General features: G+C 65.9%; 46 protein-coding genes. 26 read left to right on the top strand and 20 right to left on the bottom strand.

Annotated features, from left to right (window positions below):
* Window positions 1–126: 126 nt before the first annotated feature.
* The 4 genes from WP12_RS07760 to WP12_RS07775 all read right to left on the bottom strand — a co-directional run bounded on the left by WP12_RS07760 (window position 127) and on the right by WP12_RS07775 (window position 7,432).
* On the bottom strand, window positions 127–3,342 hold the full coding sequence (locus tag WP12_RS07760; protein ID WP_046193143.1) for an autotransporter outer membrane beta-barrel domain-containing protein: 3,216 nt from the start codon (window positions 3,340–3,342) through the stop codon (window positions 127–129).
* A gap of 195 nt (window positions 3,343–3,537) precedes the next feature.
* On the bottom strand, window positions 3,538–5,952 hold the full coding sequence (locus WP12_RS07765; RefSeq protein ID WP_046193144.1) for a TonB-dependent receptor: 2,415 nt from the start codon (window positions 5,950–5,952) through the stop codon (window positions 3,538–3,540).
* The gene (locus WP12_RS07770; RefSeq protein WP_235399036.1) at window positions 5,949–6,881 is read right to left on the bottom strand and encodes a FecR family protein; all 933 of its coding nucleotides are present in this window, start codon (window positions 6,879–6,881) and stop codon (window positions 5,949–5,951) included. The genes WP12_RS07765 and WP12_RS07770 overlap by 4 nt, the downstream gene beginning before the upstream one ends.
* Window positions 6,882–6,919: 38 nt before the next feature.
* The gene (locus WP12_RS07775; RefSeq protein WP_046193175.1) at window positions 6,920–7,432 is read right to left on the bottom strand and encodes an RNA polymerase sigma factor; all 513 of its coding nucleotides are present in this window, start codon (window positions 7,430–7,432) and stop codon (window positions 6,920–6,922) included.
* A gap of 264 nt (window positions 7,433–7,696) precedes the next feature.
* Here WP12_RS07775 and WP12_RS07780 point away from each other — a divergent pair, with 264 nt between their 5' ends.
* Window positions 7,697–8,701 (top strand): transporter, encoded by a 1,005-nt coding sequence (locus WP12_RS07780; RefSeq protein WP_084691031.1) that lies wholly within the window; start codon window positions 7,697–7,699, stop codon window positions 8,699–8,701.
* A gap of 48 nt (window positions 8,702–8,749) precedes the next feature.
* Here WP12_RS07780 and ppk2 read toward each other — a convergent pair whose 3' ends face one another.
* Window positions 8,750–9,664, bottom strand: a complete 915-nt coding sequence (gene ppk2 / locus WP12_RS07785) for a polyphosphate kinase 2 (protein WP_046193176.1) — start codon at window positions 9,662–9,664, stop codon at window positions 8,750–8,752.
* Window positions 9,665–9,827: 163 nt separating this feature from the next.
* Here ppk2 and WP12_RS07790 point away from each other — a divergent pair, with 163 nt between their 5' ends.
* From WP12_RS07790 to WP12_RS07795, 3 genes are all read left to right on the top strand, one after another.
* Window positions 9,828–10,097, top strand: coding sequence for a dienelactone hydrolase family protein (locus tag WP12_RS07790; RefSeq protein ID WP_152663932.1), 270 nt, complete (start codon window positions 9,828–9,830; stop codon window positions 10,095–10,097).
* 5 nt (window positions 10,098–10,102) lie between these two features.
* The gene (locus WP12_RS25240; protein ID WP_160299193.1) at window positions 10,103–10,276 is read left to right on the top strand and encodes a hypothetical protein; all 174 of its coding nucleotides are present in this window, start codon (window positions 10,103–10,105) and stop codon (window positions 10,274–10,276) included.
* A gap of 119 nt (window positions 10,277–10,395) precedes the next feature.
* Entirely contained in the window at window positions 10,396–12,621 is a 2,226-nt protein-coding gene (locus WP12_RS07795; RefSeq protein ID WP_052730273.1) for a putative bifunctional diguanylate cyclase/phosphodiesterase, read from the top strand.
* On the opposite strand, the gene WP12_RS07800 is transcribed toward WP12_RS07795, so the two are convergent.
* From WP12_RS07800 to WP12_RS07810, 3 genes are read right to left on the bottom strand one after another with little or no spacing between them, the layout of a single operon-like run.
* A complete protein-coding gene (locus WP12_RS07800) occupies window positions 12,610–13,833 on the bottom strand; it encodes a diaminopimelate decarboxylase (protein ID WP_084691038.1) in 1,224 nt (407 codons plus the stop codon). The genes WP12_RS07795 and WP12_RS07800 overlap by 12 nt on opposite strands.
* Window positions 13,823–14,287 (bottom strand): SET domain-containing protein-lysine N-methyltransferase, encoded by a 465-nt coding sequence (locus WP12_RS07805; protein ID WP_046193148.1) that lies wholly within the window; start codon window positions 14,285–14,287, stop codon window positions 13,823–13,825. The genes WP12_RS07800 and WP12_RS07805 overlap by 11 nt, the downstream gene beginning before the upstream one ends.
* 43 nt (window positions 14,288–14,330) lie before the next feature.
* Complete coding sequence (locus tag WP12_RS07810) at window positions 14,331–14,729, bottom strand: ATP-binding protein (protein ID WP_046193149.1); 399 nt, start codon at window positions 14,727–14,729, stop codon at window positions 14,331–14,333.
* Window positions 14,730–14,861: 132 nt separating this feature from the next.
* Between WP12_RS07810 and WP12_RS07815 the strand changes: the two genes are divergently transcribed.
* Window positions 14,862–15,194 carry an STAS domain-containing protein gene (locus WP12_RS07815; protein WP_046193150.1) on the top strand — a complete coding sequence of 111 codons (333 nt, stop codon included), beginning with the start codon at window positions 14,862–14,864 and terminating at the stop codon, window positions 15,192–15,194.
* Here the strand turns inward: WP12_RS07815 and WP12_RS07820 are convergent.
* From WP12_RS07820 to WP12_RS07835, 4 genes are read right to left on the bottom strand one after another with little or no spacing between them, the layout of a single operon-like run.
* Window positions 15,191–16,363 (bottom strand): hypothetical protein, encoded by a 1,173-nt coding sequence (locus WP12_RS07820; RefSeq protein ID WP_046193151.1) that lies wholly within the window; start codon window positions 16,361–16,363, stop codon window positions 15,191–15,193. The genes WP12_RS07815 and WP12_RS07820 overlap by 4 nt on opposite strands.
* On the bottom strand, window positions 16,360–16,725 hold the full coding sequence (locus WP12_RS07825; protein ID WP_046193152.1) for a Crp/Fnr family transcriptional regulator: 366 nt from the start codon (window positions 16,723–16,725) through the stop codon (window positions 16,360–16,362). Before WP12_RS07825 ends, WP12_RS07820 begins: the two co-directional genes overlap by 4 nt.
* The gene (locus WP12_RS07830; protein WP_052730274.1) at window positions 16,722–17,855 is read right to left on the bottom strand and encodes a HAMP domain-containing protein; all 1,134 of its coding nucleotides are present in this window, start codon (window positions 17,853–17,855) and stop codon (window positions 16,722–16,724) included. Before WP12_RS07830 ends, WP12_RS07825 begins: the two co-directional genes overlap by 4 nt.
* The gene (locus WP12_RS07835; protein ID WP_046193153.1) at window positions 17,845–20,262 is read right to left on the bottom strand and encodes an ATP translocase; all 2,418 of its coding nucleotides are present in this window, start codon (window positions 20,260–20,262) and stop codon (window positions 17,845–17,847) included. Before WP12_RS07835 ends, WP12_RS07830 begins: the two co-directional genes overlap by 11 nt.
* 110 nt (window positions 20,263–20,372) lie before the next feature.
* Between WP12_RS07835 and WP12_RS07840 the strand changes: the two genes are divergently transcribed.
* The 4 genes from WP12_RS07840 to WP12_RS07855 all read left to right on the top strand — a co-directional run bounded on the left by WP12_RS07840 (window position 20,373) and on the right by WP12_RS07855 (window position 24,491).
* The gene (locus WP12_RS07840; RefSeq protein WP_046193154.1) at window positions 20,373–21,992 is read left to right on the top strand and encodes a PP2C family protein-serine/threonine phosphatase; all 1,620 of its coding nucleotides are present in this window, start codon (window positions 20,373–20,375) and stop codon (window positions 21,990–21,992) included.
* Window positions 21,993–22,190: 198 nt separating this feature from the next.
* Window positions 22,191–22,418, top strand: a complete 228-nt coding sequence (locus tag WP12_RS24775; protein ID WP_052730275.1) for a hypothetical protein — start codon at window positions 22,191–22,193, stop codon at window positions 22,416–22,418.
* 7 nt (window positions 22,419–22,425) lie between these two features.
* Window positions 22,426–23,301 carry a transglutaminase family protein gene (locus WP12_RS07850; protein WP_046193156.1) on the top strand — a complete coding sequence of 292 codons (876 nt, stop codon included), beginning with the start codon at window positions 22,426–22,428 and terminating at the stop codon, window positions 23,299–23,301.
* Window positions 23,302–23,390: 89 nt separating this feature from the next.
* Complete coding sequence (locus tag WP12_RS07855) at window positions 23,391–24,491, top strand: calcium:proton antiporter (protein WP_046193157.1); 1,101 nt, start codon at window positions 23,391–23,393, stop codon at window positions 24,489–24,491.
* Here WP12_RS07855 and WP12_RS07860 read toward each other — a convergent pair.
* From WP12_RS07860 to WP12_RS07870, 3 genes are all read right to left on the bottom strand, one after another.
* Window positions 24,481–25,275 (bottom strand): hypothetical protein, encoded by a 795-nt coding sequence (locus tag WP12_RS07860; RefSeq protein ID WP_046193158.1) that lies wholly within the window; start codon window positions 25,273–25,275, stop codon window positions 24,481–24,483. The genes WP12_RS07855 and WP12_RS07860 overlap by 11 nt on opposite strands.
* 114 nt (window positions 25,276–25,389) lie before the next feature.
* Window positions 25,390–26,082, bottom strand: coding sequence for a TorF family putative porin (locus WP12_RS07865; protein ID WP_046193159.1), 693 nt, complete (start codon window positions 26,080–26,082; stop codon window positions 25,390–25,392).
* 58 nt (window positions 26,083–26,140) lie between these two features.
* Window positions 26,141–26,827, bottom strand: a complete 687-nt coding sequence (locus WP12_RS07870) for a GntR family transcriptional regulator (protein WP_046193180.1) — start codon at window positions 26,825–26,827, stop codon at window positions 26,141–26,143.
* A 59-nt stretch (window positions 26,828–26,886) separates the two neighbouring features.
* Between WP12_RS07870 and WP12_RS07875 the strand changes: the two genes are divergently transcribed.
* From WP12_RS07875 to WP12_RS07890, 4 genes are all read left to right on the top strand, one after another.
* Window positions 26,887–27,651 (top strand): SDR family NAD(P)-dependent oxidoreductase, encoded by a 765-nt coding sequence (locus WP12_RS07875; RefSeq protein ID WP_235399038.1) that lies wholly within the window; start codon window positions 26,887–26,889, stop codon window positions 27,649–27,651.
* A gap of 12 nt (window positions 27,652–27,663) precedes the next feature.
* Window positions 27,664–28,827 carry an acyl-CoA dehydrogenase family protein gene (locus WP12_RS07880; RefSeq protein WP_046193161.1) on the top strand — a complete coding sequence of 388 codons (1,164 nt, stop codon included), beginning with the start codon at window positions 27,664–27,666 and terminating at the stop codon, window positions 28,825–28,827.
* Window positions 28,824–29,885, top strand: a complete 1,062-nt coding sequence (locus WP12_RS07885; protein WP_046193162.1) for a phosphotransferase — start codon at window positions 28,824–28,826, stop codon at window positions 29,883–29,885. The genes WP12_RS07880 and WP12_RS07885 overlap by 4 nt, the downstream gene beginning before the upstream one ends.
* Before the next feature lie 101 nt (window positions 29,886–29,986).
* Window positions 29,987–30,340, top strand: coding sequence for a c-type cytochrome (locus WP12_RS07890; protein WP_046193163.1), 354 nt, complete (start codon window positions 29,987–29,989; stop codon window positions 30,338–30,340).
* A 33-nt stretch (window positions 30,341–30,373) separates the two neighbouring features.
* Here the strand turns inward: WP12_RS07890 and WP12_RS23405 are convergent, their stop codons facing one another.
* The gene (locus tag WP12_RS23405; RefSeq protein WP_160299194.1) at window positions 30,374–33,082 is read right to left on the bottom strand and encodes an adenylate/guanylate cyclase domain-containing protein; all 2,709 of its coding nucleotides are present in this window, start codon (window positions 33,080–33,082) and stop codon (window positions 30,374–30,376) included.
* Between the two features lie 263 nt (window positions 33,083–33,345).
* Between WP12_RS23405 and WP12_RS07900 the strand changes: the two genes are divergently transcribed.
* The 12 genes from WP12_RS07900 to WP12_RS07955 all read left to right on the top strand — a co-directional run bounded on the left by WP12_RS07900 (window position 33,346) and on the right by WP12_RS07955 (window position 44,997).
* On the top strand, window positions 33,346–34,248 hold the full coding sequence (locus WP12_RS07900) for a LysR family transcriptional regulator (protein ID WP_046193164.1): 903 nt from the start codon (window positions 33,346–33,348) through the stop codon (window positions 34,246–34,248).
* 81 nt (window positions 34,249–34,329) lie between these two features.
* Window positions 34,330–34,797, top strand: a complete 468-nt coding sequence (locus tag WP12_RS07905; RefSeq protein WP_443027857.1) for an NAD(P)H-dependent oxidoreductase subunit E — start codon at window positions 34,330–34,332, stop codon at window positions 34,795–34,797.
* Entirely contained in the window at window positions 34,794–36,428 is a 1,635-nt protein-coding gene (locus tag WP12_RS07910) for an NADH-ubiquinone oxidoreductase-F iron-sulfur binding region domain-containing protein (protein WP_046193165.1), read from the top strand. The genes WP12_RS07905 and WP12_RS07910 overlap by 4 nt, the downstream gene beginning before the upstream one ends.
* A 4-nt stretch (window positions 36,429–36,432) precedes the next feature.
* Entirely contained in the window at window positions 36,433–39,282 is a 2,850-nt protein-coding gene (gene fdhF, locus WP12_RS07915; RefSeq protein WP_046193166.1) for a formate dehydrogenase subunit alpha, read from the top strand.
* Window positions 39,279–39,572, top strand: coding sequence for a formate dehydrogenase subunit delta (locus tag WP12_RS07920; RefSeq protein WP_084691035.1), 294 nt, complete (start codon window positions 39,279–39,281; stop codon window positions 39,570–39,572). Before fdhF ends, WP12_RS07920 begins: the two co-directional genes overlap by 4 nt.
* 3 nt (window positions 39,573–39,575) lie before the next feature.
* Window positions 39,576–40,361: a formate dehydrogenase accessory sulfurtransferase FdhD gene (fdhD, locus tag WP12_RS07925; RefSeq protein ID WP_046193167.1), complete on the top strand. Its 786-nt coding sequence runs from the start codon at window positions 39,576–39,578 to the stop codon at window positions 40,359–40,361.
* Entirely contained in the window at window positions 40,358–40,903 is a 546-nt protein-coding gene (gene mobA / locus WP12_RS07930; protein WP_046193168.1) for a molybdenum cofactor guanylyltransferase, read from the top strand. Before fdhD ends, mobA begins: the two co-directional genes overlap by 4 nt.
* Before the next feature lie 80 nt (window positions 40,904–40,983).
* Complete coding sequence (locus tag WP12_RS07935; protein ID WP_046193184.1) at window positions 40,984–41,373, top strand: MerC domain-containing protein; 390 nt, start codon at window positions 40,984–40,986, stop codon at window positions 41,371–41,373.
* Between the two features lie 38 nt (window positions 41,374–41,411).
* The gene (locus WP12_RS07940; protein WP_046193169.1) at window positions 41,412–41,888 is read left to right on the top strand and encodes a Fur family transcriptional regulator; all 477 of its coding nucleotides are present in this window, start codon (window positions 41,412–41,414) and stop codon (window positions 41,886–41,888) included.
* 47 nt (window positions 41,889–41,935) lie between these two features.
* Window positions 41,936–43,855, top strand: coding sequence for a 1-deoxy-D-xylulose-5-phosphate synthase (gene dxs, locus WP12_RS07945; protein ID WP_046193170.1), 1,920 nt, complete (start codon window positions 41,936–41,938; stop codon window positions 43,853–43,855).
* On the top strand, window positions 43,852–44,394 hold the full coding sequence (locus WP12_RS07950) for a hypothetical protein (protein ID WP_052730277.1): 543 nt from the start codon (window positions 43,852–43,854) through the stop codon (window positions 44,392–44,394). Before dxs ends, WP12_RS07950 begins: the two co-directional genes overlap by 4 nt.
* A gap of 291 nt (window positions 44,395–44,685) precedes the next feature.
* The gene (locus WP12_RS07955; RefSeq protein WP_046193171.1) at window positions 44,686–44,997 is read left to right on the top strand and encodes a GIY-YIG nuclease family protein; all 312 of its coding nucleotides are present in this window, start codon (window positions 44,686–44,688) and stop codon (window positions 44,995–44,997) included.
* Window positions 44,998–45,057: 60 nt separating this feature from the next.
* Here the strand turns inward: WP12_RS07955 and WP12_RS07960 are convergent, their stop codons facing one another.
* The 4 genes from WP12_RS07960 to WP12_RS07975 form a co-directional block, all read right to left on the bottom strand.
* Window positions 45,058–45,345: a flagellar biosynthetic protein FliO gene (locus WP12_RS07960; RefSeq protein ID WP_084691036.1), complete on the bottom strand. Its 288-nt coding sequence runs from the start codon at window positions 45,343–45,345 to the stop codon at window positions 45,058–45,060.
* A gap of 10 nt (window positions 45,346–45,355) precedes the next feature.
* Window positions 45,356–45,673 (bottom strand): flagellar motor switch protein FliN, encoded by a 318-nt coding sequence (fliN, locus tag WP12_RS07965; RefSeq protein ID WP_046193172.1) that lies wholly within the window; start codon window positions 45,671–45,673, stop codon window positions 45,356–45,358.
* On the bottom strand, window positions 45,670–46,665 hold the full coding sequence (locus WP12_RS07970; protein ID WP_046193186.1) for a flagellar motor switch protein FliM: 996 nt from the start codon (window positions 46,663–46,665) through the stop codon (window positions 45,670–45,672). The genes fliN and WP12_RS07970 overlap by 4 nt, the downstream gene beginning before the upstream one ends.
* A 317-nt stretch (window positions 46,666–46,982) precedes the next feature.
* A complete protein-coding gene (locus WP12_RS07975; RefSeq protein ID WP_046193173.1) occupies window positions 46,983–47,762 on the bottom strand; it encodes an outer membrane protein assembly factor BamD in 780 nt (259 codons plus the stop codon).
* A gap of 212 nt (window positions 47,763–47,974) precedes the next feature.
* On the opposite strand from WP12_RS07975, the gene WP12_RS07980 reads away from it, so the two are divergent.
* Entirely contained in the window at window positions 47,975–49,153 is a 1,179-nt protein-coding gene (locus WP12_RS07980) for a glycosyltransferase (RefSeq protein WP_046193174.1), read from the top strand.
* Window positions 49,154–49,382 lie beyond the last annotated feature (229 nt).

The following is a 49,382-nucleotide window of genomic DNA, read 5'->3' on the forward strand; positions in this document are numbered from 1 at the left end:
CTCCCGGATTGGAAGGGGGACTGGAAGATGGTGGGGTGGGCAGGCGGCTGGGGGGCCTCGATGCCGCCTGACGCTTGGGGAGCTGAGCCCACCCCGTCCCCCTCAAAGGGGGATGAGGTTAGAGGATCACAAGCCGACCATCAGGCTGGCGCGAAGCGACAGGGCGGCGCGGCCCTGCTGTTCCTCGGCGCCCGCCTCCGCGCCGATGCGGAAGCCGTTGCCGCCGCCGGCCACGCGCAGCTTGCCGACCCAGCCGTTGGTGCGCTGTTCGGGATCGAGGGTGAAGTCCGCGCCGCCGGTGAAGTGCGCGGTGGTCGACCCGAGCGATCCGCCGACCAGCTGACGCCGACCGCCTTCGAGCTCGACGCGGAACCAGCCCGAATCCTCGTTATAGCCGCCGAAGTCGAAGCCCGCCGCGACGGTGCCGGTCAGCGCCAGCTCGTCGCTCTTGCGGCCGTCGACGATCAGGTTGAACGCATCGCCGCCGCCGGTCTCGGTATAGGCCTTCTCCTTGAGGCGGTAATAGTCGACCGCGCCGGCCGGGCGCAGGCTGAACGACCCCATCTGGATCGTGTAGGACGCGCCCGCCGCCGCCGAGACGACGGTGCCGGTCCAGTTGCCCCTGGCGCGGCGCTCGACATTCTCGTTGCCCGCCGCGGTGCCGGTGAAGACGCGCTTGCCCTTGAAATCGACATGCGCCCAGGAACCGCGCGTCCAGCCCTGGACCGGACCCCAATTACCGCGCCAGTAAGCCGCGACTTCATATTGGCCCGCATCGACGCTGTTGTCGGTGCCGCCATCGGCGTCCTTGCCGGCCAGATAGGCGAGCGACAGGCCGACATTACCGAGCCCGGTCTTATACTCCGCGCCGGTCGCGATGCCCCAGCCGGTGATGTCGTAGGAGGCGGTGTCGCCGATGCTCTTAGAGGTGCCCCAGCCGACCTGCTGAATCCAGTAGCCCCAATTGCCCTGGTCGGCGAAGGGGGCGTCGGGATCGGCGAGGAAGCTGGCGGTGGCGCGCGAGCCCATCGTCACCGTCTCGAACGCGCCGCCGGCATGATCGGGCAGCATCTGGCGGAGCTGGCGGCGAAAGGCGTCGCCGTCGCTCTGGGCCAGATAGACCGCGCCGACCTTCGCGTCCTTGCCGAGCGCGGCGTAGATCGCTTCATAGGCCGAGGCCTGCGAGCGGTTGAGCCCAAGCTCCGTCGTGGTCTTGCGCGCGACGGTGACGGCGATCTCGGTCGGCGCGGTCGAGGTCACGGTGCCCTTGAACATGAAGGGCAGCACCGCGCTTTCGGCCATGATCGGCGTCGGCAGGCTGACCGAGCCTGCCTTGACGAAGGTGTAGGTGCCTTCCGCCCCGCTCAGTGCGCTGAGATTGACGATCACCTTCGCGCCGCCCGCGATGCTGGCGTTGCCGGCGACCTGATAGAGCGTGTTGGTGCGGGTCGCGGTGTCGACGCTGACGACGAGCGTGCTGCCCCCGGCGACTGCGAGCGATGCGATCGACGCGGTGGTCTTGCCGATGTCGAGCGTGCCGCCGGCGACCGTGACGGCGGTTCCCTGCGCGTTGGTCAGCGCGCCCTTATACTTCGCCGATCCTGTGAGGTTCAGCTTGTCCGCGCCGCCGCCGAAATTGATGTCGCCGGCATAGGTGGAGGCTCCGCCCAACGTGACGATGTCGTTGCCCGCGCCGAAGACCGCCTTGCCCGCATAGGCGGCGTCGCCCGAGAGCAGGAGCTGGTTCGCGCCGCCACCGAAGCTGGTGTCGCCGGCCATGCTGCCGTCGGCGATGTCGAATATGTCGTTGCCGTTGCCGAAGCGCACGTCGCCGGTGATCGAGGGGGCGGCGACGCCGCTGGCGACGACCGTCTGGCCCACCCGCGTGCCGGTGCTGTTCGCGCTCAGGTCGATCGCGATATTGTTGCCCGCCGATGCGCCGGTCGCGGAGATGACGCCGCTGTTGTTGATCAGGTCGACCTCACCCGAACGGTCGAGGATCGCGACGGCGCTCGCGCCGTTGGCCGAGGCGGTGCCGCCCGCGGTCGCCTTGATCGTGCCGCTGTTGGCGATCTCGGTGGTGAAGCCGCCCGCATCGATCTGCATCGCCACGGTGCGCGCGTTGGCGGTGTTGCTGCCGAGCGCCTGGACGACGCCGGAGACCTTGACGACGGGGACCGATGCGCCGCTGCCGATGCGCATGCCGGTCGCGCTCGCGCCGGTCGCGGTGACGGTGCCCTTGACGCTCATGCCGCCGGCGATCGTCACCGCCTGGCCGAGGCCGCCGATGACGAGGCCGTTGCCGTTGACGCCAGGATAGGTGCCCGCGCCGCTGACCGTGCCCTCGATGACGAGGCCGTGGCCGTCGCCATTGCCGCCGACCGCGCCGAGCGCGACCGTGCGGGTCGACGAGCCGATCTCCAGGCCGGCAGCCGATCCGAAGGAGGCGATGTTGCCGGTGCCTTCCTTGGCGTCCTCGATGCCGTCCTTGTCCTCGTCATTGTCGGTGGTGCTGGCATCCTTCGGTGGGACCGCGACGATCACGCCGCCCGCGACATTGCCGGCGATGCGCACGGCGGGGCCGCCCTGAAGCAGATCGTCGGCGTCGAGCTTCGACGTGTCGGTGGGAACGGTGGTGGTGCGGTAGCCGGTCGAGCTGATCGAACCCTGAAGGACGAGCGCACCGCCGATATTGCCCTCGACCGAGACGGCGGTTGCGGCCTGGCCAGTCGCGGTGACGGTTCCGGCGATGCGCACCGCGCCGCTCACGTCGCCGGTGCGGACGCCGACCGAGCGATCGCCGGTGACGGCGACGGTGCCGTCCTGGGTCAGCCTGCCGGTGAGCGGACCGCCCAGCTGGATGCCTGCGGAATCATTGCCCTCGATCGTAATCGCGCCGCTGTTGACGACGTCGCCGGTGAAGGCACCGGCGGTGCGGATGCCGAAGCGCCCGGATCCGGTGGCGAGCGGTCCGTCGAGATCGCCGTCCTTGTCGGCATCGGCCGGGGCATAGGTCTCGTCGAGGATGATCTTGCCGCTCGCGGCGTTGGTGATCGCGCCGGTGACGCCGGCCTGGCCGAGAATCCCGGTCGAATTGTCGAGATTGCCATATTGGATCGTGCCCTCGTTGATCACCTTGTTGCTGGTGTCGAGGATCACCGCGCTGCCCGCGATGGTGGGGACGACCGAACCGGCCGAGGTGATCTTGATATCGTCGGCGGCGCCCGCCTTGATCGTCGCGGTACGGATCGTCGCGGTGCGCTTGTCGGTCACGGTGGTTTCGGCATGGGCCGGCACGGCGATGATCGCGGCAAGGCAGGTGGTGGCAAGCAGATGGCGCATCGGTAAGTCATTCCCTTTCGTGGCGGGGAGGTTTCCCTCCCGCATGTCTGGGAAGACGGGGACGTTGGTGGGGAGCCTTGAAAAAACCGGATGAACCTTTTCGTCATTCCAGCGAAAGCTGGAATCTCAGGAGGTTGTCGGTGCGCAGGAGCCTCACGAGACCCCAGCCTTCGCTGGGGTGACGCATATTCGGATTTAGAAGGACGTATCCACGCCGAGGCGGATCGTGCGGGGTCGCAGCGGGGTGATCTGGCCGCCACCGGTCGTCGCGAAGGGGGTGCCGAGCGCGAAGCGGTTGCCGATCGCGTCGGTCAGGTTGGTGACGCTGAGGCTGACGCCGAGATCGGGCCGGCCGATGCGCGCGGTGATCGCGGTATCGAGATAGTCGCCCTGCAGGTCGCCGAGGATCGGACCGATGCCGAGCCGCGACTTGCCGATATAGCGCGCCCAGCCATTGACGCGGAATTCGAGCGCCGCGTTGATCGGCAGGCGATAGTCGACACCCAGGCGCGTCGTGAAGCGCGCGACGTTGGGGATGCGGGTCTGCCCGCCGGTCTTCGCGCCGGTGACGTCGCTGACCGGGGCCGCCGCAAGGGTGAGGAGCAGCGCGGCCGAGGGATCGGTCACGCGGCTGTCATTATAGGTCGCCGCGACATCGAGGGTGAGCCCGCGCAACGGCCGCCAGCCGATCGCCGCGCTCAGCGAATAGATGCGGCCGTCGCCGATATTGTCGGTGCTGGGCAGCCCGCCGGCATCGATGAAGTCGGCCTGGATATTGTCCCAGCTGGTATAGGACAGGCTCAGCGACAGATCGACCGGATCGCGGCCGCGCGCGCCGTAGCGCAGGCCCGTCTCCATCGTCGAAACCTTGTCGTTCCGGAAGCGGCGGACGAAGCCGCTTTCGACCGCGAGCCCGCCGGGCCGGAAGCCCTGCTGATAGCGGGCATAGACGAGCAGCCCGGGCACCAGCGCCGCCGATACCGAGGCGGAGGGGAGCAGCCGCTTCTCGGTACGGCTGGCGATGATCGCGGCGCGGGCGGCTTCGATCGCGGGCGAGAAGCTGGGCAGCGGATCGTCCGCGCCGCCGCCGAGCCGCGAGCGGGTGTAGCGCGCGCCGCCGGTCAGGGTCAGCCCGCGCACCGGCTCGACGCTAGCTTCGCCGTAGAGGGTGAGCTCGCGCATGCGGTTCGACACGCCGGTGACGGCGACGGGCATGCCTACCGGCCCCAGCGACCGTTCGAGATCGGTGCGGTTGCGGGTGTAGCTCGCCCCCAGCACCCAGCCATAGCCATTGCGGCTGGGCCGCCACAACCTGTTCTCGGTCGCGAACATATGGGTGGCGTTGCGCTGGCGGAACTGCCGCTCGCCGATAGCCGCCATCGTCGCGTCATAGCGTTCGTCGAGATGCTGGCGGATCAGCCCGGTCGACGACAGGAAGGAGATGTCGTCCCAGCGTTTTGTGACGACGACCTCGCCCAGAGCATAATCGGCGTCGAAGCCGCCGGGCAGCCGGCTGGCGCGGTTCAGCCCGCCCAGGTTGCTGTCGGCATATTGGCTGTCGCGGCCGTGATTGTCCTGATAGATCCCGCCGAGATCGACCGTCCAGCCATCGCCTGCATCGACGCGCAGCGTGGCTCGGCCCCCGGCGATGCGGGTGCGGTTGATGTCCTTTTTCCGCCGCCAGACATCGTCGATATAGCCGCCTTCGGTGATGCCATAGCCGACCGCGCGGATCGCGACCCGATCGCCCACCACCGGCAGGTTGATCATTCCGCCGAGATCGCCCGAAGGATCGCCATGTGCGGTGGCGGAGAGGCCGCCCGAGAGCGCGCCGGCGGTCTCGCCAAGCGTCGGCGCGTTGCGGACGATGCGGATTACCCCTCCGAGCGAGCCAGCGCCATATAGCGTGCCCTGCGGTCCCTCGAGAATCTCGACCGACTGGATGTCGTAGAGGCGCAGGTCCGGGTCGGGGGCGTTGTAGGTCAGCCGCATGTCGCCGAGATACTGGCCCACCGTCGCCTGGGTCGGCCCGGTAAAGCTCGAATCGGCGATGCCGCGAATGAACAATTTGTTGCGTCCCGCACCGAGATGGGTCGACGACAGGCTGGCCACCCGCGCGAGGATCGACTCCATTCCCTGCTCGCCGCCGAAGCTCAGGTCCGCGCCGTCGAGCAGGCTGACCGACCCGGCGAAGTCGCCCAGCCGGGTGTCGCGCTTCGACGCGGTGACGATGATCGCCTGACCCTCGTCATCGGCCTCGTTGATGATCTGCTGTTCGACTGTCGCCGCGGCCTTGCGGGCGGGCGCAGCAAGCGCGGCAGGGACGATGCGGAAGCTGTTGCCGCCGAGGCTGACGAGCCGACCGCGGCTGCCGCGCAGCAGCCGGCGCAGCGCATCCCCGGCGCTCATCCGGCCCCGGATCGCGCCGACCCGCATCGACCAGATCGTGCCGTCGGCGACGCTGACGCTGGCCCCGCTCTGCGCCGCCAGGGCGGCGACCGCATCGCTGAGCTTGCCGGCAGGCAGATTGAGCGCCGCCGTCTCCACCGCATGAATCGGTGCGGCGGCGATAAGCAGCGATATGCTGGCGAGGGCGAAGCGCTGTCTCACTGATGATGTGGTGCGAGAACCCACTCCTGCCCGCTCTTGCGGACATCGACGTCGAGCAGCGGCGCGAGGCGGACGATGTCGTCGCCATCGGCGAGGCTGAGCACGCCGCGGAAGCGCTGCCCGGCGACGCGCGGATCGGCGCGCACCGTCTGGCCCGACCAGCGCGCCAGATCGGCCGCGACCTCGGCCATCGTCTGACCGTCATAGATCAGCCGCCCGTCCTTCCAGCCGGCCACCGCCGCCGGGGCGACCGTGCCCAGTGCGAGCTTCGTGTCGCCGTCGCGGGCTTGCAGCGTCTGGCCAGGATCGAGGCGCACCGCCTCGCTGTCGGGATTGTAGATCACCGCACCCTCGGCGACCTGGACGGCGGTCGCGCCCTTTTCGCGCAGAACGTTGAAGCGGGTGCCGACATCGATCAGCGTCGCATCGCCGACCGCGACCTTAAAGGGTGCATCTTCGTTATGGATGACATCGAACAGCGCCTCGCCACGCTCGAGTACGGCATAGCGGGCGTCGCGGCGATTGAGCTTGATGCTGGTGCCGCCGTTGAGCGCGATCTTGCTGCCGTCTTCCAGAGTGATCGTGCGGCGCATGCCGGGCGCGGTCTCGATCTGGTAAAGCGACGGCTGGCGATCGATCATGCCGATGCCGACCAGCGCCGCGACCGAGGCTGCGATCGCACCGCCCAGCCACGCGCGGCGGGTGAGCGGCCTGCGCTCGGGCATCGCGATCAGCGGCCGGGGCGGGGCGGTCTTGAGCAGGTCGCCCATGTCCTCGTCCGCCGTGGCGAACCGGTGATAGACGTCGGCATGCGCGGGGTCGGCGGACAGCCAGGCCTCGAAATCCTCCCAGCCGTCAAAGCCGGGATCGCGCATGCGGATCACCCAGTCGAGCGCCGCGGTTTCCATATCGTCCCTATCCTCAGCCATGAAAGCGGCTCCCGGAGTCAGTGACGGAGTCGATTGCGCTATCCCTCATCGAAACTCTTCCTCAGGTCGATCAGCGCGCGATAGGCGCGGCGCAGATCGCTTTCGACGGTGCTCAGGCTAACCCCGAACTCGGCGGCGATGTCGCGCTGGCCGACGCCGTCGATGCGGTGGCGGCGGAAGATCGCGGCGGGCCGCTCGCCCAGTTCGTCGAGCGCCGCCTGGGTGAGGCGTAGCTGTTCGCGCGCGATCAGACGGCGTTCGCTTGACGGATCGTCCGACCGGCCGGGCAGGGTCGTCGCCGCCTCGGTCCAGTCATGGTCGCGCTTGGTGGCCTGTTGCTGCGATCGGTAGCGGTCCAGCATCAGGTTGTTGGCGGCGCGATAGAGATAGGACAGCGGCTGCGCGATCGGGCCCGATCGCGCAGCCGACAGCTTGATCCACAATTCCTGCAACAGATCCTCGGCCGCGTCGCCCGCGCCATGCGCACGCAGGAAACCGAGCAGCCGGTCGCGGTTCGACAGGAAGACGGCCTCGAGGCCGGTGCTGCTCATGTCCCCTCGCTCAACCCCTTTCGCGGCTTCGGTACCGCGGCGCTTTACACTCTGGGGCGTTGCCGTGCCAACCACTTCGTGGAGTTCGCAGCGCCCGTTGGTCCAGACGGGGACGAGTCCGAAAGTCCTTGGCCGGGCCGGTCGACATTCGACGATCCAGACATGGCTGAGCGCGGGCGCGGGAATGCCGACAGCGGGTGCGGTCGCAACAAAATTGTCATCAAGCGGGCCTAGCGCTGTCTTCTTTCGCCGGGCGTTGGGGCCATGATCCATATGACGCAGCCGCCACAGCGCTATCCGGCGGAGCCCGGCCTGATCTGGGGTTTCGATCTTGGCGATGGCGCGGCGCATCCGATCGAATATTGCGACGGCGAAGGCGAAGGCTTTCGCTGGCTGCATCTCAGCCTTGCGCATCAGGGAACGACCGGCTGGCTCGACCGGCTGGATGCGCTGCCCGAGGATGTCCGCGACATGCTGCTGTCACCCGACAGCCATCAGCATGCGCTGGTCGACGATGGTGTGGTCGGCTGCGTCCTCCATGACTTCGAGCGTGATTTCGAGCAGACCGAAGCCGCCCGGACCGGGGCGCAGATCGGCGCGCTGCGCTTCGCGCTGATGCCGCGGCTGATGATCACCGCCCGGCTCCATCCGATCCGCTCGGCAGATATCGTCCGGCACAAGCTGGCGCGGAGCGCGGGGATCGAGGAGCCCGCCGAGGCGCTCGAATTGCTGATCGGCACGATCGCCGGTGGGATCGCCGCCGTGGTCCGCGAACTTGGCCTCGACGTGCAGCGGATCGAGGACGCGCTGCTCGACGGGCGCGATCCGCCAACCGCACGCGACCTGATCGGCATTCGCCGCCGCCATGCCCGGGTTCATCGCATGCTCGACGGGCTGCGCGCGGTGTTCCGCCGTCTCGAAGGCGATGAGGACCTGCCCGGCGCGATGATCGCGACGGTCGAAAAGCTGTCGCAGCGCATCCAGGCGCTGGGCGCGGACTCGCTCGGCGTGCAGCGTCAGATCCTGCAACTGCGCGAGGAGATCGACATTCAGGTCGACCAGCGGACCAACCAGAACCTCTACATCCTGTCGATCATGACCGCGCTGCTGCTGCCCGCGACCTTCATCACCGGCCTGTTCGGGATGAACACCGGCGGGCTGCCCTGGGCGCAGAGCGGGCATGGCACGCTGCTGGCGACGATGCTCGCACTAGGCACAGCGGGGGCGACCTATATGTTCCTGCGCTTCATGGGGTTTATGCGCCGATAGCTTTTGCGGACCGATCCGCCGCACATCGGCGTCATTGAATCCTACCCTTCAGTAGCGCTCAGGCACGTACATGCCCTCGGGCACCGGATGGCGCTCATAATCGGCATGGCGGACACGGTCGGGCAAGACGACGGTGGGTTTGGGCACATCCTCATAGGGGATCTGCTCGAGCAGATGGGCGATACAGTTGAGCCGCGCCTTCTTCTTGTCGACCGCCTCGACCACCCACCAGGGCGCCTCGGGGATGTGGGTGCGCTCGATCATCGCTTCCTTGGCGCGGGTGTAATCTTCCCAGCGCCGTCGCGACTCGACGTCCATCGGTGACAGCTTCCACTGCTTCAGCGGATCGTGGATGCGCATGTGGAAGCGGAACTGCTGTTCCTCGTCAGTGATCGAGAACCAGTATTTGAGCAGGATGATGCCCGAGCGGACCAGCATCCGCTCGAACTCCGGCACCGAACGGAAAAACTCCTCCACCTCATCCTCGGTGCAGAAGCCCATGACCCGTTCGACGCCCGCGCGATTATACCAACTGCGGTCGAACAGCACGATTTCTCCAGCTGCGGGGAGGTGCTGGGTATAGCGCTGGAAATACCATTGGGTGCGCTCGCGCTCGTTCGGCGCGGGCAGCGCCGCGACCCGGCAAACGCGGGGGTTGAGACGTTGGGTGATCCGCTTGATCGCGCCGCCCTTGCCCGCCGAATCGCGGCCTTCGAACAGGACGACGATCTTGAGGCCCTTATGCTGGACCCAGTCCTGAAGCCGGACCAGTTCGTGTTGCAGCCGGAACAGTTCGCGGAAATAGACGCGCCGTTCGAGTTGTTCCCGGTCCGGGTGGTCCTCCATGTCGGCGAGCATCGTTTCGAGGCGAGTCTCGTCGATTTCCATCTCCAGCTCCTCGTCGAAGCTGTCGGCCAGTTCGCGCCGGATGCGATCGACCTGAGCTGTTTCGAAAAGGGACATGAAATCTTCGCCTTGCTGACCGGGGATGCGCCAGAATGCGGTAATCCGGTTACAGGGCGATGACGCCGTTTTCACAAGACGGTCCATAACGGAGAAAAGCAGCGATTGTTTCCGCCTCGCGACACGCTTAACTGTCAGTGGGGCCGTTGCGAGGGGGGAAATCATGCATAGCGAGATTCGGAGCTACCAGGCCGATGGTCTTCGGATGGAGAGTCATCTCTATATCGATGACAGCGGCAAGGAGCGGCGTCCCGCTGTGCTGGCCTTTCCCGAGGCCTTCGGCCTGGGTAAACATGCCAAGTCGCGCGCGATGCGCCTCGCGAAGCATGGCTATGCCGCGCTGACACGCGATCTCCATGGCGAAGGCAGACTGCTGTCGGGGATGGAGCAGGTGACCCCCTTCTCCGACGGAATCTTCGGAAAGGCCAGCTAACCGCCATGGCGGATGCATCGAAAGGCAGCGCGGCAAGACTGCGGCGGGAGGCGGCCAAGGCGCGGCTCCTCGCGCACAATGCCCGCGACGACGAGGAGCGCGAGAAGCTGACCGCCATGGCGGCCATGTACGATCGCGAAGCGCAGGCTATCGACGCCGCGCTGAACGGGCCGGGTTGACGCCGGCGCTTTTCTCCAGACATCTCTTATGGTGGCCAACAGCGCCGGCGACCGCTAAAAGAGCGAGCATTGGGGGGGGGCGTTGATTCCGTGATGTGGCTCCGTGTAAAGCAGATGCCGTGCTGATCGAGCGCATCCGCCGCGCGATCACGGGGGTGCCCGTCGCGCGCGAGGCGATCGTCTCGCAGATCATCACCCGCACCCTGCTCATCGTTCTGCTGATGGCCGGCCTTGTCGCCACGTTCGTCTGGGTCGCCGCCCGCACGTCCGACGAGCTTTCGATCGAGCGGCAGCAGCATGTCATCGCGACCGTGCTCGAACAGAATTTCCGGGCGATCGCGCATGACCAGGAAGCGGCGACGGTCTGGGACGACAGCGTCAGGGAGCTCCGCGCGCCACGGCGCGACGCCCAGTGGCTGGACGACAATCTGGGTATCTGGTTTCACAGCTATTATGGCCATGACGAGATATTCATCGTCGATTCCCGGGACCGGCCGATATATGCGATGCGCGGCGGGCGGCGTTACGATCCCGCCGCCTATGCGCGCTCGATCGGCTCAGCCGCCGACCCGCTGATCGCCGAACTCCGCGCGAAGATCCGCAACGGCTTCAACGTCCCGAAAGCGACTTCGGTGCTTAGCCCCGGTGCGATCGACCTCGGCACGATTCAGGGGCATCCCGCGATCATCAGCGTTAAGCCGGTGGTCAGCGATACGGGAGAGATCGTCCAGAAGCCCGGCACCGAATATCTCCACATCAGCATCCGCTATCTCGACGGCAGCTTCGTCGCCGATCTCTCACGGCGCTATCAGCTTGCCGACGGCCATTTCGCCTCGTCCCCACCAGCCGATGCGGACCTGAGCCGGGTAGCGCTGCGTACTCGCACCGGCACGCTCATCGGCTATTTCATATGGACGCCGTTCCGGCCCGGCACGGTGATGCTGGGGCAGGTCATGCCGGCGCTGGTGGTATCGCTGCTGCTGATGTTCGGGACGATCGCATGGTTGCTGCGCCGGATCAGCCGCAGTGCTCTTCAGCTGAGCGCGGCCAAGGTACATGCCCAGCATCTCGCCAATCACGATCCGCTGACCGGGCTCGCCAATCGCGCGCTGTTCGATCGGCAGCTGAGCCTTGATCTCGCCAGGGTCGGTGCGGGCGGGACGTCGCTGGCGCTGCTCTATGTCGATCTCGACCACTTCAAGAACGTGAACGACCATCTCGGCCATCCGACCGGCGACCTGCTGATCTGCGCGCTGGCGCGGGTGCTGGGCCATGTCGCGCCGAACGATCTGGTGGCGCGGCTCGGCGGCGACGAGTTCGCGATCATCCATATCGCCGACAATGCGGCGAAATCGGGCGAGCGCCTCGCCCGCGCGATCCAGAAGGCCCTCGCCCGGCCGATCGACCTGGGCCATGGCGAGGTGCTGATCGGCGCGAGCATTGGCCTCGCAGTCGCGCCTGCCGATGGCATCGATCCGGTCGAGCTCGTCCGCAAGGCCGATATCGCCCTTTATGACGCGAAACATCGCGGCCGCCGCCGTCACAGCTTCTTCACCGAACCAATGGGCGAGCGCATCCGCGAACGCAACGAAGTCGAGCGCGAGCTGCGCGAAGCGATGCGCACCGGCGCCGGCCTCGATGTCGTTTACCAGCCCTTCTTCGCCGCGCAGGGCGGCGAGCCGCTCGGGGCCGAGGCGCTGATCCGCTGGAACCACCCCACCCGCGGCACGGTGCTGCCCGACAGCTTCATCCCGATCGCGGAGGAATGCGGGCTGATCGAGACGCTCAACGAATGGGTGCTCGAACAGGCCTGCTTTACCGCCGCGCGGTGGCCCACCGGCACGATCGCGGTCAACCTGTCTGCGGTGCAACTGCGCAACGTCACGCTGGCCGAGCGGGTATATGCGATCCTCAAGCGCACCCGCCTGTCGCCGAGCCGGCTGGAACTGGAGATCACCGAGACGAGCTTCCTCGAAAGCAGCGAGAAGTGCCGCAGCAATCTCGGCTGGCTCCGCGATATCGGTGTCCAGATCGCACTCGACGATTTCGGGACCGGCTATTCGTCGTTCAAGCATCTGCGCGGTTTCGATATCGACCGGATCAAGATCGACCAGAGCTTCGTCGCGTCGATCCAGCTCGGTCAGGGCGGTAGCCCGGTGATCCAGGCGATCGTCGATCTGGCGCGGGTGAGCGGCCTGACGACCACCGCCGAAGGGGTCGAGACCGAGCAGCAGCGGCTGTTCCTGAAGAGCATCGGCTGCGACGTACTGCAGGGCTTCCTGCTCGCCGAACCGATGAGCGCGCGCGACGCCGAGGCGCGATTTGCGGCGGCGTTAGATAAGTAGCTCGTAAAACTCGCCGCGCATGCAGTGGTTCGAGGCCATGGCGGAGCCATAGCCGCCGGCGTTGATCAGCGCGATGCGGTCGCCTTCTGCGAGGGGCGGCATCGGGTGCTCTTCGGCCCACAGGTCGAGCGCCTCGTTGATGTTGCCGGCGATGGTGACGGGTTGCCAGGCGGTGCGATCGGCGTCGGCATCCGCGATGACGCAGGCGATAGGCTCGCAGGGCAGATCGTAATGGGCGGGTTCGGGGTGGAGGTTGAAGCCACCGTCGACCGAGACGAACAGGGTGTCGCGCTTGCGCTCGACGCCGGTCACGTCGAGCAGCAATATCCCGGCGTCCTTGACGAGATAGTCGCCCGGCTCGACGGCGATGGTGAGGCCGCGTCCGTTCGATCTTTTGGCGCCGAAGTGGCGGGCGATGATCGCGGCCCAGCGGTCGAGATCGAGCGGCGCGTCGCCCGCGCGGTGCGGGAGGCCGAGGCCGCCGCCGATGTTGATGGTGTGGACCTGTGGCGCATCGGCGAGGAAGGCACCGACCGCACCGACCGCGCGTTCCCAGGCGTCGAGCTGTTGCGACAGATAGCCGCAGCCGACATGGAAGTGCAGCGTCGTGATGGTCAGCCGGTGCCGCGCCGCGAGCGCCAGCGCCTCGGCCCATTGCTCGCGGTAGATGCCGAACTTGGTGGTGCGTGCGCCGGCATAGGTGAGCCGGTCGCTGTCGCCATAGCCGGTGCCGAAGCCGGGATTGATGCGGATTCCGATGGCGCGGCCCGGGGTCCGTTCGCCGATGCGGCGGATCTGGCTGAGCGAATCGCAATTGATGTGGAGATCGGGCTCGGCGAGCAGCCGGTCGAGATCGCGGTTGGCGACGCCTGTGCCGGTGAAGCTGATGTCGCGCGCGGCGAAGCCCGATGCGAGCGCGAGATCGAGCTCGCCCGGCGAGCATATGTCGATGCCGATCGCCCCCGTGCCGGACAGCATGCGGAGCAGCGGCGGGAAGCGGTTGCACTTCATCGCATAATAGAGGCGATGATCGCAGCCCGATGCGGCGAGCGCGGTGCGCAGACGGGCGAGATTGGCGCGGATGCGGGTTGCGCCATAGAGGAAGAGCGGGCGATCGTAGCGGCTGGCGAGCGCGGCGGCATCCTGCCCCGCGAAGATCAGGCGGCCCTTGTCATGCCGCAGGTCGTCGCGCGTCCACCAGTCAGTTTGCATCGCGCGCGGCAAGCCAGCCAAGACCCTCGTCATTGGGATGCTCGGCGCTGCCGACGATCCAGCCGCGGCAGGTGGACGCCTGGCACCGGCAGGCGAATTGCCGGTGGAGGCGGTGTTCGGTCCCGGCATAGTCGATCGTAACGATGTCGTCGGGCGCTATGTCGCGCAGCGCCACGACGGTGAAGGCCGACATGTCGAGGCGCGCATTCGGCGCGCAGCCATGGCTGAGATAGCCGATATAGCGGGTGCCGCTGATATGGCGGCTGGCGTCGACCTGAAGGCTGTGCTGGCAGATGTATTCGCTGACGACGCCGGCGAAACGATGAACGATGCCGCCCGCCGGAAAGGCGCGGCGCGCGCGCACGCCCAGCCCACGCAGATCGTCGAGGTGAACCACCTCGAGCGCTTCGTCGTCATCCTGTTGTGCCGTTGCCCTGTCCGGCGCAGACGTCATTGCTTTGCCCCTTCGCAATGTCCGCCGCTCTACGCGCAAAAGCCTAAAAAGTCTTGTGGAATGTCAGCCGGTTTTGTCCGGCTTCATAGACATAGCCGACCTCGTCCATCATCTCGCAGACAAGGTGGATGCCGAGACCGCCGACCGCGCGCTCATCGATACCGGCGTCGGTATCGGGCGCGGGAAGGGCCAGCGGATCGAAAGGCGGGCCGGTATCGGCGATCGTGGCGCGCAGGACGCCCGCGTCGAGACCGATCGTCACCATGATCGTGCCGCCACCATAGTTGGCGATGTTGCTCAGCAGTTCGTCGAAGGCGATCATCACCCGGGCGATATCGGCGATCGGCACGCCCGCCTCGCCCAACCAGGCCTCGATCGCATCGAGCAGGTCCGGCAGCACGGCGATATCGGCGGCGACGCTGCGCGAGAATTCAGCGGCCATCGCTGCTTCCCTCCGCGTTGCGCGCGGCTGCGACCTCTTGCGGCATGACCATATTCGTGTGGAAAATAGCCACCCACTCCTGATATGCAGCGACGCCGGACAGGCCGGGGCACCATAAGGTTAATAATAGAAATGGACATCAGCGAAAATAGCCGAGACGGCGCGCTCGTCATTTCCGTCTCGGGCCGGCTCGACAGCAGCAGCGCGGGCGAGCTCGAAGCCGTGCTGCCGCCGCGTGTGCGCGAGCAGAAGGCCGTGGTCCTGAGCCTCGCCGATGTGCCCTATGTCAGCTCCGCGGGCCTGCGCGTGCTGCTGATCGGCGCGAAGGCCGCGAAGGCCGCGGGCAACAGGCTGGTACTCACCGGATTGTCGCCAGCGGTGCGCGAAGTGTTCGACATCAGCGGCTTCTCGAAGATATTCACGATCGAAACCGACGTCGACGCGGGGCTCGCGGCAATCGGTTAGACCGCTTTCACCGCGACGATGATCCCGGCATCGGGGAAGAGCAGCGCCAGATCGCCGGTCAGCGCATCGGGATCGAGACCGGGATTGCGCGCGGCATAGCCGGGCATCGCATCCCGGCTGCCCCGCAGCGCGAAGACGGCGTCGGGCCGCGAGACGACCCCGGTGCCTTGGGTGACGCCGAAGGCGCTGCTGGCGAGTTCCAGGCGTTGCTCAAAATCCTCGGCAGTCCCGGCGGCGACGAAATCGCGCAACGCGACGGCGGACGCGAAAGCCTGCGCGGGATCGCCGCCCACCTCGCCAAGCGCGATCAGGAAACCCGTTTTCCCAGCCTTGTGGACATGGAAGCTGCCCGGCGCGGCGGTAGCGAGGGTGCGGATCGAGAGTGCGACGCCGCCATGGCTTTCCGATACGTCGGGGAAATGCCGCGCACGCAGCGCAGTGATGCCCTCGTTCGAATCGGCGGGCGGCTTGCCGCTGAAGTGGGCGAGTTCGTCGGTGACGCTTTTGTCGATCAGCTGGATCGCATCGGCGAGTTCGCGCACCTCGAGGATCGACAGCGTATCGCCATCCGCCGCGGCGCGCGTCTCGATGATCGCGCGGGTTCGCCGGATCTCACGGGTGACGCGGCGGGCGACGAACAGCCCGAGCAGGACCGCGAGAATCGCCGATCCGGCGACGAGCGCGATCGACAGCCGCTTGAGATGGAAGGTCATCCGCACCAGCGGCCGGGCGTCGATATCGGCGACGACCATCGCGCCGCGGCCCGCAGGGGCGATCGCGCTGATCAGCGGACGGCCATGTTTGTCGTTCCAGGTGCCGACGATCTCCGGCCGGGACGGGGCGGCGATGATCCGGGGGGATTCGATCGGGCGGTCGAGCAGGCTGAGCGGAGGCCTGCCGGGCTCGACAAGATAGAGCGCCTTCAGTCCCGGTATCTTGCCTGTCGATGCGCGCAGCGCCGCCAGACGGTGCGGCTCTGCCAGATCGGTGAACGGGTCCGGCGCTTCGCGCGCAAATTCGGCGACGGTCACGGCGGCCGCCAGCGCCTCACCGCGCAGACCGGCCTCCATGTCGCTGCTCTCCTCGCGATAGAGCAGCAGGCTGTTCACCGCCGCTAGCAGCAGGAACAGCGGAACGGCGAGCAGGACGAGGATGATCCGCAGGCTCATCGGCCCGCCTCCCGCGCGTCGATAAGCGAGACGATGAACTCGGGAAATTCGCGCGCGATGGTGAAGACATGCGGCTTGGCGATGATCAGCGCGGTGAAGCCGGCGGGACCGGCGCGATAGTCCTGTTGCGCCGCGAGGCCAAAGAGCAGGCCCGGCGCGTCGAACAGCGGCGTCGCGACATCGCCATCCGCGCCGATCAGTTCGCCGCCGATGCGGACAAGCAATGTCTCGGCGACATCGCCCGCCGGCAGCACAACGTGACCGGCGGCGAACTCGCGCACCGTGGAGCGGGCGACGATGACCTCGATCGTCTCCGCGTCGAGCGCATCGAAGCCGGGCAGGTGGCGGACGGCGTCGATCATGATCCGCTTCCGATCGTCACGGTGCGGCCATCGGGAAGGCGCGCAGCGGCGGTCTCGCCGTCCGCGAGCCGCATCACCGGGCCGAAGGCTTCGATGCGCGCCGCGAGATCGGGGTCGGCGGCGACGCGCGCGGCAAGGCGGGCAGCGGCGGCGCGGCGAAGGAGGGCGTCGCTATCCTGCGCGGTCGGACCCGCGAATTGCAGCGCGGGCGCGTCTCCGGCCTGTCGAAGACCCGCGCCGATCGCCGTGAGGGCCCCCCTTTGCCGTTCGGCGAGGAATGCGTCGCGGGCATCGGCCAGCCTGCCGGTCATCGCGGCCGCGCTGTCGGCCAGCGCGGTTCGCAGCCGGGCGATGTCGCGAGGGGCGGGGAAGGGCGCGAGCGGGGCATGATCGCCGCCGGCGATACGCAGCGCCTCCTGCCGCAGCCGGTCGAGGGGGCGAGCGATGCTCCGGACGACCAGCAGCACCGCCAGCACGCAGGCGAGCAGCGAGGCCATGCCGATCACGACGCTGGTGAACAACGCATTCTGAGTCGCGACCTGGATCAGCGACACGTTCACGTCGGCGCCTGCCGTTGCGGTGATCCGGCCATTGCCGGCGCGCAATGGGGCGGCGGCGGTCTTCAGCAGGCCCCATTGCTCCTGATATTCGATCGGCGACAGATGGATGGTGCCCCGGGCGATCGACCGGCGAACCCCCGCCAGCGTTTCGTCGGGCAGGTCGTCCTCCGAGCCGATCAGCGAGTGCTCGTCGCCCTCGCTACTGTCGAGGACATAGATGATGTCCTGATCGCCGCCCAATATCTGCGTATAGAGATAGGTGAGGCCAAGCTCCTCGCGGATCCGCCGCATCGGACGGATATGGCTCAGATATTCGCGACTGTGTTCGACCTCCGCAGCCTTGTCGGCCTCGGGCGCGGCGCGGGCGGCGGCGATCAGCCTGTCATGGTCGCGGCCGTCGATCATCGCGCCGGTCAGCGCGCTGGTGGTGATCAGCTTGCGGTCGAAGCCTTCGAGGATCGTAGCATAGAGCCGATTGTAGGTAAGCACCCCCAGGCCAATCGCGACGATCGCGATAGCGGGCAGGAAGACGCGCAGCAGCAGGGTCTGAATAGGGACGCTACGCCGCATAGGTCCGCCCGTCGGTGGCGCGGTACATCGACAGCGCGAGATCGGCATAGCGGCGGGCGAAGTCGATGACCTCGCTGCGCGGAAGCCACAGCAATCGACTGTCGGGCATTGCGACCGGGATCGCATCCGCGCCGGGCTTGTCCTCATGCAGGATCATCGCGAGGCGGGTATGCACCTCGATCGTCGCGGGCGCGAATTCGGGGATGGCGGCGATCGCGTCGATCCGGTCGACCAGCGTATGATCCGGCGCGCCGTCGAGTTCGAGCAGGGTCGCGATCGTGTTGCGCGCGGTGCGGCCGATGCCGGGGCGCAGCGCCTTGCGCAGCCGCGGCCCTAGTTCGGCGGGCGGAGCGATGTCGCGGATCGCCTGCGCGGTCGCGACCAACTCGATCGGATTGGTGGAGGCGAGGCGAGCATCGAGCAGGTCGAGCAATGGCGCCTTGCCGCTGGATGCGGCCGGACGGCCATCGATCAGTTCCTTGAGCATCAGGAAGGTCGACCGGTCGACGCCGTTCTCGATCGCCTCGATCGCATTTGCCCGGACCTTTGCGTTCTTCGAGTGGAGCGACACCACAAGCAGGTCGAAATCGGGCAGGCGTCCGCCGATCGCGAGAAGTTCGATCGCGAAGTCGGTCGCGGTGCCGACCTGCTGGCGATGGAAGCGGGCGAGCGTCCGCGTTGCGCGCGACGGTGCGGGGAGCGCCTCCAGCGCCTCGGCCAGCGCAAAGCGTGGCTGGGCGCGGTCGAGCTCGCCCCGCACGAGCGTGTCGAGACGCGAGGTGAACAGAGGCAGCGACAGCTTGGCCAGAGTGCGCGCGGCCAGAGCGCGGGAAATGGGGTGCTGATCGGGATTGCCGAGATCGGCGACGAGGCGGGGGATTGCGGTGTCGCCCCAATCGGCGATCAGATGCTCGATCGCATGGCGTTCGCGAGGCCCGAGCCAGGCGGCGCTGGACAGGATCTGCGGTACCGCCTCGATATCCCGGCCCGCGCGCAGCAATGCCATCGCGCGCTCCCGCTCCGCCCGGTCGGGAGAGCGCAGGCGGTTGAGCAGCGCATCGGTCGACGCGGGCGCTGCTTCGGGATCGGCTGGTGTCGGGCGGGCTGCGCGCTGTCCGAAGCCGAGCAGCATCGCCTGCATGTTGCGCGCCATCGCCGCCGGATAAAGCTGGCGCAGCAGGATCACGATCAGCAGCAGGACGACGCCGAGAATGACGCCGATCCCCGAGAGTTCGCGCATGTCCATCCTGTCCGCCGCGAGCAGCAGGAAGCCGCCGGCGATGAAGCTCGCGAGCGGTTCGGCCATGCCTTCGACGATGGTGCGCACCGGCCGCTTCGTGGCGGACGGCACCGCGTTGAACAGCATGTTCTGGTTGTTATATTCGATCGAGGTCAGCACGCCGTGATAAACGAAGAAGGCCGCCAGCGCGCCTTCGAACGAACCGGTTACGAACAGGAATCCGAAGGCGGCGAAATAGGATAGCGGCATGATCAGCGCGACGTTGCGCACGCCGATCCGCCCGACGAGCCGGTTGAACAGGAACAGGCAGACGAACACGTTGAAGATGTTCGCAGCCGCATAGAGCTTGCCGAGCAGGCTCGCCAGTTCGGCCTCGCTGCGCCCCTGCTGGAACACCGTCGAATATTGGAACTCGGCGAGGTTGGTGAGCAGCAGGGTGACGAACAGCACCAGCGTCAGCACCAGCGTGTAGCGCGAGGTGCGGAAAGTGGTGGCAACCTGGCCGACCTGATGGGCGACGCTGCCGTCGCCTTCGTCGACGTCGCTGTCGGCGATCCGCGTCCAGCGCCGGCGCAGCAATATCGCGACGGGCAGCGTGACGACCCCGATGCCCGACCAGATCAGGAAGAAGCCGCGCAGCGACACGCTTCCCGCCAGTTCGCTGACGATCAGGCCGCCGCAGGTCGTGCCGAATGCGGTGGCGGCGGCGAGCAGCGGGAAGAGCCGCTTGCCGTCCTGAATGTTGAAATAGGCGTCGGTATAGTTCCAGAACAGTGAGTAGAGCGCGATGTACCACATCGCCAGATAGAGCTTCAGGCCGAAATAGACCGGCATTTCCCAGGCGGGCGGCAGCGCCATGCCAAGGACCATGTAGGAAAGCAGCCCGCCGACGACGAGCAGGCCGATCGTCGCGTCGACGACGCGGTCGAGCGAATAGCGCACGAGCAGATAGGAGAAGACCCCGGTGTAGAGCAGCATCACCGCCGGGGTCATCATGAAGATCAGCGCCAGATTGTCCGCGCCGGCGCGCGCGAGGAAGGCGGCGTCGCCCGCGCTGAAGCCGATGCCGAGGCCCATCTGCAGCAGGAAACCGAGCAAGGCGAACGGCGCCAGCTTCGGCAATTCGCCGGGCGCCACCCTGAGCAGGCGGTTGATCAACGCTGGCAATTGTCCCCCTTGTCCACTTTGAGCTACCGCTGCCCGCCCGGCGATGCGATAGTCCTCGCGTCAGGCAGGTTTTCGGGGCGATTTGGGGCGGATGCAAGGGGGAAGATGCGATGAATGACGGCGTTCGCCGGCGCCCCCGCCGTTTCGGCCTGCGTCCGCAGTTGCTGTTGCTGCTGTTCGCGCTCAATATTGTTGCGGCGATAGCCTATTCGACGATGCTCTATTCGATCGACCGGCGCGAGATCGTCGCGGGCATCGACTATAAGCTGGAGACCGCGGTCAACGCGACACACGAGCTGATCCCGGTCGGCTATCATCGCCGCGTGCATGGCCCGGGATCGATATCCCCGGCTGAGTTCGACCGCGTGCAGGACAAGCTGTCGCGCTTCGCCACGGCATCCGACATCATCTATGTCTATAGCTATATGCGCTTCAATGGGCGCATCCATACCGTGGCCACAAGCGCGACCGCGAGCGAGATCAAGGCGGGCAAGCAGACGCGCTTCTTCACCCGTTACGACACCGCGCCGGCCAAGCTCTACCAGAGCTTCGCCGATGGGCAGATACGCTTTGACGAGTATGAGGACAGCTTCGGCAGCTTCCGGTCGATCTACATGCCGGTGCGATCGCCCGACGGACGCATCCATGTGCTGGGTGCGGACATCGATCTCGCCTCGCTCGACGAGCGGCTGATGGAGGCGTTGCTCACCTCGATCCTTGTCGGTGTCGGCATGTTCGTGCTGTCGATGCTGGTGGGGACGCTGCTGGTCAACCGGATCGTCGGCCCGCTCGTCCGCCTCACCTCCTATACGCGCAGTATCGAGGAGCGCAGCTTCCAGTCGAACGAGCAGGAACTGGCGGCGATGCAGAAGATCAGCGGATCGCGCGGCGACGAGGTCGGCAGCCTTGCCGAGGCGATGTCGGGGATGATCTCGCGGCTGCAGCGCTACCTGATCGAGATGCAGGTGGCGACCGCCGCGCGCGAACGGGTCGAGGGCGAGCTATCGGCGGCGCGCGACATCCAGATCGGCATGGTCCCGCGCCAGTTCCCGGCTTTTCCCGAGCGCCAGGACATCGATATCCACGCGCTGCTCGAACCTGCCAAGGAAGTCGGCGGCGACCTCTATAATTATGCGATGATCGACGAACACCGCCTGTTCTTCGTGATCGGCGACGTATCGGGCAAGGGCGTGCCGGCGGCGTTGTTCATGGCCATGACCAGCACCCTGTTCAAGGCGGCGTCAATGACCGCGAAGGACACCGCGGCGCTCATGGCGCGGGTCAACGCCGAACTGTCGCGCGACAACGTCGCCAACCTGTTCGTCACCGCCTTTTGCGGGATCATCGACCTGCGCGACGGCAGCATCGAATATAGCGACGCCGGCCATGAAGCGCCCTTCCTGCTGCGCGCCGATGGCAGAGTATCGCGATTGCCCAAGCCCGAGGGCATGGCGCTCGGCATTTTCGACGACGCCGATTTCGCGAGCGCGACCGTGCGGCTTGCGCCCGGCGACGCGCTGATCATGTTCACCGACGGCGTTTCGGAAGCGACCACCGCCAATGAAGAACTGTTCGCGGTCGAACGGATCGAGGCGGCACTGGCCGGTCTCGCGAAGACGCCTTCGGCGAAGGGGATCGCGACCGACCTTGCCGAACGGGTCAACATCTTTGTAGGCGATGCGCCGCAGTTCGACGATATCGCGATCCTGGTGGTACGATATCGCGGTTGAGGGCTGACCGGCGTCGCCCGATGACGAGAATTGCAGGTCGTCTTTAAAAACCGGGATCGCGTCACTATATCTGACGTTCATCGTCTTCGGGCGTCGCAGCCGCGACGCAGCCAAAGCATCTCGCTAACAGCCGCCGTCGCCGCTCCGAAGGAAAGCCCCATGCAGCCATCGTCCATTCTGTGCCGTGCACAGGAGAGTATGCAACGGACCCGCTCCGCCAACGCCTTGCTCGCGAATGTTCGGAATGTCGCCGACAAGGCGGCCGCCGCCTGGGCCGAAGAGGCGCTCATCGCGGAGCAGCGGGAGCATCGGCAGGCCCGGACACGCGATGTCGCGGCCAATCTTCTTGACGAAAAGCGCCGGCTGCGTTCGCTGGGCGACCTGGCGTTCAACGAGAATCCCGATCGCGGCCAAGCCGCGTGGTGACTCACGTTTGACCCGCCTCACCATTCGCCACCGGACGAGCTATCACTATGACGGGCCGGTCAGCCTGGGGCCGCATCGCCTCATGTTGCGTCCGCGAGAGAGCTGCGACCTGAAGCTGCTGTCATTCCAGCTGCGGATCACCCCGGAGGCGAGCGTTAGCTGGGCGCATGACGTGCTGGGCAATGCGGTCGCGACGGCGAGCTTCACGGGGACGACCGACAGGCTGCTCATCGAAAGCGCCGCCGAACTGGAGATCGAAAGCGTGGCCTGGCCGGTGTTCGACATCGCCGCCACGGCAATTTCCTTTCCGTTCCGCTATTCGGACGAGGAGTGGGCCGATCTCGGTGCGCTGGCCGTCCAGGTTCATCCCGATCCGAGCGGCCGGCTGCGGGCGTGGGCACAGGCCTTCGTCGCCGGCAATCCGACCGACACGCTCTCGCTGCTCAAGGATCTCAGCAACGGGGTGGCGGGGTGGATCAGTTACCAGTCGCGTGAGACCGAAGGCACCCAGTCGCCCGAGCAGACCCTCGACCGCGGATGGGGCTCGTGCCGCGATTTCGCAGTTCTCTTCGTCGAGGCCGCGCGCAGCCTGGGGTTCGGCGCGCGGATCATTTCCGGCTATCTCCATGATCCCGATGGCGAGCTGACCGGCAACGCCGGCACCGGATCGACCCACGCCTGGGCCGAGGTCTATATTCCCGGCGCCGGCTGGATAACCTTCGATCCGACCAACCGCAGCGTTGGCGGCTTCAACCTCGTTCCCGTCGCCGTCGCGCGCGATATCACACGGGCGATGCCGGTGGCCGGCAGTTTTGCGGGCAACGCGAGGCTTGGCGCGATGACGGTCGAGGTCGATGTGACCCGGGGCGGCGCAGAGCTTTGATCCACGGGTTGCGGCCCGGATCATGGACGCCGACCGATGTTCGTGCGGCGGCAGGCGACATCGCGCTTCCATCACATTAAGGGCGGGCGATGACAGCGTTACTTCGCCTTGGGGCCGCCTGGGCTACCGTGCTCATCTTTCTGGCCGTGGGGCCCGCGATGATGGCGGGCACTCACCCGATTGCTACGAGCATGCTGTTCATCTGGCTGCTCGGCGTGATTTTATGGGCGGCTTTCGGTGTGGTGCACGAGGCCGAGGAGATCGCCGAACGGCTTGGCGAACCCTTCGGAACGCTGGTGCTGACGCTGTCCATCGTGGTGATCGAGGTCGCGTTGATCAGCGCGGTCATGTTGGGCAAGACCGCCGTGCCGACGCTGGGGCGGGACACGATGTTCGCGGTGCTGATGATCGTCCTCAACGGCGTCGTCGGCCTGTGCCTGTTGACCGGCGGGCTTCGCTATCATCAGCAAAGCTATAATCTTCAGGGCGCCAGTGCCTATCTGGCGTTGATCATACCGCTCAGCGTCATCGCGCTGGTGCTGCCCAATTTCACCACGTCGACCGTTACCGGCACGCTGTCCGGTTCGCAGGCCGCGTTCTTCTCGATCTTCACTATCCTGCTCTACGGGCTGTTCCTCTGGTTGCAGACCGGCCGCCACAGGGGCTTCTTCGTTCCGGCCTTCGTAAAGGTCGGCGAGGATGTCGGCAGTCCGCTGCCGCACCATGTCCGCGCCGATGGCAGCACGACGAAGCGCGTATTCCTCCTGTTCGCGAACATCCTGCCGATCATCATCCTGTCGAAGAGCCTGGCGACCATCCTCGACCAGGGGATCGTGCTGTTCGGCGCGCCGCCGGCGCTGGGCGGCATCGTCATCGCAATGATCGTGTTCACGCCGGAGGGGATATCGGCGCTCAAGGCGGTTGCGGCCAACCAGCTGACCCGCGCCATCAACCTCTGCCTGGGTGCGGCGACCTCCACGCTCGGGCTGACCGTGCCGGCGGTCCTGCTCATCGGGCTGCTGACCCATCAACCCGTCGTGCTGGGCCTGTCGGGCGTGAATATGGTGTTGCTGTCGGTGACGCTGGTGCTCAACATCCTGACCTTCTCCGGCACGCGGACGACCATGCTCGAAGGGGCGACCCACCTGTCGCTGTTCTTCGTGTTCATCGTGCTGGTCTTCAGCCCGTAGACGGGCCGAGCTCCAGCCGGGGCCGCTGAACGCCGTGCATCTTGCGCAGGTAGAGCCGCATGTCGCCGATCGCGCGTTCGATATCGGACAGGGGGGAGGGCGGCATCTTCGAGGCCTTCGCCATATGCGGGCACTGTTCGACTTCCCACGGCATGAAATTGAAGTCCTCGCCGGCCTCGACCATCCAGATGATCGGATAGGGGCGTCCGTACATCACGCCTTTCAGCTCCTCCGCGCCGATCAGATAGAGCGCGGCATCCCCGAAATTTTTCGCGGACAGCAGCAGATCGGCGACATCGAAGGACAGGGCGAGGCAGGCCGGCCGCGCGAATTTCGTGACGCGGAAGCCGAGATCGAGATCAGGGCCGATGAAATCGATCGCGCGGACGCCGTCGCCGCCCGACAGCTCGGGAATTTCGAGTTCGATATTGGCGCCGCTGAAATCGGCGAGCCAGGCGGTGCCCTTCAGCCGCAGTGGCAGATCGCCGAGATAGCGGTCCTCATAGGCGATGATGGTGCGGTAGAGCGCGAGCAGCAGGTTGACGAGTTCCTCGGCGCTGCTCGGCGTCGCGACGAAGATCACCTCGTCGCCCATCACCTTCCAGACCTCGACCGACGGCGTCTCGCCCTCTTCGAGGAAGGCGAAGCCGACCTGGCCTGCGAGCATCAGCGGGAAATTGGTGAAGAAGGTGCGGAAGGTGTCGAGCCAGCTGCTGCCGTCGGTGAAGCGCGCCTTGAACTGGGTCGATCCGGCCATGTCGACCGATAGAAACAGTCGCACCATGACACGCTCCGCTAGAGCGATTTCGAGGCAGGTGGAACCATCTGCCGCATCGGAAATCGCGTTAAAACAAAGAAGTAGAGCGGCCGATCTGATGCAATCAGATCGTGATCCACTCTAGAAGGCGGCCTTCACCGAGACTATGGCACCGGCTCCGCCATTATGGCCTGCTTCTAGCGCACCCTTGTAATTGCTGTCGACATAGGATGCCGAGATCTCCAGCACGTCGAACTTGTAGCTGAGCCCCGCCGACCAGTCCCACTTCTCGTCATAGCCGCCATTTTCGCGGCCCAGCGCGAGCGAGGCCGTCAGCGGCGTGCCGATGATCGCGACATCCGCGCCGATGCCCGCGTAGAAATTGTCGCGCGTCGTGTTCCATTGGTCGGGCGTGTAGGCGAGCGTCAGCGTGGTCGTCACCGGGCCGATCGTCCGGGCTACGGTCGATTGCAGTTCGACATAATTGACGCTGTCGCCGCCGGGATAGAGATAGCCCAGGACACTGGCGGTGTAATCGAAGCCGCCGATCGAGCCACCATAGCCGCCATAGAGATCGACCTCGAGATTCGAACCGCCGTAATCGGCGATGTTCGATGCCCAGGTTCCGACGAAGAAGCCTGAGCCGAAAGCGGCGTCAATGCCGCCCTGCACCGCCGGATCGCGGTTCGTAAGGCTCAGGCCGCGAAAGCGATAATCGGAAACCAGCGCGACATTATAGGAGACTTCGACCGCAGCGGTCTCGCCCTCGGCATGGGCCGCAGCCGGCATGGTCGCGGCCATTGCCGCCATAGCTATGATGATGTGCCCCCGCATGGCCGTATCATGGCGTGCAATCGACGCCGCGTAAACCGGGTTTATCGCGGGTCGGACTTTACCGCGGGTCGGACGCGGCCAGTTCCTGGATCACCGCGCGGACATTCTCGACATGAGCGAGCGCGGCGCGCTCGGCGGCGTCCGGATCGCGCGTGGCGATCGCGTGGGCGATCGCGCGATAATCGGCCAGGCGGATGCCCTGCAAGCGGTTCGAGGGATATTGCGCATGGATGATGATCATGCCGATCGCCGGGAACAGCCGCTGCAATTCGCGATTGGCGCCGATCAGCAGGAGGGTGCGGTAGAAGTGCCGGCGCGCGCGGCTGAACAATGCGGTCTCGCCGGCCGACGCCGCCTGGTCGAGATCGTCGATCGCGCCGTCGATCAGCGCCGCGTGCCGGGGCTGAAAACCCGTTGCGGCGGCTCGTGCCGCCAGCCGGGTCATCGCCGCCGCGACGTCGAGCACCTCCAAGCTTTCCGCAAGATCGAGCCGGCGGACCGCCGGTGAGCGGTTGGGGCTGAGATCGACTACGCCGCGCACCACGAGATGCTGCATCGCCTCGCGCACCGCATTGCGGCCAACTTCGAAGCGCGCGGCGAGATCGGTCTCGATCAGCCGCTGCCCCGGCACCATGCGACCGCCTTCGAGGTCCTGGAGAATGCCGAGATATATCCGGCGCGCCGCCCCGGCGGGTTCGTGACCAAGCCAATGGCTCGGCGGCTTGAGGTCGATATTCGGCTTCATCAGATTGATTGTTCCACAATCCTGTTCCATAGTCGACTGAAATCATGGGAGTCGCGAGGGTGTCCAATACCGGCGATCTGTTGAATCTGCAGGGCAAGACCGCGTTCGTGACCGGCGCCTCGGGTGGGTTGGGCGCGCATTTTGCCGAAGTGCTGGCCCGCGCCGGAGCGGCGGTGGTCATTGGCGCGCGGCGCGAAGCCGCGCTGGCCGATGTGGCCCAGCGGATCCGCGCCGCCGGGGGGACGTGCACCACGACCGCGCTCGACGTTTCCCGCGCCGACAGCATCGCCGCGGTCGAACCGCTGCTGTCCGGCGTCGATATTCTCGTCAACAATGCGGGGATCGCGATCGACAAGCCCTTCCTCGATCAGAGCGAGGCCGATTGGGACGCGGTGGTCGATACCAATGCCAAGGGCATGTTCCTGCTGACCCAGGCGGCGGCGCGCGCGATGCGCGCCCGCGGGGCGGGCGGTTCGATCATCAACATCGCCTCGATCGTGGGCCTGCGCCAGAGCGGCCGGATCGCCAGCTATGCCGCGTCGAAGGCGGCGGCGGTGCAACTGACCAAGGTCGCCGCGCTCGAACTGGCGCGCTTTGGCATTCGCGTCAACGCGATCTGCCCCGGCTATATCGCGACCGACATAAATGCCGACTTCTGGGAGACCGACGCTGGCAAGGCGATGCTGCAGCGCATCCCGCAACGCCGCACCGGCAAGGCTTCTGAACTCGACGGGCCGCTGCTGCTGCTCGCGTCCGACGCTTCATCCTACATGACCGGATCGGTCATCGTCGCCGATGGCGGCCACCTCGTCAGCTCGCTGTGATCGGAGAGACATATGACTGAACGTGCACAGGCGATCGCCGACCGGGTCGAAGCCTTTGTCCGCGAGACCGTCGTCCCTTATGAGAAGGACCCGCGGGCGACGAGCCACGGTCCGACGGAGGATCTGCTCCGCGAGATGCGGGCCAAGGCGCGCGCGGCGGGCGTGCTGACGCCACACATCCTGCCCGACGGCGGGCACCTCACCCAGCGCGAGACCGCGACCGTCCTGATCAGGTCGGGGCTCTCCCCGCTCGGCCCCGTCGCGGTCAACACGATGGCGCCTGACGAGGGCAATATCTACCTGATCGGCAAGCTGGGCACGCCGCTGCACAAACAGCGCTTCCTCGACCAGCTGGTATCGGGGGAAAGCCGGTCGGCCTTCTTCATGACCGAACCGGCGGACGAGGGCGGGGCGGGATCCGATCCGTCGATGATGCGGTCCACCTGCCACCGCGATGGCGACCATTGGGTGATCAACGGCCGCAAGTCGTTCATCACCGGCGCTGATGGCGCGAAGGTCGGCATCATCATGGCGAAGTCGGAAGACGGCGCGTGCATGTTCCTGGTCGACCTACCCGACCCGGCGGTCCGCATCGAGCGAGTGCTGGAGACGATCGACAATTCGATGCCCGGCGGCCACTCGGTCGTGATGATCGACAATCTGCGCGTCCCTGCGGATCAGATGCTCGGGGCGAGCGGCGAGGGTTTCAAATATGCGCAGGTTCGACTGAGCCCGGCGCGGTTGTCGCACTGTATGCGATGGCTGGGCTGTGCGCTCCGCGCGCAGGAGATCGCGACAGACTATGCCTGCACCCGCGAAGCCTTCGGCAAGAAGCTGATCGACCATGAGGGCGTCGGCTTCATGCTCGCCGAGAACATGATCGATCTCAAGCAGTCCGAGTTGATGATCGACTGGTGCGCGGACGTGCTCGACGAAGGTTCGCTTGGCACGGTGGAAAGTTCGATGGCCAAGGTGTCGGTATCGGAGGCGCTTTATCGGGTCGCCGATCGCTGCGTACAGGTTATGGGTGGAAAGGGCGTGTCCGGCGATACCGTGGTCGAGCAGATCTTCCGCGAAATCCGCGCCTTTCGCATCTATGACGGTCCGACCGAGGTCCACAAATGGTCGCTCGCCAAGAAGATCAAGCGCGACCATGCAAAGGCGCTTGTTGGATGAGCGGCGCGGGTCAGGACAGCAACAGCGGCACCGTGCCGGTCCGCCCCGGCTTCACCTTTGACGAGGCAGCGCTGGAGCGCTGGATGTCCGCCCATGTTTCGGGCTTCGGTGGGCCGCTGACCATCGAGCAGTTCAAGGGCGGCCAGTCCAACCCGACCTACAAGCTGGTGACGCCGGACCGCGCCTATGTGCTGCGCCGCAAGCCGCCGGGGCAGCTGTTGAAGGGCGCGCATGCGGTTGAGCGCGAAGCGCAGGTGCTGATCGGTCTGGGCAAGGCGGCCTTTCCGGTCCCCCACGTTCATGCGTTGTGCACGGACGACAACGTTATCGGGACCAGCTTCTATGTGATGGACATGGTCGAAGGGCGGGTGTTCTGGGACGCGACGCTTCCCGATGTACCGCGCGACGACCGCCCGGCCTATTATGACGCGATGAATGCGACGATCGCGGTGCTGCACGGTGTCGATTATGTCGGCGTCGGGCTGGGCGACTATGGCAAGCCGGGCAATTATTTCGAGCGGCAGATCGGCCGCTGGTCTAAGCAATATCTGGAAGATGTCGAGGCGGGCCGCGATCCCGACATGGACCGGCTGATCGAATGGCTTCCCGCCAATATCCCGCCGGGCGAGGAGACCAGCATCGTCCATGGCGACTTCCGTATCGACAATATGATCTTTCACCCCAGCGAGCCGCGCATCCTCGCGGTGCTCGACTGGGAGCTCTCGACGCTCGGCCATCCGCTCGCCGACTTTGCCTATCACGCGATGATGTATCACATGCCGCCGCATATCGTGGCGGGGCTCGCCGGCGCCGACCTGGCGGCGCTCAACCTGCCGAGCGAGGAAGAATATATTGCCGCCTATTGCGCGCGGACCGGCCGTGCCTCGATCCCCGGCTATCGCTTCTACACCGCGTTCAACTTCTTCCGGCTCGCCGCGATCTTCCACGGCATCAAGGGCCGGGTGATCCGGGGGACGGCAGCATCGGCGCAAGCGGCGGAGCGCGCCCGGATGTTCCCGGAGCTGGCGCGGATCGCATGGGGACAGGCCGGGGAATAGGGCTGGGCGGGCGGTCGGCTCGACCCTCCCCCGCCGCCCGCATTGACGCTCCGGAAAACCCGTCCATAAGGTTCCCCGTCAATGGGTGACGGAGATGTGTCATGAAGTTCAGCGTCACCGGTGCGGCAACCCTGGTCGGTCTGGCTTTCATGCTCGGGCCGCAACCCGCTTTGGCCCGGCACGACAAAAGCGTTCGGGAGGGGCAAGCCCTGGCGGTGCAGCGGTGCGGTGCGTGTCACGCCACCGGTAAAGCGGATGCGAGCCCGCTTGCGGCGGCGCCGCCGTTTCGTTCTCTCGCTTACCGTTATCCCGTGGAGACTCTGGACGAGGCCTTGGCCGAGGGAATAAGCGTTGGCCATCCCGATATGCCGTCCGAGCCGTGGGAGCCGGACGACATTAAACGATTCATCGCTTATCTCGACAGCATCGGTCCGAAGCCGGCAAAGGCCCGGTGATATGAGGCTGAGCGGGCGTCGCCCCGCCGCCGTTCATTTCGACGTCAGCGTCCACACCCCGTCCCAGTCCGGTGTGGGAGGGGCCTTGGCGAAAGCGCGGCAGCGCTCGATGTACATCGCAGAGGGGCCGTCGCCGGGCATCGCCTTGAGCGCGGCGAGGAAATGCTGTTCGGCGTCGCGCCATGCCATCGCGCGATAGGCGGCAAAGCCCGCCGCATAATGTTCGAGCATTGCGCCCAGGCCCCGGTCGATCTCATCGGCGCGATAGCCGAGCGATTCGTGGACGCCGACCGGGAAGTCCTTGCCCTTGACGCGGATCAGATCGATCTCGCGAACGAACTGCGGATTGGCGAGGCGGGCGTGGGTGAATTCGGAAAAGAGAATCTTCGAGCCATAGGCCTTGTTCGCGCCTTCAAGCCGTGAGGCGAGGTTCACGCTGTCGCCGATCACGGTATATTCCATGCGCTTGATCGAGCCGATATTGCCGACGATCACATTGCCGGTGCTGACGCCGAGGCCGATGTCGATCGGCTTCTCGTTCGCCGCGGTCCGCTTGAGGTTGAGCGCCTTCAGCTCGACCATCATCTGGTTGGCGGTGGCGATCGCATTGTCGGCGTCGTTGTCGCCGGCAAAGGGTGCGCCGAACAGCGCCATGATCGCGTCGCCGATATATTTGTCGAGTATGCCCTTATGCTCGAAGATGACGTCGACCATCTCGGTGAAATAGCTGTTGAGCATCGCCACCGTCTCGCGCGCGCCGATCTGTTCGGCGATCGTGGTGAAGCCGCGCACGTCGGAGAACAGGATCGACACCGTCTGGTCCTTGCCGATCAGCTCGTCCTCGCCGGCTTCGAGCAGCTGGTCGGCGACCTCCTTCGACATATAGCGCGCCATGGTCGACCGGACGCGTTTCTCGCTGGTGATGTCCTCCATCACCAGCATCGATCCGATCACCGCGTCATTGGCGTCGAGCAGCGGGGCGGCGGTGAGGTTGATCGACGAGGCGCTGGCGTCGGCGCCGATCAACTCGGCATCGACCGCAAGATAGGCTTCGCGGTCGCGGTCGGTGCGTTCGAGCCGTTCGGCGATCCAGGCATTCTTGCCGATGAAGGCGTCGCGCGCGGCGATGCCGATCAGGCCGTCGGGGGTGTTCATCAGTTTGCGCGCGGCTTCGTTGCTGGTGACGATCCGCGTGTCCTCGTCAAAGGTGATCACGGCATTCGACGTGCTCTTCAGGATGCTCTCATTATAGTTCTTCATGTAGAGTACGTCGTCGAATAGCCGGGCATTCTCCAGGCAGACCGCGATCTGCGCCGAAAAGGCGCGCAGCCGCGCCTCGTCCTTGCCGCTGAACGACGATCCGTCGCGCTTGTTGAGGATCTGGGTCACGCCGATCCGGCCGCCATGCTTGTCGAAGATCGGCTGGCAAAGGATCGACCGGGTGACAAAGCCGGTCGCGCGGTCGACCTCCGGGTTGAACCGCGTATCGGCATAGGGATCGGTGATGTTTTCGGCGATGCCGCTGGTGAATACCGCGCCGGCGATGCCGCGATTGGACGGCAGGCGGATCTCGCGGACGAGGTCGCCCTCCGCGAACAGCGAGAAGAGTTCGTCGGTCTTGCGGTCGTAGACGAACAGGGTCGAACGCTCGGCATTGAGCAGTTCGGTCGTCGTGCGCATGATCCGCGCGATCAGTATCTCCAGCTTGAGCTCGCCGGCCAGATCGTTGCTGACCTCGAGGATAAGCTGCTCTTCGCGCAGTGCTTCGAGCATATGCTGGAAGCCGCGGAAGATGTCGGCATATTCGTCGGTGGTGACGACTTCGAGCTTGACCTGATCGAGTTCGCCGCGCTCGACCGACTGCATCCCGTCGATCAGCTGGCGGGCCGAACGCGAAACCTCCTGCGCTGTGAGCAGCGCCATCATTACCGATCCGAGCATGCAGACGCACACGACGCCGGTGACCCAGACGTAGAGCGGCAGCATCATCGACGGTGTCGGATCGATGCCCTGCAGCACGAACATCCGCTGCACCTTGAAGATGATCGAGGCCGCGAAGAAGATCAGCGGCAGCGCGGCCACGAAGATCGTCAGGTAGAGCAGCTTGCTCTTGAGGCGGATGGCGACGAGCTGGCGCTGATATTCGGGGGGAAGGCCGCCGTCGAGCGCCTTGGAGAGGCGCACGATCGTCGGCACCATAGCGCGGCTGACCCCGAAATATTCGAAGATCGCGTGGGTCGGCGAGGCGAAGAACAGGCAGGTCGCCGCGAAGACGATCACCTGCCAAGGCGCATAGCCGGCATCGACGAAATAATTGCCGAGCGGCAGCGCGATGCCGACGAGGATGGTGACCATCGGCCCGTGCAGGAACGTCACCCGCATGAACGAATAAAAGGGCAGGTTGAGTGCGCGGACCACAGCCTCGGCGATTACCGGCTGCGGCGGCGTGACGCCGCTGTCGAGCGCGCGCAGCGCCCTGTCGATCGGCCGGAAATGGCGGACGATCAGGTAGACGTCACTGAGATTGTAGATCGCGACGACGATCGGCGTCAGCACGCACAATATGACCCACTGTCGCAGGTCGAGCTCGAGCCCGAACAGCACCAGCGCCATCGTGATCACGATCGCGGTGGTGCAGCCGCCCTGATAGAGCCAGACCAGCCGCCAGAACAGCGCGCGGGCCGACGATCGGCCGTTGACCGGCGCGTCCTTTCCACTGGCTATCGGTGCGAGTTCGGTCATGGCCATGATTGAGGCAGGCCGCTGGTCACGCCGTGCCTCATCGATCTCCCCCCTTTTCCCGCGAACTGTGCCAGCAGCGCGGGATGCCTCGGCGCTGATTTGCCGCTCTGGCCGCCGCTTTGTCCAGTGCAAGATGTCCCAAAGAGCGCAGAGATATTGTCAAAAGGTAAAAATGGCCTGCCGCGCCGCGCTTCCGGCAGTGCTCATGCTGGCTGCCGGCGCGCGGGCGTGATAGGATTTCTCTATCGAACCAGGGGGCCTTCATGCACCTGCGCCTGTTGCGCTATTTCACCACCCTCGCGCGCGAGGGGCATTTCGCCCGCGCCGCGGATGCGTGCGGCATCACCCAGCCGACGCTTTCGGCGGGGATCGCCGCGCTGGAGGAGCAGTTCGGCCGCCGGCTCGTGGCGCGCGACCGGCGCTATATCGGGCTGACGCCGGAAGGGCAGGCGATGCTGCCCTGGGCGCAGCAGATCGTCGCCGTGTTCGATGGCATGGCGCATGCGATGGAGGCGATGGCCGGTCCGATCCGGGGCGAGTTTCGGCTTGGCGTGATCCCCGCGGCGCTGCCGGCGGTCGGGCATGTCGCGCGGGCGTTGCTCGATCTCCATCCCGAGCTCAGCCTGTCGGTGCGGTCGATGACCTCGCGTGAGATCGAGCGCGGGCTGGGCGGGTTCGAACTCGATGCCGGGCTGACCTATCTCGATCATGAGCCGCCCGCCGACATGCTGACCGCCGCGCTCTATGCTGAGCATTATATCTTCCTGGCCCGTGCCGATGGCGGCTTTGCCGGACGGACGAACATCGGCTGGGCCGAGGCGGCGCGGGCCGATCTCTGCCTGCTCCATCAGGGGATGCAGAACCGCCGCATCCTCGATGCCCGGATCGCCGAGCGTGGCCTCGCGCTTCATCCGCGCGCCACGGCGGACAGCTATGTCACGCTGCTCGCGATGGTGCAGGCGGGCGGCTTCGCGACGATTATGCCCGACAGCTATCTGGCGCTGCTGCCCGGACTGGACTGGGCACGGGTGCTGCCGTTCGACGATGCCACCCCGGCGAGCCGGATCGGCCTGATCGTACCCAATCGCAGCCCGATCGGGCCGCTGGCGGGGGCCGCGCTGGCAATCGCCCGCAAGGTGAAGCTGCCGCCTGGTTTCGATGTTTGATAGATAATCTCTATCACTGATGGGGATTAGTGATTTGACCGACGCGCGATGGAGCGCGAAAGCCGCGGCATGAATATGGCCGTGGATGAAAGCATCGAGGCAATCGTGGCGCGTCTCGCCGCCACCCATGGCGATCGCCGCGGCGCGTTGCTGCCGCTGTTGCACGATCTTCAGGAGGCGCTCGGCAAGGTCGACGATGCGGCGGTCGCGGCGGTGGCGGCGGCGCTCAATCTCAGCCGCGCCGAAGTGCATGGCGTCGTCACCTTCTACCATGATTTCCGCCGCGCGCCGGCAGGCCGCCATGTCGTAAAATATTGCCGCGCCGAGAGCTGTCAGTCGCGCGGCGGCGCGGCGATCGAGGCGGCGCTGGCTCGCCGGCTGGACGTGACGATGGGCGAGACCCGCGCCGACGGACAGGTGACGCTCGAACCCGTCTATTGCCTGGGCCTTTGCGCCATAGGCCCTAATGCGCTGGTCGACGGTGCGCCGGTCGCGCGGATTGACGGCGATGCTGCGATCGAGCGGATCGCCGCAACGGTGGCGGCATGACGCGGGTATTCATCAGCGCCGACATGGCCTCGGTCGCGCTAGGCGCGAACGCGCTCGCCGATGCTTTCGCCGATGCCGGCTGCACCGTGGTGCGCACCGGCAGCCGGGGGTTGTTCGCGATCGAGCCGCTGGTCGAGGTCGAGAGCGCCGAGGGCAGGATTGGTTATGGGCCGGTCGCGCCCGCCGATGTTTCTGCGATTCTCGCGGGCGAGCATCTCCACCGGCTGGGCGTGGTCGAAGAACTGCCCTTCTTCGCCAGGCAGCAGCGCTTCACCTTCGGTCGGTGCGGGGTCAACGATCCGACCGATATTGCCGCCTATGCGGCGACCGGCGGCTGGCGCGGGTTGGCGGCGGCGCGCGCGATGGCGCCGCAGGCCACGGTCGATGCGGTCAAGGCGTCGGGACTGCGCGGGCGCGGCGGTGCGGGCTTTCCGACCGGCGTCAAGTGGCAGACGGTGCTTGCCGCCGAGGCCGACGAGAAGTTCATCGTCTGCAACGCCGATGAAGGCGACAGCGGCACCTTCGCCGATCGCATGCTGATGGAGGGCGATCCCTATTGCCTGATCGAGGGCATGGCGATCGCGGGTCACGCGGTCGGCGCGGGACACGGCTATATCTATATCCGCTCCGAATATCCTTTCGCCATCCGTACAATGGAAGCGGCGATCCTGCGCGCGCAGCGGGAGATCGCGCCCTTCACGCTCGAAGTGCGGGTCGGCGCTGGCGCCTATGTTTGCGGCGAGGAGACCGCGCTGCTCGACAGCATCGAAGGCAAGCGCGGGCAGGTCCGCGCCAAGCCGCCTCTGCCGGCGATCTCCGGCCTGTTCGGCAAGCCGACGGTGATCAACAATGTGCTGAGCCTCGCCGCGATTCCCTTCATCCTCGATCAGGGGCCGGAAGCCTATGCGGCGGCGGGTTTTGGCCGTTCGCGCGGAACGATGCCGGTGCAGCTTGCCGGCAATGTGAAGCATGGCGGGCTGTTCGAAATCGGCTTCGGTATAACGCTGGGCGAACTGGTCAACGAGATCGGCGGCGGCACGGCGTCGGGCCGGCCGGTGCGCGCGGTGCAGGTCGGCGGGCCGCTCGGGGCCTATTTTCCGCCGTCGATGTTCGACATCCCCTTCGACTATGAGGCCTTCGCCGCGGCGGGTGGATTGATCGGTCATGCCGGGATCACCGTGTTCGACGAGAGCGTCGACATGGCGAAGATGGCTCGCTTCGCGATGGAGTTCTGCGCGGTCGAGAGCTGCGGCAAATGCACCCCCTGCCGGATCGGATCGACGCGTGGCGTCGAGACGATCGACCGGATCATCGCGGCGCGCGATGAGCGCGTCGCCCCGGCGGAGGCCGGGGCCGCCATAGTCTTGGGGCGACGTGGCGATCCTGCCTTGGGCGGCCCCGGCCTCCGCCGGGGCGACGGGGTTGAGGCTGCGCTGGGATCGCGGTCGCCTTTGCGGTTGAAGCAGGATGGCGAAGCGCAGATCGGGCTGCTGCGCGATCTGTGCGATACGATGAAATATGGATCGCTGTGTGCGCTGGGCGGTTTCACACCCTATCCGGTGCTGAGCGCGCTCGACTATTTCCCGGAAGATTTCGGCGGCGCGCCCGCGCTTCCGCAGGCAGCGGAGTAAGCCCATGGCGTGGATCGGCGAAATCGACCTCGGCACCAAGGCCGTACCTGTCATCGGGCCGATGATCGCGGTGACGATCGACGATCAGAGGATCGAGGTACCCGAGGGCACGTCGATCATGCGCGCGGCGGCGCTGATGGGGACGTCGATCCCGAAGCTGTGCGCCACCGACACGCTCGAAAGCTTCGGCTCTTGCCGGCTCTGCCTTGTCGAGATCGACGGCCGTGCGGGCTATCCCGCCTCCTGCACCACACCGGTCCTGCCGGGCATGGTCGTGCGCACCCAGACCGAGCGGCTCAAGCAGCTTCGCAAGGGGGTGATGGAGCTCTACATATCGGACCATCCGCTCGACTGCCTGACCTGTTCGGCCAATGGCGATTGCGAGTTGCAGGATCAGGCCGGCGCGGTCGGCCTGCGCGATGTGCGCTACGGCTATGAGGGCGCGAACCATCTGGTCGCCGACAAGGACGAGTCCAATCCCTATTTCACCTTCGACAGCACCAAGTGCATCGTCTGCTCGCGCTGCGTGCGCGCCTGTGACGAGGTGCAGGGGACGCTGGCGCTGACCGTCGACGGGCGCGGTTTCGAAAGCCATATCGCGGCGAGCCAGAATGAGGATTTCCTGGCGTCCGAATGCGTGAGCTGCGGCGCCTGCGTCCAGGCTTGTCCGACGTCGGCGCTGATCGAGAAGAGCGTGATCGAAAAGGGCACCCCCGATCGCGCGGTCGTCACCACCTGCGCCTATTGCGGGGTCGGCTGCACCTTCCGCGCCGAGATGCGCGGCGAGGAGCTGGTCCGCATGGTGCCGTGGAAGGACGGCAAGGCCAATCGCGGGCATAGCTGCGTCAAGGGCCGCTTCGCCTGGGGCTATGCCAACCATAAGGAACGCATCCTCAACCCGATGATCCGCGCGTCGGTAAGCGAGCCGTGGCGCGAGGTGAGCTGGGACGAGGCGATCGCATATACCGCGTCCGAGTTCCGCCGCATTCAGGCGAAGTACGGGACGCGCTCGATCGGCGGGATTACCTCCAGCCGCTGCACCAATGAGGAGACCTTCCTCGTCCAGAAGCTGATCCGTCAGGGTTTCGGCAATAATAATGTCGATACCTGTGCGCGGGTCTGCCACTCGCCGACCGGCTATGGGCTGAAGACGACCTTCGGCACCTCGGCGGGGACGCAGGATTTCGACAGCGTGATGCACGCCGATGTGATGATGGTGATCGGCGCCAATCCGACCGATGGTCATCCGGTCTTCGCCAGCCGGATGAAGCGCCGTCTTCGCCAGGGCGCGAAGCTGATCGTCGTCGATCCGCGCCGCACCGATCTGGTCCGCAGCGCGCGGATCGAGGCCGACCAGCATCTGCCGCTCAAGCCCGGCACCAATGTCGCGGTACTGACCGCGATGGCGCATGTCATCGTCGAAGAGGGGCTGGCGAACGAGGCGTTCATCCGTGAGCGTTGCGACTGGGATGAGTATCAGGACTGGGCCGCTTTCGTGTCCGAACCGCATCGTTCGCCCGAAGCGACCGAGCCGCTGACCGCCGTTCCCGCCGAGACGCTGCGCGCCGCCGCGCGGCTCTATGCGACCGGGGGCAATGCCGCGATCTATTATGGCCTGGGCGTCACCGAGCACAGCCAGGGATCGTCGACCGTCATGGCGATTGCCAACCTCGCCATGGCGACCGGCAATATCGGGCGCGAGGGCACCGGCGTTAACCCGCTGCGCGGGCAGAACAACGTCCAGGGCGCGTGCGACATGGGCAGCTTCCCGCATGAATATTCGGGCTATCGCCATGTCTCCGACGGCGAGACGCGCGCATTGTTCGAAGAGGCCTGGGGCGTCGAGCTCGATTCCGAGCCGGGGCTGCGCATTCCCAACATGCTCGACGCCGCGACCGACGGGAGCTTCATGGGGCTGTTCGTCCAGGGTGAGGATATTCTGCAGTCCGATCCGAACACCAGCCATGTCGCGGCGGGGCTGGCGGCGATGGAGTGCGTCGTGGTTCAGGACCTGTTCCTCAACGAGACCGCCAATTACGCGCATATCTTCCTGCCGGGTTCGACCTTTCTCGAAAAGGACGGGACATTCACCAACGCCGAACGGCGCATCCAGCGCGTCCGCAAGGTGATGAAGCCGCTGAACGGCCATGCCGACTGGGAGATCGTCCAGCTCGTCGCGCAGGCGATGGGGCTCGGCTGGGACTATGCCCATCCGTCCGAGATCATGGACGAGATCGCCCGGCTGACGCCGAGCTTCGCCAATGTCAGCTATGATGCGCTTGACGAGAATGGCTCGCTGCAATGGCCCGCCAACGAGAAGGCCCCGCTGGGCACGCCGATGATGCATATCGAGGGCTTCGCGCGCGGCAAGGGCAAGTTCGTCGTCACCGACTATATCGCGACCGACGAGAAGACCGGACCGCGCTTCCCGCTCCTGCTGACCACCGGCCGCATCCTGAGCCATTATAATGTCGGCGCGCAGACGCGGCGGACCGAGAATGTCGCCTGGCATCCCGAGGACCTGCTCGAAATCCATCCGCTCGACGCCGAGAATCGCGGCGTCAAGGATGGCGACTGGGTAGCGCTGCGCAGCCGCGCGGGTGAGACCACCCTGCGCGCTACGGTGACCGAGCGGGTGGCGCCCGGCGTGGTCTACACCACCTTCCACCACCCGACGACGCAGGCCAATGTCATCACCACCGATTATTCGGACTGGGCGACCAATTGTCCCGAGTATAAGGTGACGGCTGTTCAGGTCGGTCTGTCGAACGGGCCGTCGGACTGGCAGGAGGATTATGCCGAGCAGGCACGCCGCAGCCGGCGGATCGAACAGGTCGTCGAGGCCGCCGAATGACGGCGGAGACCGACACGCGCCTGCTCTATATGGCCAATCAGATCGCCCGCAATTTCGAGGCGCTCGGCCATGACAACGCCGTCGCCGCGACGGCGGATCACATGCTTGCCTTCTGGGACCCGCGCATGAAGGCGCGGATCGCCGTGCTGGCCACCGAGCAGGCGGGCGCGCTGACGCCGATCGGCGCGGCGGCGGTGGACAGGCTGTTATCGGGAGCGGAGCCCGCTCCGCAGACGCGCGCGACCCGCTTCGCGGCGGTCGACGAGCCCGGCGGCTCGGATGCCGGCTAAGGGATGACGACCGGCGGCCCGGCCCGGGTTCAGAGCTTTCGCCGGATCAGCCGCACGGACGCCGCCGAGGATATCGACCGGCTGGTGGCCGACGAAACGCCTATCGCGATCGAATATAATGGTCTCGGCTATGCGGTGCTGATGGCGAGCGCTGCCGATCTCGACGATCTGGCCTATGGCTTCAGCCGCGCCGAGCGGCTGATCGACGATGCCGCGCAGATATTGGAGGTGGAGGCGCATGCGGTGGAACGCGGCATGCTGCTGCGGATCACGCTGGCGGAGGACCGGCTTTCCCTGGTCGCGGAGCGTGTCCGTCACCGCGTATCCGAATCCTCCTGTGGGCTGTGCGGGATCGAGAATCTCGAACAGGCGCTGCGCACGCTGCCGCGCATCGATCCGGGGCCGCCGCCCGCCGATGCCGCGATCTTCGCGGCGCTGGCGGCGCTCGACCGCCATCAGCCGCTCAATGCGCAGACTGGAGGGGTCCATGCGGCGGCGTGGTGCGCGGCCGATGGCGCGATCCGGCTGGTCCGCGAGGATGTCGGCCGCCACAATGCGTTCGACAAGCTGATCGGCGCGATGCTTCGGGGCGGGTTCGGCTGGGAAGGGGGCTTTGCGCTGCTCTCGTCCCGCTGCTCGTTCGAACTTGTCGAAAAGGCTGCGCTCGCCGGTTGTCCGACGCTGGTAACGGTGTCGGCGCCGACCGCGCTGGCGATCGACCGGGCGCGCGAGGCGGGCGTGCGGCTGGTGGTGCTCGCCCGGTCCGATGCGATACTGGTGGCGCGATGAGCCGGCTGCTCGGCGCGATTCTTGCCGGGGGGCGGTCGAGCCGGTTCGGGTCGGACAAGGCCGAGGCGCTGTGGCAGGGCAGACCGCTGGTCGAGCACGCCGCCGCGATGCTGCGGCCGATCGTGGACGATATCGTGCTGTGCGGCCGCAGCTATGGAGATTTGCCCGCCATAGCGGACCGCCCGGAAGGGGATATGGGACCGCTGGGTGGAATCAATGCTGCGCTCCACCACGCCCGGGCGCAAGGTTTCGCGGCGGTGCTCACCATCGGCTGCGACACGCCGCATGTGCCGCTCGCCCTGATCGACATGCTGCGCGCTGCCGCTGGTCCCGCCTTTGTCGCGCGCTTGCCGGTGATCGGGCATTGGCCCACCACGCTCGCCGACGATCTCGACGCCTTTCTGGCGGAGGACCGTAAGCATGCGATCCGCGCCTGGGCCGAACGGGTGGGCGCCGAGCCGGTCGACTGGCCCATGCTCGCCAATATCAACGAACCCGCCGATCTGGCCCGGCTGTCACAGGACGGCGCTCCGGAGTTCTAGCGGCAGAAAAAGCGCCGGCTGTCGAAATGATATATTGTATCTTCGGCCTCGACATGCCATTTGGCGTGACGATAGAAAGGATGACTGTGATCCGTTTCGTACCCGCGCGCGACCTGTTTGACCGGCTGGCCATCGGCCTGTCGGCGCTGTGTCTCGTCCATTGCGCGGCGAGCGTCATCCTGTTGACCCTGCTTGCGACGGCGGGTGGCGCTCTGCTCCATCCGATCATTCACGAGATCGGGCTCGGCCTCGCTATCCTGCTGGCGATCATCGGCCTTGGCCGGGGGTTCCTGCAACATCGGCGGCCGGTGCCGATGATCCTCGGCACCGCCGGCATCGCCCTGATGGCGGCGGCGCTCAGCGTGCCGCATGGCATGCAGGAAGCCGCGTTCACCATGCTCGGTGTAGCCTGTGTCGCGATAGCGCATCTGCTCAATCGCCGGGCGAACGCCGAGCACCTGACTTATTGAGACTTGTTCGCAGGCCCCCGCAGGCCTAACTTGGCCTTATGGCCACTGCACATGACCACCGCGTCCACGAAGGCGAGTCTCTCGCCGATGCCGCGCAACGCGCGTTCGAGCGCGCGGGCGAGCAATGGACGCCGATGCGTGCCCAGATCTATGCGGCGCTGAGCGCGGCGGAACGTCCGGCATCGGCCTATGACCTTGCCGAGGCGGTTTCGAGCGCGACTGGCCGCCGGGTCGCGGCGAACAGCGTCTATCGGATCCTCGACGTGTTCGTGTCGAAGAACCTCGCGAACCGGGTCGAGAGCGCGAACGCCTATATCGTCAACGCCCATCCCGATTGCGAACATGACTGCATCTTCCTGGTCTGCGACGTCTGCGGACGGGTCAGCCATGTCGATGACGACAGCCTGTCGGGCGCGGTGCGGCGTTCGGCGGAAAAGGCCGGCTTCTCGCAATTGCGGCCCGTGATCGAGGTGCGAGGCTGTTGCGCCGACTGCGCGGACGGCGATTCAGCTTAGCGCATCTGCGCTAGCTAAGGCGATTACATGGGTTTATGGCGAGCGGGATGACCGACCGTCCAGTAACGCCTTTGCTTGATAGCGCCGCCACGCCCGCCGAACTCCGGCAGCTGAAACCGGCGCAGCTCCGCCAGCTTGCCGATGAACTGCGTGAGGAGATGATCTCCGCCGTATCCGTGACGGGCGGGCATCTCGGCGCGGGGCTAGGCGTGGTCGAACTGACCGTCGCGATCCACTATGTCTTCGACACGCCGCGCGACGTCGTGATCTGGGACGTGGGCCATCAGGCCTATCCGCACAAGATCCTCACCGGCCGGCGCGACCGTATCCGCACTCTGCGCCAACCCGGCGGCCTATCGGGCTTCACCAAGCGCAGCGAGAGCGAATATGATCCGTTCGGGGCGGCGCACAGCTCGACCTCGATTTCGGCGGCGCTCGGCTTCGCCGTCGCCAACAAGCTCGCGAACAAGCCAGGCCGTGCGATCGCGGTGATCGGCGACGGGGCGATGTCTGCGGGCATGGCCTATGAGGCGATGAACAACGCCAAACAGGCGGGCAACCGGCTGATCGTCATCCTGAACGACAATGATATGTCGATCGCGCCGCCGGTCGGCGCGCTGTCCGCCTATCTCGCCAAGATCGTGTCTTCGGGGCCGTTCCTGTCGATGCGCGGCTTCGCCAAGCGCGTCGCGCAGAAACTGCCCCGCCCGATCCACGACTTCGCCAAGCGATCCGAGGAATATGCCCGCGGCATGGCGACCGGCGGCACGTTGTTCGAGGAGCTGGGCTTCTATTATGTCGGCCCGGTCGACGGCCATAATCTCGATCATCTGCTGCCGATCCTCGAAAATGTCCGCGACGGCGATCATGGCCCGATCCTGATCCACGTCGTCACCAAGAAGGGCAAGGGCTATGCGCCTGCGGAGGCGGCGGCCGATAAATATCATGGCGTCCAGAAGTTCGACGTGGTGTCGGGCGAGCAGGCCAAGGCCCCGCCGGGGCCGCCCAGTTATACCGGCGTCTTCGCCGAGGCGCTGGTCCGTGAGGCGGCACGTGACGACAAGGTCTGCGCGATCACCGCGGCGATGCCCTCGGGCACCGGCCTCGACAAGTTCCAGGCCACCTTTCCCGAACGCAGCTTCGATGTCGGTATCGCCGAGCAGCACGCCGTCACCTTTGCGGCCGGGCTCGCGGCGCAGGGCTATCGCCCCTTTTGCGCGATCTACTCGACCTTCCTGCAGCGCGCCTATGATCAGGTGGTGCATGACGTCGCCATCCAGAACCTGCCGGTCCGTTTCGCGATCGACCGCGCCGGGCTGGTCGGCGCCGACGGGTCGACCCATGCCGGCAGCTTCGACATTACCTATCTGGCGACTCTGCCCAATTTCGTGGTGATGGCGGCGGCCGACGAGGCCGAGCTGAGCCATATGGTCCACACGGCCGCGATGCACGACAGCGGGCCGATCGCGCTGCGCTATCCGCGCGGCAATGGCACCGGCGTCGCGATCCCCGCGGTTCCCGAGCGGCTTCCGATCGGCAAGGGACGGATCGTCCGCGAGGGCAAGAAGGTAGCGATCCTGTCGCTCGGCACCCGGCTGGGCGAGGCGCTCCGCGCGGCCGAGCAGCTCGAGGCGCTGGGCCTGTCGACGACGGTCGCCGACCTGCGCTTCGCCAAGCCGCTCGATGAGACGCTGATCCAGACGCTGCTGACCAGCCACGACGTAGCGGTAACGGTCGAGGAGGGCTCTATCGGCGGCCTGGGCGCACATGTGCTGACCCTGGCGTCCGACCTTGGGCTGATCGACAGCGGCCTGAAGCTGCGCACGTTGCGCCTGCCCGACAGCTTCCAGGAGCATGACAAGCCCGAGAAGCAATATGCCGATGCCGGGCTCGATGCCGAATCGATCGTCGGCACGGTGCTGGCGGCGCTCCATCGCAACAGTTCGGGACTAGAGGTCAGCGCTTGAAGTTATTCGGCCTGGGGAAGCGTGCATCCACGCGAAAGCTTGCGCCCGATTTCAACCTGACGACGCTGGCGGCGCGTTACCGGTCCGACAAAGGCAGCACCGGATCGCTGCCGCATAATTACACCCTGCTTTACGACATGCTGCTAGGCCCGCGCCGCGACAGCGTGACCCGGATGCTGGAGATCGGCCTGCTGGTCGGCGGACCCGAGGTCGGCGCGGACGCCGATCGCGCGACGGGCGATCTGCCTTCGGTGCGGATGTGGCTCGATTATTTTCCCAAGGCTATCGTCCATGGGTTCGACATTTCGGATTTCAGCTTCTTCACCCATCCGCGCTTCCGCTTCACGCGCGGCGATTCGGGGATCGCCGCCGATTTGCAGGCGGTGGCAGCGCGGGGGGAACGGTTCGACTTCATCATCGACGACGGGATCGCACGCCTCCTTCCACCAGCAACTGGCATTCCAGACGCTGTTCCCGCATCTGGAACCCGGCGGCATCTATATCATCGAGGATCTGCACTGGCAGTCGCCGGCCTATGAAGGCAGCCTGCCGCCGACGATCCGCACCGTCGAGCTGATCGACGTCTGGTTTCAGACCGGCGCTTTTCCGAAGGTCGAGGCGGTGGAACTCGCCGGATTGCCGGCGCTGGCCGATCAGGTGAGTTTCGCTTTTCTGGTCAATCAGCCCTTCACGGGCGATCAGCGGCTGCCCAAGGTCGCGGTGATCCAGAAGAAGTTTTGAGGAGGGGCAGATAGCCTCGTTCTCTATGCCGTCATGCTGAACTTGTTTCAGCATCCACTCTGAGCCTTGGGTTATGTTATCGGTCGCACATGGACCGTCAACCTTGCGTTTATATTATGGCGAGTGACCGGAACGGCACGATCTATATCGGGGTTACTTCCGACCTGCTGGGCCGACTTTATCAGCACCGCGCCAGCGAGATTTCCGGTCTTACGTCATGCTATGGTGTGACGAAGCTGGTCCGCTTCGAGCTGTTCGGCGACATGACCGGTGCGATCACGCGGGAAAAGCAGCTTAAGAACTGGCGGCGTGCGTGGAAGCTCAATCTCATCGAGCAAGACAATCCGCATTGGGAAGACTTGGCTGTCGAACTGGGGTTCGATCCGAACGATTCCCGTTAGCTTCGCCCCTGCGGCCCGGTGGATGCTGAAACAAGTTCAGCATGACGGGTTGTATGAGTGCTAGACGTCCTGATCGGGCAGGACGAAAGCACCATCGGCGGGCGCTTCGGCGAGTTTTTCGATCCGGCCGCGCGAGACCGAGATCAATATGTGGCGGTTGGCGAATTCGACGACGGCGAGTCGTCCGGTGGCGCCCAGCGGGATGGCATCGACGATCTTGAGCGCCCGTTCCCGGTTGCCGATCGCGATTCCCGGCTGAACCTTCTTCCAGAGCCAGAGCGAACCATAGGCCAGTCCACCGACGAGCGGGACCAGCAGGAGCAGCTTCAACAGATAATCTATCATCATAAGCGAGGCATCATTGGCGGCGTTCTATCCCTGACAGCCGCGCATCGGCAGCGACCACGTCGACTACCCTTATCCCGAACTTTCCGTTCACTGTCACTACCTCGCCCTTCGCGACGAGCGTTCCGTTGACCATGATGTCGAGCAATTCATTCGCCTGGCGGTCGAGCTCGACCACGCTGCCCGAATTCAGGTCCATCAGATCAGCGAGGCGCAGCGAGGTGCTGCCGACCTCGACCGACAATCGCAGCGGGATATCGGCGAGCAGCGAATAGTTGGCGCGGCTCGACAGATCGCCCGGGATCGCCGGAACGTCGGACATATCGCTCATTTCAAAAGACCCTTGTTGAGGTTTTCTATCATCATCGCGGCCCGGCCTTCCTGTTCGCCGATCGTGCCTTCCGCGAATCGGCGGTTGCCGACGAGGAGGGGGACGGTCTGCGACAAGGTGATCGGAATGATGTCGCCGACCTTGAGGCCGAGCAGCTCCGCCACCGTCATCTCGGGGCGCGCGAGCACCGAACGGACCGGCAGCGAGACATTGTCGAGCGCGCCGAGCAGCTTGTTCTTCCAGTCGCGGTCATTGCCACCGGCGCCGGCCTGGACGCGCGAGGCGATCTCGTCCTCGATCGGCTGGAGCAGCGACAGCGGGTAGAGGATCTCGATCCGGGTCGACTTCGACATGCCGGGCTTGATCGTGAAGCTCTGCACCACGATCGTCTCGTCGGGGCGGACCATATTGGCGAAGGCGACGTCGGTCTCGTGCGTCGTGAAATCGAATTCGAGCGGGTAGCTGTCGTTCCAGCTCTTGGTCAGCACCTCGGAAATCGCGGTGACGAGGCGCTTCTGGAGACGCTGCTCGGACGGGGTGAACTCTCCGCTCTTGGGCGCGAGGCCGTTTCCGGTGCCGCCGTAGAAGGCGTCGACCATGTTGGTGATGAAGGCGGGTTCGAGCGCGATCATCATCATCCCCTTGGCCGGGCGAACCCGGAAGAGGCTGAGGCTGATATAATGGGGCTGCTTGGCCTGCCATTCGTCGAAGCGGCGGGTTTCGAGCGGGATGGCCTCGATCTTGGCGCGGGTCTGGGCGATCGGCTCGATCACGTCACGCAGCAGACGCGCGATCTTCTCGTTCATCCGCTCGAGATGGGTGAGGTGCGCGACCGGGCGGTCCTTGCGCTGACCGAGCGTATAGAGCTCGACATCGCGCGCCTGACGAACGTTCGGCTCCTCCCCCTCCGGCTGATCGAAGGAGATGTCGCTGAGCTCGTCCATCAGCGCGGCGACTTCATCACCCGAAAGACTGGAAGCTGCGCGCGTCATGAAATCGTTGATCACCCCGAACGGTTCGACCCGGTGCTGCCGGTGGATTCGCTATACCGCAGAGGTGGTTAATGAAATGTGGGGACGGAATTAGGGCTTTGTTTGTTTTTGCCCTCAAACGCCGGGCGCCGACATCCGTCGGCTTGGCTTCCTCGCATAAGCTCGGACGCGCATTCGCGCTTGCGGAGCCTTGGCAGGCTCCGATGCTGACTTCTGTGTCGGGATGCCCAGCGTCCCGCAAGGCCGAACGGCCGCCCGAGCTTATGCGAGGAAAAGCCAAGTGGGCGGATGCCCACGCTGGCGTCTGAGGCTACAAACTATGCAGCGCCCTTCTGGCGGATGAGCTTATAGGCGTGCTCATACCATTTGCTGCCAGGATAGTTCGCGCCGAGCACCGCGGCGGCACGCTCCGCCTCGGCGGGAACGCCGAGCGCCATATAGCTTTCGGTGAGCCGCATCAGCGCCTCGGGCGCATGGCTGGTCGTGTCGTAGCTGTCGATCACGGTGCGGAAGCGGATAACCGAAGCGAGCCAGTCGCCACGCCGCTGGTAGAAGCGGCCGATCTCCATCTCCTTGCCGGCAAGGTGATCCTTGATCAGGTCGGTCTTGACCCGGGCGTCGGCGGCATAGCGCGAATCGGGGTAGCGCCGGATCAGTTCGTTCATCGCGTCGAGCGACTGCTGGGTCAGCTTCTGATCGCGCGTAACGTCCTGGATCTGCTCATAATAGTTGATCGCGATCAAGTAGAGCGCATAGGGCGCGTCGCGGTTGCCCGGATGGATCGAAATGAAGCGCTGCGCCGACGCGGTCGATTCGGTGTACTGGCGCGCGAGATGATAGGAAAAGGCGCTCATCAGCTGAGCACGGCGGGCCCAGACCGAATAGGGATGCTGGCGCTCGACTTCATCGAACAGCGCGGCAGCGAGTTTATATTGGTGCCTGTCCAGCCGCTCTTTCGCGGCGTTGTAGAGCGTGTCCACATCGCGGGCGACATATTTGGTGTCGCCCTTGTTCTTGCTCGTGGCGCAACCGGCCAGCGGAACGACGAGGGCGGCGGCGATCATCAGCGCGATCGAACGGGGGGCTATACGCAGCATAGGGCGTCTTCTTAGAGCCTGATCGTCTAAGGTGGAAGCGCAAAGCGCTTCCGCTGATGACGTGAACCAGGCTCTCAGCGAAGACCGAGATCTTGATTCACGATTCAGGCTGATTTCAGCCTGAATCGATCGAGGTCTTGGGCCCAAAGCCGGCTACCGCAATGGCCACGAGAAAGGCGTGCGCCGCGCCGACAACCGGTTAAGATGGTGCGATGCTCCGCGTGCTGACCCTGTCGACATTATTCCCCGATCGAACCCGGCCGGGGTTCGGCGCTTTCGTCGAGCGGCAGACGCTGGGCCTGGCGGCGCATCCGGATGTCGAACTCCGCGTGGTGGCGCCCCATGCGGCGCCGCCGACGCGCTGGGCCAAGCGCCATCCGGCCTATCGCGAGATCAGCCAATTGCCCACGCGCGAGCAATGGAAGGGGCTGGACGTCCATCGTCCACCTTTTCCTACGCTGCCGATCATCGGCGGGCGGCTGAACCCGTGGAGCATGTGGTGGACGCTGATCCCGCTGCTTGATGCGATGAGGGCCGATTTCCCGTTCGATGTGATCGATGCCGAATTCTTCTATCCCGATGGCCCGGCGGCGGTGCGGCTCGGGCGGCGTTATGGCGTTCCGGTGTCGATCAAGGCGCGGGGCAGCGACATCCATATGTGGGGGACGAAGCCGGCCTGCCGCCGGATGATCGTCGCGGCGGGACAGGCGGCGGACGGGCTACTCGCAGTATCGGGTGCGCTGCGGGACGACATGACAGCGATGGGCCTGCCGGGCGAGCGGATCAGGGTGCATCATACCGGGGTCGACCAGACGATGTTCCGGCCGCAGGACCGGAAGGCGGCGAAGGCTTTGCTTGGGGTGACGGGGCCGCTGGCCGTCACCGCCGGTAACCTGATCCCGCTCAAGGGGCAGGGGCTGGTGATCGAGGCGATGCGCGCGCTGCCGGGCGTCAGCCTGCTGATCGCGGGGCGTGGCGCCGATCATGACCGGCTCGCCGCGCAAATCGCCGCCGAAGCGCTGGGTGACCGCGTGCGCCTGCTCGGGGCGCTGCCGCACGATCAACTGCCCGCATTATATGCGGCGGCGGATGTGGTGGCGCTTCCTTCGTCGTCGGAGGGGCTGGCCAATGTCTGGGTCGAATCGCTCGCCTGCGGCACGCCGATCGTGATCACCGATGTCGGCGGCGCGCGCGAAGTCGTCGACCGGCCGGCGGCGGGCCGGCTCGTCGCACGGACGCCGGAGGCGATCGCGGCAGGGATAAGCGAGATGCTGGCGGACCCGGCGCCGCAGGCCGAGGTCGCGGAGACGGTGCGAAACTTCACATGGGAGCGCAACAGCAAGGCGCTCTACGAGCATCTGATGGGATTGGTGGACGGATATCGCCGTTAGAGTTTGTTTCACTTACGTGGAAGCGGTACCGGCCCGCTCCCCCACCCAACTTCCCGATCCAGCGTAATATATCGGGAGGTTGGGTGGGGGAGCGGGCCGGTACCGCCGGTTCAGCTTCGCTGGAACACACTCCAAACGGCGCCCCCGCGCGGCCGGGCGGCGGGTGTATGGCCTAAGCGGCATCCGTGCGGCGGCGCTCCAGGGGGCCGCGCCGCGCAGCGCACTCCAG

The organism is Sphingomonas sp. SRS2 (assembly GCF_000971055.1).
Lineage (GTDB): Bacteria > Pseudomonadota > Alphaproteobacteria > Sphingomonadales > Sphingomonadaceae > Rhizorhabdus.

Excerpts from the sequence above, each read along its gene's own strand:
- WP12_RS07790 (WP_152663932.1), top strand. The coding sequence starts at position 9,828 with ATGCATAGCGAGATTCGGAGCTACCAGGCCGATGGTCTTCGGATGGAG.
- WP12_RS07855 (WP_046193157.1), top strand. The coding sequence starts at position 23,391 with ATGACAGCGTTACTTCGCCTTGGGGCCGCCTGGGCTACCGTGCTCATC.
- WP12_RS07880 (WP_046193161.1), top strand. The coding sequence starts at position 27,664 with ATGACTGAACGTGCACAGGCGATCGCCGACCGGGTCGAAGCCTTTGTC.
- WP12_RS07890 (WP_046193163.1), top strand. The coding sequence starts at position 29,987 with ATGAAGTTCAGCGTCACCGGTGCGGCAACCCTGGTCGGTCTGGCTTTC.
- WP12_RS07820 (WP_046193151.1), bottom strand. The coding sequence starts at position 16,363 with ATGAGCCTGCGGATCATCCTCGTCCTGCTCGCCGTTCCGCTGTTCCTG.
- WP12_RS07900 (WP_046193164.1), top strand. The coding sequence starts at position 33,346 with ATGCACCTGCGCCTGTTGCGCTATTTCACCACCCTCGCGCGCGAGGGG.
- dxs (WP_046193170.1), top strand. The coding sequence starts at position 41,936 with ATGACCGACCGTCCAGTAACGCCTTTGCTTGATAGCGCCGCCACGCCC.
- fdhD (WP_046193167.1), top strand. The coding sequence starts at position 39,576 with ATGACGACCGGCGGCCCGGCCCGGGTTCAGAGCTTTCGCCGGATCAGC.
- fdhF (WP_046193166.1), top strand. The coding sequence starts at position 36,433 with ATGGCGTGGATCGGCGAAATCGACCTCGGCACCAAGGCCGTACCTGTC.
- WP12_RS07825 (WP_046193152.1), bottom strand. The coding sequence starts at position 16,725 with ATGATCGACGCCGTCCGCCACCTGCCCGGCTTCGATGCGCTCGACGCG.
- WP12_RS25240 (WP_160299193.1), top strand. The coding sequence starts at position 10,103 with ATGGCGGATGCATCGAAAGGCAGCGCGGCAAGACTGCGGCGGGAGGCG.
- WP12_RS24775 (WP_052730275.1), top strand. The coding sequence starts at position 22,191 with ATGCAACGGACCCGCTCCGCCAACGCCTTGCTCGCGAATGTTCGGAAT.
- ppk2 (WP_046193176.1), bottom strand. The coding sequence starts at position 9,664 with ATGTCCCTTTTCGAAACAGCTCAGGTCGATCGCATCCGGCGCGAACTG.
- WP12_RS07970 (WP_046193186.1), bottom strand. The coding sequence starts at position 46,665 with ATGACGCGCGCAGCTTCCAGTCTTTCGGGTGATGAAGTCGCCGCGCTG.
- WP12_RS07940 (WP_046193169.1), top strand. The coding sequence starts at position 41,412 with ATGGCCACTGCACATGACCACCGCGTCCACGAAGGCGAGTCTCTCGCC.
- WP12_RS07840 (WP_046193154.1), top strand. The coding sequence starts at position 20,373 with ATGAATGACGGCGTTCGCCGGCGCCCCCGCCGTTTCGGCCTGCGTCCG.
- WP12_RS07885 (WP_046193162.1), top strand. The coding sequence starts at position 28,824 with ATGAGCGGCGCGGGTCAGGACAGCAACAGCGGCACCGTGCCGGTCCGC.
- WP12_RS07975 (WP_046193173.1), bottom strand. The coding sequence starts at position 47,762 with ATGCTGCGTATAGCCCCCCGTTCGATCGCGCTGATGATCGCCGCCGCC.
- WP12_RS07830 (WP_052730274.1), bottom strand. The coding sequence starts at position 17,855 with ATGCGGCGTAGCGTCCCTATTCAGACCCTGCTGCTGCGCGTCTTCCTG.
- WP12_RS07760 (WP_046193143.1), bottom strand. The coding sequence starts at position 3,342 with ATGCGCCATCTGCTTGCCACCACCTGCCTTGCCGCGATCATCGCCGTG.
- WP12_RS23405 (WP_160299194.1), bottom strand. The coding sequence starts at position 33,082 with ATGACCGAACTCGCACCGATAGCCAGTGGAAAGGACGCGCCGGTCAAC.
- WP12_RS07960 (WP_084691036.1), bottom strand. The coding sequence starts at position 45,345 with ATGATGATAGATTATCTGTTGAAGCTGCTCCTGCTGGTCCCGCTCGTC.
- WP12_RS07860 (WP_046193158.1), bottom strand. The coding sequence starts at position 25,275 with ATGGTGCGACTGTTTCTATCGGTCGACATGGCCGGATCGACCCAGTTC.
- WP12_RS07770 (WP_235399036.1), bottom strand. The coding sequence starts at position 6,881 with ATGGCTGAGGATAGGGACGATATGGAAACCGCGGCGCTCGACTGGGTG.
- WP12_RS07805 (WP_046193148.1), bottom strand. The coding sequence starts at position 14,287 with ATGACGTCTGCGCCGGACAGGGCAACGGCACAACAGGATGACGACGAA.
- WP12_RS07865 (WP_046193159.1), bottom strand. The coding sequence starts at position 26,082 with ATGCGGGGGCACATCATCATAGCTATGGCGGCAATGGCCGCGACCATG.
- WP12_RS07920 (WP_084691035.1), top strand. The coding sequence starts at position 39,279 with ATGACGGCGGAGACCGACACGCGCCTGCTCTATATGGCCAATCAGATC.
- fliN (WP_046193172.1), bottom strand. The coding sequence starts at position 45,673 with ATGAGCGATATGTCCGACGTTCCGGCGATCCCGGGCGATCTGTCGAGC.
- WP12_RS07800 (WP_084691038.1), bottom strand. The coding sequence starts at position 13,833 with ATGCAAACTGACTGGTGGACGCGCGACGACCTGCGGCATGACAAGGGC.
- WP12_RS07810 (WP_046193149.1), bottom strand. The coding sequence starts at position 14,729 with ATGGCCGCTGAATTCTCGCGCAGCGTCGCCGCCGATATCGCCGTGCTG.
- WP12_RS07775 (WP_046193175.1), bottom strand. The coding sequence starts at position 7,432 with ATGAGCAGCACCGGCCTCGAGGCCGTCTTCCTGTCGAACCGCGACCGG.
- WP12_RS07910 (WP_046193165.1), top strand. The coding sequence starts at position 34,794 with ATGACGCGGGTATTCATCAGCGCCGACATGGCCTCGGTCGCGCTAGGC.
- WP12_RS07935 (WP_046193184.1), top strand. The coding sequence starts at position 40,984 with ATGACTGTGATCCGTTTCGTACCCGCGCGCGACCTGTTTGACCGGCTG.
- WP12_RS07955 (WP_046193171.1), top strand. The coding sequence starts at position 44,686 with ATGGACCGTCAACCTTGCGTTTATATTATGGCGAGTGACCGGAACGGC.
- WP12_RS07815 (WP_046193150.1), top strand. The coding sequence starts at position 14,862 with ATGGACATCAGCGAAAATAGCCGAGACGGCGCGCTCGTCATTTCCGTC.
- WP12_RS07870 (WP_046193180.1), bottom strand. The coding sequence starts at position 26,827 with ATGAAGCCGAATATCGACCTCAAGCCGCCGAGCCATTGGCTTGGTCAC.
- WP12_RS07780 (WP_084691031.1), top strand. The coding sequence starts at position 7,697 with ATGATCCATATGACGCAGCCGCCACAGCGCTATCCGGCGGAGCCCGGC.
- WP12_RS07980 (WP_046193174.1), top strand. The coding sequence starts at position 47,975 with ATGCTCCGCGTGCTGACCCTGTCGACATTATTCCCCGATCGAACCCGG.
- mobA (WP_046193168.1), top strand. The coding sequence starts at position 40,358 with ATGAGCCGGCTGCTCGGCGCGATTCTTGCCGGGGGGCGGTCGAGCCGG.